Genomic DNA, 57,671 nt, shown 5'->3' with positions numbered 1-57,671 from the left:
TACACAGTTTCTTTATTGATATTGGTTTCAAAGGGGGGATGTCCCCAGATAAAAATAAAGAAACCATAAAATACTTGAAAATGATCCTCGATTTTGGCGAATCAACCTTCTTGCGAAGGTCCTGGGGTCACTTATCAAAATACTTTATGGCAAATTAATTCTACCATATTTGGTGACAATAAAAAATAATAGCCTCCCCACATACCTTTTTCATAGTCAGAAAATATCGAAAAAAGTAGAATGGATATATGGATAACCGGTTGTCCTTCTAATCAAAAGGAGGAAATTCCATGACTGAAAAAGAACGTGAACAAGTGGCTTTATTTCGGTATGGCCTGATTGCCCCTCTTTTAAATGGGCAAGTAGATTCAAAGGAGTATTTTCAAGGACTAGATGGAAAAATTCATTCTATGCCTTATTATGGAGAGCGAAAGATTGCCGAAAAAACAATCAAAGAATGGTTACTTCATTATCGGAGAAATGGTTTTGAAGCATTAAAACCAAAGAAACGAGGAGATCGAGGAAACTCCAGAAGACTGTCTCCTGATGATCAGGATCATATTTTAGAAATAAGAAGAAAATCTCCCCACATGCCTGTTAGTGTTTTCTACGAACAACTAATCAAGCGTGGAGAGATTCAACAAAAGCAAATATCTTACTCTACTATAAATCGATTATTGAAAAAACACAACCTATCAGGAAAACAAATTTTAGCCATTCCTGAAAGAAAAAGATTCGCTCATGAAAAGGTAAATGTCCTTTGGCAGGGGGATTTATCTCATGGTCCTTATGTGCCAATGGACGGAAAAAGAAAGAAAACCTTTCTTATAGCATATATCGATGACTGTTCTAGAATCGTTCCATATGCACAATTTTTTTCAACGGAAAAATTCGATGGTTTAAGAATAGTAACAAAAGAAGCTTTAATACGTAGAGGAAAGCCCACTATCATCTATACGGACAATGGTAAGATCTATCGATCTGAAACACTTCAATATGCATGCGCACAATTGGGAATTACCTTAACGCACACAGCTCCTTTTGATCCCCGTAGCAAGGGTTATGTTAAGATTTTTGTTATGTAAAGAAATAGGCTTCTTTTCAAGGATATCCCTATACTTAATGCCTATTTCTTTACATAATAAATCATCTGTGTTACGAAGTAACCAAACATTTTAGGAGGTTTGGTTATGGATTTTAAAAAGCTCGTTTCCTTGTGCCAAGATGAATTAATTAGCCGTGAATACGGCGGTATGCATTACCTGAAAATCAAAACGGAATGGGATAGGCTACAACAATGGATGAAAGAACATCAACACACGGATTTCTCCGAGTCTATCGGCTTTGCATACTGTGATGAGGTTTTTGGGGATCATATCCTAACGAAAATTGTAAACAAAAAGGATCGGGTAAGACTCAGGGCAGTGCGAATGTTGATTTCTTACCAAAAAGATGGAGATTTTGAATTCCGCACCCCTCGTGTTGAACGAATTTTTGATGGTGAAATTGGTAAAATCATAGAATCATATCTTTCATATGCTAGTAACGTCCTGCATCTATCCGATGAAACGATAAGAAATAAGAAACAGTATTTGTATGAATTTCATATGTTCCTCAACGGGCGTTCATTGGTCCTGGAAGAATTGAATGTAGACATAGTAGAAAACTTTTTCAAATCTATGGATTACTCCCCTGCCTCAAGGCATAACAGCGGATCAACTTTACGGATTTTTCTACGACATGCTTACGATAACGGACTGACAAAAAAGGACTGTTCCATTTTTGTTCTCGCTGATAATTATAAAAAACATTGTAAAATCCCCACAACATACGAAGAACAAGAAATAAGCAGCGTGATTGCTTCCGTGGAGCGTTCATCTTCGATCGGAAAAAGGGATTACCTTATTTTACTTTTAGCTGCGGAATATGGCTGGCGTACAAAGGATATCGTAAGCTTCCGGTTCACTCAGATTGACTGGGATAATAATGTCATTAGTTTTAACCAAAGCAAGACTGATATACCGGTAGAATACCCTCTTCTTTCATCAGTCGGAAATGCCATCATCGATTATCTAAAGCATGGTCGCCCGAAAACGAACGCTGAAGAAATTATTGTAGCCGCTGATACTGTCAAAAAAGGACAGCCGCTTTCCCCACCGACCGTCCACTCCATTGTTTCAAAGTATATGGGCAAGGCGAACATTAAAAATTGGAAGGCAAAGAAGCATGGTGCCCATTCCTTGCGGCATAGTCTTGCGACCAACATGCTAAAAAGAAACGTATCCATGCCCGTCATTAGTACCGTCATGGGGCATCAAAATACAGAAACAACCAAAATTTATCTAGCCGTCGATGTAAAGAAACTGAAGCAATGCCCCCTTCCCATGCCCGAACTGCATTCAGCACATTTTAGATGGGAGGTGCAATGAATGAACACACCAGTATTCCACTCTGTATTTGCCGATGAAATGAATGCCTATCTTGAATATAAAGTGGCTTCGGGCTATAAGGCTATTAGTTTTTGTACCCATCTACGTCATTTTGACAGTTTCTGCATCCGACTAGGGATTAAAGAACCTATATTCACTACAGAAGATGCGGCAAGGTGGCTACAAAAAAAAGATGCTGAAGCCACAACTACACATTATTCTCGGATTAATGGAGTCAAGCATTTTCTTATGTTCCTCTTTCAGAAGGGCTACAATGTATATGTTACCAAGGATATCAAATTTAAACCGACGGAATTCCAACCCTATATTTATACCGAGGATGAAATAAGAAGGTATTTCCACGCAGTGGATACCTACGAATCTTCCCGAAACCGAAAGGCCGCAATCCAATACCCTGTCTTATTCCGCCTGTTGTATTGTTGCGGTACAAGAATCAATGAGACTCTGGGGATACGAAAACAGGATGTGGATTTGGAGAATGGGATTGTCAAGCTGTTTGAAACCAAAAATGATTGCGAGCGCTATATCGTATTGGGGGAAGACCTAAGGGTGCTCGTGAAACAATTTGCGGAAAAGTGCTTTTACTTGCTGGATGACAAAGACTATATTTTCACCACTTCCACCGGAGGTAGAATGAGTGGGGATGCCATATATGAGGCGCACAGGTTATTCCTCCGGCAGGCTGGAATTCCCTATCTTGGGGGAGGGAAGGGGCCTAGAATCCACGACTGGAGGCATACCATGGCCGTATATTCATTCAAGAAGATGGTTGATGCTGGCATGGATATGTATGTCGCTCTTCCAATCCTGTCCACATATTTGGGGCATAAAACAATATTTGCAACAGAACGTTATATCAGGCTAACCATGGGTATTTATCCATATATCGAGGAAAAGTTTAAATCAAAACTAGATAGAGTGTTTTGGGAGGGAACCACGTTATGAAAAAAACCAATTTCGCCTTATATTTGAACAAATATTTTACGGGTTACCTTCCGAACAATTGTGGAAGCACCCCTCAGACGATTGATTCGTACAGATATTCCTTTATCCTTTTCCTAACATATATGCAGGATGAACATCGAATTTCTGCCGATAAGGTAGATGTATCTGACCTTACTCGCAATAATGTGGTTGATTACCTGAACTGGCTTCAGGTAACACGATCAAACGGAATATCGACTAGAAACCAAAGGCAGGCAGCCCTAAACAGCTTCATTCGCTTCCTTATGTACGAATTTCCTGAACACTTAGATGAATACCAAAAAATTCTTGGCATACCGGTCAAGAAGGCACCACAAAAGGAAATTTCTTATCTTAAAACTGATGGCGTAGCGTTATTAATCGAACAAGTAGATTTAAGTCGGCAGAATGGGTTGCGGGATTACCTTATTTTATCCCTTCTGTATACAACTGGAATCCGTGTCAGTGAATTAATAAAAATCCGGATAAAAGATCTGTCGTTACAGGAGCCCTTCACACTATTGGTTCACGGGAAAGGGCAAAAAAGTAGATATGTACCGCTAATGCGCAATACAATCCCTTTTATTCATAAATATCTAGTTCAAAAAAGATACGACAAACCAGAGAAACTAGGTGAATGGCTGTTTAAAAATCACATGAATGAACCTTTCACTAGACAAGGAATTAATTATATCGTAGGAAAATATACAAAAATGGCACGAAGAATTGCCCCAGATATGATTTCTGCAGACTTCAGTCCGCATAAAATGCGACACACAACCGCTATGGGGTTAGTCGAATCGGGTGTGGATTTAATTTATATCCGAGATTTACTTGGACATGTAAGCGTGAAAACGACAGAAATGTATGCAAGGGCGGATGCAATGCATAAAAGACTAGCCATCGAGGCAGCAAGCAAGGAAATCGTGCCTTCAGAAGAAGCCATTTGGGATAATGATTCAAATCTGAAAGACTGGCTTAAGAGTTTCAATCGCAGATAATTATGTAAAGAAATAATGTTAAGGCTTTCGTTGTTAACACCATGTTTGGGGGTCAATCTTTACATAACGGAAGTCTTAACATAACCTTTGCTCTGGGGATCTGCCTTTCTACATAAGTAAATTCGAAATCCTCGATCTTGTTTGTATGCCTGAAATTCACTGGTTAAAATAATGTCACCTGCATTCTCACTTACAGTTATGAGATGGTCTTGGTCATAAACAATTTCCTCCGGCATTCCTCCAAAAAACTGAAACGCTTTTTCGTGGCATCTTATCGTATCCCTCGTTGTAAAAGGACGATCTAACCATTCCACATACTTATAACGAGAATGAGAGAGGACAAAGGTGATAAAGTATAACTTAATATCTTTCTTTTCTGAATTTTTAACAGTAATTTCTCCCCAATCTACTTGAACTTGTTGGCCCTTTGGTAATTCCTCTACAGCCTCATGTGATCGAATACGTACAACTTTAGGTATATGATAGATATCTCTTAACTGACTAACATACAAGCGAACGGTACTACCTCCAACATCCAATGTTGGGTAATGCTCTTTTAACCAATCCTCCACTTGTGCAGAGGAGAGATCAGGATGTTCCTTCAACCAGCTTAGAATATCATCGTGATACTGGTCTAACTTTTTCCTCCTACTTCCTAGAGATGTAATCCAATCTGATGCTTCTTCTAGATTCATATCTAAGTATTTATAAACGGTGTTTCTAGAAATCTCTAATTTTTTTGCAATGGCTGCTACTTTAAATCCCTGTTTCTTTAATTGATGTATTTCCACAAACAATAGTAACTTTTCCACCTTTCTTACCCTCCAGCTATAACAAACGATAGTAAATCTATCATATCTCAGCTGAGGAATATTTTGGTAAAAAATGTTCAATCTTATTTAGCAGAAACTGTTGATTATAGTTTAGCAGTTACAAATAGGGGCTATTTTTATAAAAAAAATTGATATCAGCTGAATTTTATAGATGAAAATTCATTGTTTTTTCATATTAATGTGGGAAACTATTTTTAAGTCTAAAAATAGAATTGGGTGAACATTGTTGGATAAAGATGATGTAATTAAAAAACGATACAATAGGATCTCCGGTATATATGATGTAATGGATAAAATGATTAAAGAAGAATGGCGGTTTAATTTACTATCAAATGTATCTGGAAAAGTACTTGAAGTAGGAATAGGTACCGGTGCCAATTTATATTATTATCCTAATAATATTCAGTCCTTAACAGGTGTTGATTTTAGTAATGGGATGTTAAAATACGCTAGGGAAAAAGTATCAAAAGGAGATTTTTTGTTTCCGATAGAATTAGTGGAAGCGGATATACAATCTTTACCATACCCTGATAATACGTTTGATTCTATTGTCTCTACTTGTGTATTTTGTTCCGTACCAGACCCGATGATTGGTTTGAAGGAGTTAAAAAGGGTATGTAAACCAACTGGTCGTATCTTAATGTTAGAGCATATGAGGAGTGAAAATAAGTTAGTAGGTTTAGTAATGGATATGTTGAACCCTTTAACAGTGCGACTTTGGGGAGCTAACATAAATAGAGAAACACTTAAAACAATCGAACAATCAGGTCTTAAAGTTGAAGAAAATATACCTTTAATGAAATCTATTATGAAACAAATATTTGTACGTCCATAAAAATTATCTTCTCAAAAGAGGATACAGTGTTTGTAAATATGTATTAGCAAATCAAATGTACTTTAAAACGAGTGAATAGTTTTAAATAACCTTTACTTTTTCTAAAAGGAATGAAATGTAGCTTGAAGAAGAAAATAGCTTTAATTTCTTTAGTCTTAATCATTTTAATAGAATTCTATATTCTTGTATTTATTGTGGATGACGCAAAAAGTACTTTAGTAAAATCAACTGAAGAGCATTACTTTAACAAAAAAAATGATAAGAATGATCCTCTAAAAATAGATGATAAAAATAATGAGAAAGCTGAAGTATTTTTACCAGTTGATACTATTCTGCAAATACCTGAATTGCCAAATGGATGTGAAATAACGTCCGTTACATCTCTTCTTACCTTTTATAATTATGATGTCACTAAAACGGAGATGTCTGATAAATACTTACCTAAGCAACCTTTTCATAGGACAAATAATAAATTATACGGTTCCAATCCATATGCAGCATATGCTGGAGATCCGAGAGATAATAATGGCTTTTTTACATTTGCTCCACCTATTGTGGAAGCAGCAAACCGCTATATCACAGAAGTTGGTGGGGAAGATTTGGCGAAGGATATTAGCGGTAGTTCAAGAGAAACAATTATGGAGTATGTAGATCAAGGTATTCCCGTTGTCGTATGGATGACCCGAGATTTAAGTCCTCCAAAAATAGAATATTCCTGGTACTTACATGAAACAGAGGAAATTTTTAATGCTCTTATTAATTTACATTCTGTTGTATTAAACGGATATAACGATAAAGAAGTGTTTGTAATGGATCCTTTAAAGGGGCAAACGACATATAATGCTGATTTATTTTTTGAAAGTTATTCTTCTTTAGGTAGCCATGCGATGACTATTGTTAAGAAATCTAAATGAACGGCAGTCTTTTATTTTAAAGTATCTATTTATGTATTACATTCAATTGCTTATCATGCATTTCCCTATCTTTTATAAGTCATCAATGAGTTAAATGGACAAGATTTGTGAATTTTTGGGCATACTTGTAATGAAATAAAGGAGGAATGAGAAAATGAAGAAAACAAATAAAAAATCGATATTATACATCCTACTTGCTTCTTTAATATTAGTATTAGGTGCATGTGCAAACACAGATGATAAAGCGCAACCTGTTGAAGAAGAAACAGGAAATCAAGAAACGACAACTAACGATAATGAAAATCCGGAAAAAGATACTGATGAAGAGATGGAGGAAATGGACCATTCTTATATGAATCACTCTGGTTCTGGTGAAGTTCCAGAAGGATTGAAAGAAGCGAAAAAACCAACATACCCTGTTGGAAGTAAAGCAATTATTCAATCTGATCATATGAAAGGGATGAAAAGTGCAGAAGCAACTATAGTAGGTGCTTATGACACTACTGTTTATACGGTATCCTATACTCCTACAACGGGTGGAGAAAGAGTGGAAGACCATAAATGGGTTATTCATGAAGAGTTAGTCAATCCAGGGAAAGCCCCTTTAGAGCCTGGAGCAGAAGCAAAAACAGAGGCAGACCATATGGAAGGAATGGCGGGTGCAACCCTTGAAATAGACTCAGCTGAACAAACGACTGTTTATATGGTTGATTTTACAACAACTACAGGTGAAGAGGTTAAAAACCATAAATGGGTAACCGAAAGTGAATTATCACCTGTTAAATAAACTTGCATCCTACTAAGTCCATCAAAGAGCTAATTCTTAAAAGAATTAGCTCTTTGTGTGTGTCAGTGTACGAACAATATTTTGTTTGAAACGACACTTTACATAAGGTACCAGGGTATACTATAATTAAATCGAAGAGGTATAAGAATAAAACTTATTAGTAAAAGATTTATTGTCGGAAAAAATCCCAACTTTTGTTTAAGAGAACGAAAGAGTCACAACTAGATAATCAGTTATTAATAAACGTCACTAAGAATATGTAAAAGTAATAATGCATATGAGAGTGGAATCTTTTAGGGGAAAATATTTAAAGGAGATGGGCTAACTATGGAAAAGCAAAATAAACCAGAAAATAAAAACATTCATGAACATCACAATCACATTAATCATACCCACCATGAACATAGTATGCATGAAGGACATGAACATCACAATCATAGTGACCAAGTTCAACATAATCATAGTGCACATGAAGGACATAATCATAGCAACCATGGAGGACATTCTGGTCACCACGAACACATGGTAGGGGACTTTAAAAAACGCTTTTGGATATCATTAGTTTTAGCAATACCTATTTCATACTTGTCACCAATGATTGAAATGCTATTTGGTTATGATGTGAATTTTACTGGTGATACATTATTACTGTTTTTACTTTCAACCATAGTCTTTTTGTACGGTGGAAAACCATTTTTACTCGGTGCTTGGAGTGAATTGAAAGAAAGAGCACCTGGAATGATGCTATTAATCTCACTAGCCATCGTAACAGCTTATGTATATAGCACATTAACCGCCTTCTTTATTGAAGGTAGTGACTTTTACTTTGAATTAGCTACTTTAATCGTCATTATGCTTCTCGGACATTGGATTGAAATGAAATCCATTATGGGTGCTTCAAAGGCATTGGAAGAGTTAATTAAGTTGATGCCAAAAGAAGCACATAAAATTGATGCATCGGGAAACATTGTGGAGGTTAGTGTAGAAGATCTACAACCGGGGGATCAGATCCTCGTTAAACCAGGAGAAAAGATCCCACTTGATGGAAAAGTCTTTGAAGGAAAATCAACCGTTGATGAATCCATGTTAACAGGTGAATCCGTACCTGTAGAAAAAAGCACGGGTATGGAAGCAATTGGCGGAGCGGTTAATGGTGAAGGTGTACTGAAAATCAAAGTAAGTAAAACCGGTAATGAAACTTATTTAGCGCAAGTAATTAAGTTAGTTAGTGATGCAGAAAAGACTAAATCGAAGGCCCAGGGATTTGCGGATATCGCTGCTAAATGGCTATTTTATGTGGCAATTGTTGTAGGTGTCATAACCTTCGCCTACTGGTTGACAACAGGTGAACTAGATTTTGCTTTAGAAAGAATGGTTACTGTCTTGATTATTGCTTGTCCACATGCGCTTGGCCTTGCTACTCCGTTGGTTACTGCAAGATCTACATCCATTGCTGCTAGAAAAGGTTTGTTAATACGTAATCGTACCTCTTTTGAAAGTGCGTTTAAACTAGATCGTATCGTTTTTGATAAAACTGGTACCTTAACAGAAGGGAACTTCGGTGTGACAGATATTATTCCAAGTAATAGAGTAAGTGAAGATGAATTATTTAGATTGGCCTATTCAGTTGAAATTCAATCTGAACACCCAATTGCTAAAGGAATTGTAAAAGAGGGGAAGGAACGAAAGATAGAGCCTTATAATGTTAAAGATTATCAAAACTTAACAGGAAAAGGACTAGTTGCAAAAGTAAATGATACAGAAATTGCAGTGGTTAGTCCGGGTACGATGAGAGCGAATAAAATTGCGTTTGATGAGAGTATGTACGAGAAACTTGCAAAGCAAGGTAAAACAGTTGTTTTCGTCTTAAAAGATGATGTGTTACAAGGAATGATTGCTTTAGCAGATATTATCAGAGAATCTTCTTTTAGAGTCATTAAAGAATTGAATGAACGTGGGATTGAAACGATCATGATGACTGGGGATAATAGTAGAGTGGCCAATTATGTGGGTGAAAAGCTTGGACTTTCGAAGGTAATTGCTGAGGTTTTACCACATGAAAAATCAGATAATGTAAAAGGTCTAAAACAAGGTGGAAAAAAAGTCGCGATGATTGGAGATGGTGTTAACGATGCTCCTGCCTTAGCTGAGGCTGATGTAGGAATCGCCATTGGTGCAGGTACAGACGTGGCAATTGAAACTGCTGATGTCGTACTAGTGAATAGCAATCCAGAAGATATCTTAAACATCATTAAGTTGTCAAAAGCTAGTCATAGAAAAATGTTTCAAAACTTAGGATGGGCTGCGGGATATAATATAATCGCCATTCCCTTAGCTGCAGGTGTCTTGTTCAGTGTAGGTATAGTCATAACACCAGCTATTGGAGCAGTGGTTATGTCACTAAGTACTATTATTTGTGCAATTAATGCACAATTATTGAAGATTGACTAAGTGTGGTAAATTCAGATCTCATGGCACATCAAGTAGATATAAACGCTTGTTGTGCCATTTCTTTCGTCAAACTATCGATTTTTACCTTAATGAATTGTTTCAAAGTTTTCAGTATTAAATCCTAAAATAAAACAAATCTTATCCTTATACAATTAACTAGAGGAATGGAATTATGCGTTTTTCTTTTTCATGAAAAGGACCCTTTACATAGGGTACATGGGTATGCTATATTTTAATCGAGGAGGGAAGTAAAATGGAACCTGAATTAGAAAATGAAAAAACTTTAGAGGAGGATAGCTGCTGCTCCCATCCACATGGGCGAATGAGCCATCACTCTGAAAATACGAAAAAAAACCTTATAACCCGATTGAACCGGATTGAAGGTCAGATTCGGGGCATAAAAAGATTAATTGAGTGTGATACTTATTGTGACGATGTTATTACACAAATAGCTGCATCTCAAGCAGCGCTTAATGGTGTAGCAAAGTTACTTCTTGAAGCACATATGAAAGATTGTGTTGTAAATAGAATTCAAGAAGGTGACATGGAAGTTTTAGATGAGGTATTAGTTACTATACAAAAATTAATGAAAAAGTAAGGGAGAAGATAAATATGGAAAAAGTAACTCTAAATGTAGAAGGTATGTCATGTGGACATTGTGTAAAAGCAGTTGAGGGCAGTGTTGGTGCTCTTAGTGGGGTTTCAAATGTTAAAGTGGATTTAGAAAACAAAAAAGTAGATGTGGAATTCAACCAAGCTGAAGTATCATTAGATAAAATCAAAGAAACAATTGATGATCAAGGTTACGATGTGAAGTAATGGAGTATGGGCCGTGCTTAATATAAGCACGCTCTCTTTTTTATTGAAATATACCCTAGGTAGGTATGAGGTGATGGGAATGAGTGAAAAAGTGATTGAAAATCAATTCCAAATTACGGGCATGACTTGTGCAGCATGCGCAACAAGGATTGAAAAAGGATTGAATAAAATGGACGGAGTCAAAGAGGCAAACGTAAACCTTGCGTTAGAAAAAGCAATGGTCCAGTTTGACCCTGAGGTGATGAGTCCTTCAGATATAACGAAAAAGGTAAGAGATCTCGGATATGATGTCGTTACGGATAAAAAAGAATTGGTACTTACTGGTATGACCTGTGCAGCGTGTGCAACCAGAATTGAAAAAGGGCTTAATAAAATGGATGGAGTTCTTCAAGCTAATGTCAATTTAGCGCTTGAAAAGGCATCTGTAGAATTAAATCCATCGTCTGTTACGACAAAGGATTTAATTCAAAGGGTTGAAAGTTTGGGCTATGGTGCAATGGTAAAAAGCGATGAAAATGAAAAAGAAGCCGTTGATTACCGACAAAAAGAGATTGAGAAACAGCAAGGGAAATTTCTATTTTCGGCTATTCTTTCCATTCCACTTCTATGGGCAATGTTTGGACACTTTAGTTTTACTTCCGATCTTTATGTCCCAGAGGCACTTATGAATCCTTGGGTGCAAATGGCCTTAGCAACACCTGTACAATTTATTATTGGTAAACAATTTTATGTAGGTGCATACAAAGCACTTAAAAATAAGAGTGCCAACATGGATGTATTAGTTGCCCTTGGTACATCAGCTGCTTACTTTTATAGTGTATATTTATCGGTACAAACAATTGGAAATAATGCTCACTCTGTAGGTCTTTATTTTGAAACAAGTGCTATTTTAATTACATTAATTATTCTAGGTAAATTATTTGAAGCAAAAGCAAAAGGCCGTTCATCTGAAGCGATTAAGAAATTAATGGGATTACAGGCTAAAACTGCGACAGTTATTCGTAATGGTGAGGAAACAATTATTCCTTTGGAAGATGTTGTGACCGGCGATATATTATTAGTGAAACCGGGCGAGAAAGTTCCAGTTGATGGAGAAGTGCTAGAAGGAACATCAGCCCTTGATGAATCGATGATCACAGGTGAAAGTGTTCCCGTTGATAAAACAGTTGGAGACATTGTGATTGGAGCAACCATCAATAAAAATGGATTTTTAAAAATTAAAGCTACAAAAGTGGGAAAAGAAACAGCTTTATCCCAAATTATTAAAATTGTGGAAGAAGCACAAGGATCAAAAGCTCCTATTCAACGTATGGCAGATACCATTTCAGGGATATTTGTACCGATTGTTGTAGGTATTGCTGTTATTACATTTATTATTTGGTATTTCTGGGCAGATCCAGGAAACTTTGCCTCCGCTCTAGAAAAATTAATTGCGGTTCTTGTTATTGCTTGTCCATGCGCACTTGGTCTTGCAACACCAACATCTATTATGGCTGGTTCCGGGCGCGCTGCCGAATACGGGATTCTCTTTAAGGGTGGAGAACATCTTGAGATGACGCACAAAGTAAATACGGTTATTTTAGATAAAACAGGAACGATTACTAATGGTGCACCCGTTCTAACAGATGTATTAACTGAAAAGAACGAGGAAGAGTTCTTATCCCTTGTAGGATCGGCTGAAAAACAATCTGAACACCCTCTTGCACAAGCAATTGTGGAAGGGATTAAAGAGAAATCAATCGGGTTAAAAGAGGTTTCTGATTTTGAAAATATTCCTGGATATGGGATCAAAGCAATTGTTGATGGAAAAGAAGTTCTAGTAGGCACTCGCCGCCTTATGAAAAAATACAATGTCGAGATTAATGATGTATTAGAAAAGATGGAAGGTCTGGAGAAACAAGGGAAAACAGCTATGTTAGCTGCAGTAGATAGATCCTATGCAGGGCTTGTAGCTGTGGCAGATACCATTAAAGAAACATCAACGAGTGCAATTAAACGGATGAAAGATATGGGCCTTGAAGTTATCATGATTACTGGTGACAATAAACAAACGGCTAGTGCCATTGCTAAACAAGCTGGTGTAGACCATGTTATAGCTGAAGTGTTGCCAGAAGGTAAGGCTGATGAAGTGAAGAAACTTCAAGAGCAAGGTAAAAAAGTAGCAATGGTTGGGGACGGTATTAACGATGCTCCTGCTCTTGCAACTGCGGATATCGGCATGGCAATTGGAACAGGTACAGATGTAGCAATGGAAGCCGCAGATATTACATTGATTCGTGGAGATTTGAATAGTATCCCTGATTCCATTCTAATGAGTCATAAAACGATGAGAAATATTAAGCAGAACCTTTTCTGGGCACTGGCTTATAACACGATTGGTATTCCAATAGCTGCTATTGGATTTTTAGCTCCATGGCTTGCTGGTGCAGCGATGGCATTCAGCTCAGTGTCTGTTGTGCTAAATGCACTTCGTTTGCAAAAAGTAAAACTATAAGGGTGATGTTTAATGAAGAAATGGGTGTTAACAGCTCTTGCTTATTTAATAGTTGTTGTAGGTTCTTATTATGTGTATACGGCGATTGCGAGTCCTCCTGTAGAAGAAGAGCAGCATACAGATACGGAACAACATAACGAATAGATATTAGATTTCTATTTACTAATAATAATGGTCTCTATTAAAAATAGGGACCAACACCAAAAGGATTGGAATTAACCAATCCTTTTAGTTATATATGAAAAAAGGGAAAACTGAGATCATAGGACGAAAAAATGAAGTGTCTTTATAGAACTCTAACAAGTTAACGTCTAAACATAAGATTTGCCTTTAAACTAAAGATTATTCATCATATTTTCAGTACTTGTTGTATTTTTTTCTAAATTACCATCTTCTCCATGACATGAATTGTACATCTGCTTTAATTCTTTAGTAGAAAGATCAGGATGAACCTCTTTCATGTGTGGTAACAATTGTCCAAAATTGAATTTTCCTCCGCCATTACCATCTTCATTGGTTTGCGCAAAAGCATAAGTTCCTGCACTACCTAAAAGAATGGCTCCAGTTAAAATTCCAACCACTAACTTTTTTTTCAACTTATTCATCTCCTTTCTTGATTCAATTATAGTTTTATTAATTGCAGAACTCATGCAGAATTTTTGATAAATTTGTTAAAACGGAGTAGATTAAAAGTTTTTACTTGATAATAGATCAAGAACTAATAATAACCTCGTCATCAATATTGCCACCAATCGTTTCAACACTAATAACAACCCTATGTGGCAAACAAATGATGGAAGGACCGGGCTTCGAAATATATCCAGTATTAACACAAATTTGTTCAGGGCAAGTAGAAGACTTGATACGGATAGACTCATCTTTTATTTCTACCGTTTTAGGAGTACATTTAATCTCAGGTATATTTAAGAACTCTGTACCAGTATGTCCAGTCAATTTGACACGTTTTAATTCGTCCCCATCGACTGAAATAACAGCAACGTATTCAGTATCTTCCATTTGTGCATTTATTTTTGATTGCTGGAAACTAAAAATACTTAAAGGTACTAAAGATAAGATTAACAGGAAGATTGTAATGATAATATCCCAAGGTTTAATCATATGGAATGCAGTTTTCAATTGGATCAGCTCCAAAATTACATTTTCAAAATGCAGTGAAGTAGTTAAAATATTTTTGCTTGAGGTTTTTATTATCTATTAACCTTCCCATTTATATCCAATCCCCCAGACGGTAAGCAAGTGGTCATCAGCTGGGAATCCGGATTTTCTAAGCTTTTCTCGTAAATTTCTAACATGGGAGTCAATTGTTCTATCTTCTGTTGAAACATGATACCCCCAGATAGAAGTAATTAAATGTTCCCGGGTAAATACCTTATTTTGATTGGTTAAAAATAGGTTCATCATGCCAAATTCTTTAGGTGTTAAAGGAATTTGTTTTTCATGAAAAAACAGCTGGTAGGAATCTTGGTTAAGAATGAGTCCTTTAAACGTAATATTATCTGACTTTGTGTTACCTCTTCGTAATACTGCTTCAATTCTGGCAACCAGTTCCTCTTCATCAAAAGGTTTAGATATATAGTCGTCTGCTCCTAAATTTAATCCTCTTACAATGTCTGATTTCTCACTCATGGCAGTAAGCATAATAATTGGTAAATCCCAACGTTTTCGAATTTCCTGACATGCTTGTAAGCCATCCATTTCAGGCATCATTATATCTAATAAAATGAGATCAACCGTATTTGATTCCAAATACTCGATTGCATCCAATGCAGATTCCTTTTTTATACAGTGGTATCCTAGGGGTGATAAGTATAGCGTTAATAAATCAAGCATCATCCGTTCATCATCTACTAGTAAAATAGTTTTCATTTTATTCCTCCATGAAAATTAATTCAAATTCTGTTCCGACATTTTCTTCACTTTTTACATAAATTTCGGCTCTATGAGCGATCATAAGTTCTTTTACAATCGCAAGGCCAAGTCCTGATCCCCCAAGAGAACGAGAACGAGATTTATCAACACGATAAAAGCGATTAAATATATACGGAATATCTTTTTTTGGAATACCCTTCCCATTATCCTTAACAACTATATGAATTTCGTTTTTATGTTTCCATGCAGATAATGAGATGATTGCATCACTTGTAGAGTATTTCATAGAATTATCTAACAGATTAAAAATAATTTGTTCTAGTTTTAACGAATCAGCTTTTAAAAAAAGATTAGGCTGATAATTCACTTTAAAATTCATTTGTTGTTCTTCAAAAATAGGAGAGAATTTTTGTTCTATTTTAGTAAAAAACACATTTAAGTCCATTAACTCTTTTTCAATCTTAAAAGAATTTTGATCAAGCTTTGCTAGTTCAAACAGCTCTTTTATTAAATCAGATAATCGATTGGTTTCTTCCACAATAATCGTCAAATATTTTTCACGTTCTTCTTTAGAAAAGTTTCTCTTTTTTACAATGTCAGCATAGCCTTTTATATATGTTAAAGGTGTTCGAAGTTCATGGGAAATACTAGCAAGAAATTCATTTCGTTCTTGTTTTAAATAGTTCAAATCTGTAGCTAAAAGTTCAATTGATTTTGCCAAATCACCTAATTCATCCTCAGAAGTTTTTGGAAGTGAAACAGAAAAATTCCCCTTGCTAATCTGTGCCGTTGCTTCTTTCATTTTAATTAGCGGTTTTGTAATTCCTTTTGAAAGAAAGATAATAATAATAATCGTAAATATTACAGAAATCCATCCGGCTATAAGAAAGTGTTCATTCAACTTTTGAATTAAGGAACGAACAGATGCTGTGTCTTGAAACATGTAGACGTACCCAGCGACTCTATTATCAATATGAATAGGACTTACTGTAGCAATATAGGGTTCTTGATCCCATTTTTCCTCTACAATCTGACCATCATTTGAAATGGAAGATAGGGGGGTATCTAAATACTTCTTAAAATTGATAAATGATGCCGAAGAATCAAGTATTTTTCCTTCTTCATTGGTTATCACAACATCCGTATTTGATTCAGATTCCATTAAAACGACATGATCAATCATTTCATCATTGAAATTTTTTTCAAGAATCATTTTATGGGAATTCCCTCTTGATTGAAGATTTCGAAGTTCATCTTCTATTCTCGACTCAGCTATTTCGTTATGCAGAAAGAAAAACATGAAGGTGATTAAACCAAATATAATGATAAAAAATAAAATCCCGAGTTTTACTGAAAGTTTTTTCATTCCCATTCACCTATATTCCAATCAAGTAGGTTCATAATACTTTATTATTTTGGAGAATTCGTGCAGAAACTGTGAAGAAATAAAAAATAACTTAATACATCTAAAATAGTATTCCAAAATATTTTTACATATTCAAGAAAGGTCAATAAACGTATTATGCGTATACTATTTAAAATTGAGGGTGTTTAGTTTTTAATTAAAATAGGGAATGACAGGCAGAAGCAATTTCTTTGTATAGATATGTATCAATTTTCCAAATCCTAGTGTTTATGTTACAGGGCTTTTTAACGATGCAATAAGTTTAAGAAGACTCGTTAAGAATCAAAGTTTATTCTAAAAATGATATTTGAGTAGGATGAGAATAAACTATAAAATTTCCTAGGATAAAAAAATAAAGAATAAACATTCCTAAAACATATTTATTTGTTTTATTAATTCCATTTTATGAAATAAATTAAAGAAATGGAAATAGAAAAGCTGACTAAAAAAGGCCATAAAGTCAAATGTCTCTAAGGCTGGAAAGTTTATGCATAATTAAATGGAAAAGTTATGGTTTACGTCACACTATACAATGTTAAGCATAAATTTTCTGTTGGTAATTTTATGCTTTTTTTAGTTGGATTTTGGTGGGAAAAGAGTTTGTGGGTTATTTCTAACTTCGGTTTCTTCACTAAGACCCTTAGTACTGATTAAACTGTATACACTTTTTTCCAGAACTAAAAGTTTGGTAGGTCTAGATCAAAATTACAAAACAAATTGTGTTTTCCTACTATATCAAAGAGGAATAATAATAAAGATATTAGTGAAATAATTTGTAAATGCGTTTCTCTATTCTAAATGGATTAGGAAGAATTGTCTAATTTCATTATACTCACCGTATATACTGTATCAACCTAATTCATACTAATTATGTTAAGGAAGAATCGAAAAGGAGGATTCAGATTTTGCCAAATGAACCAATAACAATACATGCTATTATCAATGGAGAGAAAGTACCAACGGAAAAACAAGCTCCTCGTGAAAATCCTACCCATCCTGATGAGATTGTAGGATATGCTCCACTTAATACGAAAGAGGAAACGGTACAAGCGATAGATGCAGCATATAATGCTTTAAAAAAATGGGCATGGACGAAAGTAGAGGATCGAATTGAAAGAATGGAGCGGGCTATCCAAAAAATAAAGGATGCAACGCCTGAAATAGCTGCCTTATTATCAAGAGAACATGGGAAGGCTTTATATGATTCTAAGGGAGAGATCGCCATCTCTCTCATGTGGATGGAATTTGCTTGCAAAAATGTGAAGAAAGTCGTTAGTCCACAGGAAAAAGAACATGAAAATGGAAGAACCATTATTACATTTGATCCAGTAGGAGTTGTTTCTGCCATCTCCCCATGGAATTATCCTATTTCTTTATCCACCATAAAAATTGCTCCAGCATTATTGACGGGAAATACTATGGTTGTTAAACCAAGTCCCTTTGCTCCATTAGCTGTTAGCAAAGTGGTTGAAATCATTGCAAATGAATTTCCCCCTGGTGTTCTCAATCTTGTGCATGGGGATGCAGAAGTGGGGATTGAGTTAACATCTAATCCGAAAGTTGCAAAAATCGCCTTTACCGGTGGAACAAAAACTGCCAAAAGTATTATGAAAGCTGCATCAGAAACAATCAAAAAGATGACCTTGGAGCTAGGAGGAAATGATGCTGCCATCGTCTTAGAAGATTTTGATGTTAACGATGAAAAAGCGATGAGAAGAATGGTTATTTCCAACTTTTTAACAGCAGGTCAAATTTGTATGATTGCCAAACGCATTTATGTGCATCGCTCCATCTATGATGCCTTTGTAGAAAAATATATCGAAGCAGCAAATAAATGGATAAGAGTTGGAGATCCTTTTGATCCAGATGTGACAGTCGGACCTGTAAATAATAAAAACCAGGTGAAATACGTACGTAGCCTTGTAGAGGATGCTAAAAGTAAAGGCGCAAAAGTGATTCCATTAGGGAAAATACTAAATCCAGAGCTAATGGACAACGGATATTTTCTCCAGCCAACTGTAGTACTAGGAGCAGATTATCATGACCCGATTGTAGTGGAAGAACAATTTGGACCAACTGTACCAATCTTGCCATTTGATGACGAAGAGCAAGTAATCGAATTACACAATGAAAGTATATACGGTTTAACAAGCTCTGTTTGGGGGGAGGAAGAGCATGCTGTGAAAGTAGCACGCAGAATTGAAGCTGGGACAACGATGATTAATACAGCGGCTGTTCAAGGTTTGGATGTTCAGTTCCCATTTGGTGGGGTGAAGCAGTCTGGTGTTGGAAGAGAGTATGGGGAAGAAGGATTAAAATCTTATGTAGAGACACATGTTATCAATCTTCCGAAAACCCTGGAGTTACCATATATTCCTGAGTAAAAGCGGAAAATTTAGTTTTGCTTTTTCCTAATTGATTAACTAAAAAATAGAATTAAATAGGGACTACTTCCTTTACTTAGGAAATAGTCCCTATTTTAGTATCTTAAGAATTCATCAAGGTCTAGCTAGTTCTGTTACTTCTTTGTTTTTTTCCCAATTTGAATATCTTCCCCATCGACATCATCAATTACTGCACCAATTTCCCCTTCTGTATATGTATCTGTTGCTTGTTCATGAGTTGTAGCCAGGCCAGATGAAAGTTGGTCCTTTTTTTCATAATCACTTGGATCAAAAACACGTCCGGCAACTTCTGTATGTTGATCTGCATTTTTCTTTTTCAATGTGAACACTCCTTTTTGTAATAACTTCTACAGATGTATTTTCTACTAAATATGAAAAATTACTCATGTAATGTTGAATTTGTGTAAAAGTGACTCCAAGTAGTTTATACAGCAGCACCTTTTTTCCCATTAAAAAAACAAAAGATGTGTGGTCAAATTCTCCGTAGATATGATGAATAAAACAATTAATCTTGCCTACATAAATTGATTGTATTGCCAAGATATTTTAGCAATACACATATTTTATTTGTGATAGTAGAAAATGCAAGTAAGTTATGTAAAAATATTCAATTAACAAAAATGTTTATTATATACGTACAATTTTTTGAAAAAAATAAAAAAGTACGTATATGAAATTGCACATAAAAATTCGTGAATGGTAATATACCTAATGATGAAAGCGTTTTAATTACAGGGGGTGATCATGTTAATCCATATAAAGTACTTGTAAATACTTGAATTTCTAGTACGTAAAAAATCGAATGGGGGCAAATTTTATGAGGTTACCCAAAAATGTATTTTCCTATTTTGTTATTCTTTTGATGGCAATTTTAGTTGTTGGATGTTCGAATTCCTCTAGTGGAAATGGAGAAAACACAGAAGAGGTAGAGTCTGAGGTCACTACAGTAGGTCCAGAAGATGGGGCGAAAATGGACATGTGGCTGTTTGTTGATTTACATCAAAAGTTTTATAGTGAAATGTTGAATAAATGGAATGAAGCGAATCCGGATAAGCAAATTCAAATTAAGTTTACCGTATATCCGTATGCAGATATGCATACAAAGCTAACTTTAGCAGTTCAATCAGGGGAAGGAATTCCTGATTTAGCAGATGTGGAAATTGGCCAATTTCCTAACTATTTAGACGGAGAAGTACCGTGGTTGGCATTAAACAGTTATGTAGAGCCATATAAAGCAGATTTAGTAACATCCCGATTAGATGCTTATGAAAAAGATGGTAACTATTATGGGGTACCAACACATGTTGGGGCTACGGTGATGTATTATAATACGGAAATCTTAGAAAAATACGGTATTGATTATACTCAAATTAAAACATGGGATGACTTCACAGCAGCGGGTGAAAAATTAAAAGAGGCTTCAAACGGAGAAGTTTATATGACCTCTGTTGATACTGGTGGTGCTGACTGGCTAACATTAACTATGTCTGAACATGGAGAATCTTGGGTAGAAGATCCTGAAAATGCAAATGTGAAATTAGATTCTTTAAATAATATGCTAACAATGCAACAAGGGTGGTTGGAAAGTGGTATTGCAGAAGTAACTCCAGGAGGCCAAATTGATACAGAGCAAGGTTATGCTACTGTTGCAAAAGGTGAAGTAGCTGCTTTTCCTAAAGCGATTTGGTATATGTCTCGATTTACAGATTATATGCCAGAGATGTCTGGTAAATTTGCTATTGCACCAGCTCCTGTGTTTGAAGAAGGACAAAAACGTTCGAATGGTGCAGGGGGTACAGGAACAGTAGTATATAAAGACTCTGAAAATGCAGAGCTAGCAGCTGAATTTATGGCCTGGGCTAAACTGACAGAAGAAGGCGGGGAACAAATTTGGAATATCCTTGGTTTTGATCCTGTTAATACAAAGGTGTGGACAAATCAAGACATTACTCATAATCAAGAGAACGAATATGTTAAATATTTTGTTAATAATCCATTTGATACATTATTAGAAATTCAGGATGAAGTAAATTTAATTAAAACAGTGCCAATTACTACTACTATCAATGAGGTGTTTAACTTAACTACCTTAAATGAAGTTCTAGAGAACGGTGCAGATGTAAAGCAAGCTCTTGAAGATGCGCAGGCAGAGGTAGATTTTGAACAAGAATAAGTTTAGTCTTTAAGATTGCCTCATAAAGGCAATCTTAAAGACCTTGATAGAAAAGGAGAGGAACGAATTGAAGAAGATCCAAGCTTTTTTATTCTCTCAGAAAATTGCTCCTTATGTGTTTATTTTACCGTTTATTGTTAGCTTGTCATTCTTCTGGATATATCCAATGTATTCGACCATAAATATGAGTTTTCATAATATTGGAAACGGATACAGTGAATATATTGGTCTTGCGAATTATGAAAAACTGTTAGGTGATAAGGTCTTTCATATCGCCGTTAGAAATAGTGTCATCTACACGATATTTACGTTAATTATATTAATTCCTATTCCAATGCTCTGTGCATTTTTATTGAATTCGAAAAGTGTTGTTGGTAAAAGAATCTATAAATCGATTATTTATTTGCCAGCATTGGTTTCCGTAGTAGTTGCAGGTATTTTATTTCGATATATGTTTAGTGAAATGGATTCTGGTCTGATGAATCAAATTCTGCAATTTTTTGGCCTTGAATCAAAGCAGTGGCTGAAAAATTGGGGAACAGGAATGTTTGCATTACTTTTATTAGCAACATGGAGATGGACTGGAGTAAACACTTTGTATTTTGAGGCTGGCTTAAGCTCTATTGATGAAGTGCTTTATGAATCGGCTAAAGTTGATGGTGCTAGTGCATGGCAAAGATTTTGGCATATTACTTTGCCCTTACTTAAACCAACAAGAATCTATGTTACAACCATCAGTATATATGCAGGATTAGCAATGTTTCTTGAAAGCTTTATGATATATGGAAGCAATAATTCTCCAAAAAATATTGGTTTAACGATTGTTGGTTATTTGTATAGAAGAGGAATTGAAAAGAATGATTTAGGATATGCCTCTGCTGTTGGCTTAGTATTATTGATTGTTGCGTTATCCATTAGCATGGTCTACTTGCTTTCAAGCGGCATGTTTAAAAAGGAGGACAAATAGGATGAGCAAGAATAATACTAATCCAAATAATAAATCTTTATCAAACTCCTCATTAGATATTACAAAAGGAAATAATGGTGGTAAAAATCATTTAGTGAAAACTTTTATTAATGGCTTTTTTATCATTTTGTGTGCTAGTGTGGCTGTCCCATTTATCTCAGGATTATTTGCATCTTTTCGTCCAGGTCAAATGTTAATAAGAAACGGCTTAAATCTAAACTTAGATTTTGAAAATTGGTCATTAGTCAATTATAGTTATCTTTTTGATGGAAGCACTGGCTACCTAGATTGGTATAAAAATAGTTTGATTATTACCATTGTTTCCGTTATTTTGACGTTAATTATCTGTTATTTTGTTGCATACGGCTTTGCTATGTACCATTTTAAGTTTAAAAATTTATTGTTTTTCCTAGTTATTGCGACAATGATGGTTCCGTTTGAAATATTGATGTTGCCATTATATAAACAAATGATTAGTTTTGGACTAATAGATACCTATGCGGGGGTTATCCTTCCAGGTTTAGTACATGCATCTACCATTTTTTTCTTTAGGCAATATCTTTCAGGCATACCAAAGGAATTGTTGGATGCAGGAAGAATTGATGGCAGTAGTGAGTATGGAATTTGCGTGAGAATAGTTATGCCTATTTCTAAACCTGCATTCTCCGCTATGGCTATTCTAAGTTCAATGGGGGCATGGAATAGTATGCTGTGGCCATTGATTGTTTTACGATCAGCAGAAAAATTCACATTACCTATCGGGTTAAATACGTTATTAACTCCTTATGGAAACAATTATGATGTCCTTGTGGCTGGATCGATCTTCTCCATTCTCCCTTTATTTATTCTGTACTTGATATTTAATAAGTACTTTGTCGAAGGTATGACAGCAGGCGCAGTAAAAGGATAAAGGCACTGAAATAGATGATGATAAGGAGGTCGGGAAACGATGAAAATAAGATATGATTCTCCATTTTGGGAACGGATGGGAAAACTTTATTATATAATTGTTTTAAATTTCTTGTGGTTATTATTTAGTCTTCCAGTAATTACAATCGGTCCATCCACTGTTGCGCTCCATCAATGTATGTTTCATTTGATTAATGGGAAAGAAATGACTATCTTCACGGAATTTTACCAATCATTTAAGCGAAATTTTATAAGAAATATGATGGCTGGTATTATTGTTGTCGGTTTTGAAATGTTGTTGCTATCTTCCCGAAATTTTTATTTTGAAATTGCTGCAAATACATCATGGAGTATTTACTATTTTTATATTTTTCTAGTTTTTCTGTTTGCTTTGTTCTTTGTAATAATATTTCCAGTTTTAGTAAGTTATGATGGGGCGGTTTTAGAATTATTAAGACTCTCTCTCTTTTTAGCTATAAAAAATTTACCAATGAGCATCATGATGGTAGTAATAGACTATTTGATCATTTACTTTTGTCAAATGTTAATTCCATTAGCTCTAATAGGAGTCGCCCTTATAGTGTTCATTAACAGCCGTATTTATCTATGGAGAGTCACTAATAGCTTGGTAATCGAATGAGTAAATTTTTGATGAAAAAGTACAGTAGTTTGAATCCAATCGAAAAGGAATGAGAGAAGAATGCCTGAAAATTTCAAAACTGCAAAATTGATCATCGATAAATCTTTTAAAATAGCAGAAATTGATTCCCGTATTTATGGTTCCTTTATAGAGCATTTAGGTCGTGCGGTTTATGGAGGTATTTATGATCCAGGGCATCCTTTGGCGGATAAAAATGGATTCCGTCAAGATGTAATGGAGTTAGTGAAACAATTACAAGTTCCGATCGTTCGTTATCCTGGAGGAAATATGGTGTCTGCTTACAATTGGGAAGATGGGGTAGGGCCAAAAGAGAAACGACCAAAGAAATTGGAACTAGCATGGAATTCCATCGAAACAAATGAAGTAGGAACAAATGAATTTTTTGAATGGGCAAAACAAGTGAATTCTGAAGTAATGATGGCTGTAAACCTTGGAACACGTGGAATTGATGCAGCCCGTAACCTTTTGGAATATTGCAATCTCCCAGGAGGTACCTATTGGAGTGATTTAAGAAAACAACATGGCTATGAAGACCCGCATAATATTAAAGTTTGGTGCTTAGGGAATGAAATGGATGGACCATGGCAAATTGGACATAAAACAGCTTATGAATATGGAAGACTAGCTGCAGAAACAGCAAAGGCAATGAAAATTGTGGATCCACGAATCGAGCTTGTCAGTTGCGGAAGTTCCAATACAGCGATGCCAACATTTCCTGAGTGGGAAGCAACCTCATTGGATCAGACATATGATTACGTTGATTATGTATCACTTCATACCTATTATGGTAACCGAGATAATGATACAGCCAATTTCCTCGCAAAATCATTAGATATGGATGATTTTATAAAAACGGTTATCGCAACCTGTGATTATATTAAGGCGAAGAAGAGAAGCAAGAAAAAACTTCATTTAAGCTTTGATGAATGGAATGTTTGGTTCCACTCTAATGCTCAAGATAAACAAATAGAGCCTTGGAGTGTAGCGCCACCACTGTTAGAGGACGTTTATAATTTTGAAGATGCATTGCTTGTAGGAAGTTTATTGAACTCTTTAATTAATCATTCAGATCGAGTGAAAATTGCTTGCCTTGCTCAACTAGTAAATGTTATTGCTCCAATAATGACGGAAACAGGTGGGGGATCTTGGAAACAGACTATTTTCTATCCATACTATTATACATCTGTATATGGTCGAGGGACGGCCATTCAGGCGATAGTGGATTCACCAAAATATGATTCAAAGGATTTTACAGATGTACCATACTTAGATCAATCCATTGTCTATAATGAGGAGAAAGAGGAACTTGTTATTTTTGCTGTTAATAGAAGCTTAGACAATCAATTAAATGTCGATGTGGATATTCGGTCATTTGAGGGATATTCCATTGAGGAGCATATTGTCCTTGCAAACGATGACCCAAAGGCAATTAACACCCTTCAACATGAGGCAGTAAAACCTATTGCCTCTAAGAAATCTTATATGGAAAATGGCAAATTAGTACTTGTACTGCCAAAAATGTCTTGGAATGTCATTCGTTTGAGAAGAAAGTAGTCCTTCATTCTTATTTAAGAGGCTGGGACATAAGTATTTCAACCAACAACAAACACGAACTAAAATGTAATTAAATTACTTAAAAGTTCGTGGTTGTTATTTTAGAAAAGGTTTAAAAAACGAAGTGTAATGGAGCGGAGGACGCTCGACTCCTGCGGGAAATAGAGGGAAGGCTTAGCTTCCTCCCCGGCGCATCGTGCATCTGTAGCGCAATGGAACGACTTAGTTTTTACACTTAACTCTATTTAGAAACATAGATAAAGTAGCTTTATTTAAGAGCTAAATTAAAGATTGTTCGTCTTTAAAGATTAGTTATTTAGTTTTGTCCCAACCTCCGACTTTACACTTACTTCAAATTCCGACTCAAAAAAGCCTGTGTACGCACGGATTGGGGGTTTGTAAAGATCTTATTTGGTGGTCCTGACTCTTCGATTACTCCATTGTCCATAAAGATAACGTTGTTGGCTACTTCCTTGGCGAAGCCCATTTCATGGGTAACGACTATCATTGTCATTTTTTCTTCTGCTAAGTCTTTCATTACTTCTAAAACTTCACCAGTCAGTTCGGGGTCTAAAGCGGATGTTGGTTCATCAAACAACAATATTTCTGGTTCCATCATTAAAGCACGGGCGATGGCAACACGCTGCTTTTGGCCGCCAGATAGTTTGGCAGGGTATGCATTGGAAAAACTGGTAAGGCCGATTTTCTCCAGTATTTTCATGCTTCTTTCATGAATGACAGCGGCTGTTTCTTTCTTAACTAATTTCGGTGCAAGTTCAATATTTTCTTTTACTGTAAGGTGGGGAAATAGATTGAAATGCTGAAAAACCATTCCCATCTTTGATGTAATCTGTTTTATTTTTTGGGGTGGGGAATAGAGTCCGTCTTTTACTAAATCTTCCCCACAAATTCGAATATTTCCTCCATCTATTTTTTCTAAATCGACAAGACAACGGAGCATCGTACTTTTTCCAGAACCAGATGGACCAATAACCGCAACGACATCATTGTTATTGACTTCAAAGGTAATTTGCTTTAATACATCGACCTTGTCGTATGATTTTTTAATATTCTCTATTTCGATGATTGCCATAAAAATCCGTCCTTCTTATTCAAATTTAAATCTACGCTCCAGCCATTTAAATAATGCTGTTAATAGTAGAGTCATGATTAAATAAATAATCCCTGCGATGAAAAATGGAATAATCGTAAAATCACGGTTTACAGCAGTTTGCGCAAAGTGAAGTAATTCTGGGACAGCAACAGCATAGAGCAAGGCTGTATCTTTCACCAATGTAACCGACTCATTTGCAACAGCAGGAAGGGCAATGCGAAACATTTGTGGCAGCACAACACGTGTTGTTGTTTGCCATTTATTTAAACCGAGAACTTGAGAAGCTTCAAACTGACCTTTATCGATAGCAAGTAGACCTCCACGGAAAATTTCCGCAAAATAGGCTGCATAATTCAAAATAAAGCCTAGAGAGGCAGCTACAAAACGATCTAACACCAAGTATTCTCCGATTCCTGGAATCATGGGTAATCCAAAGCAAATAAATAATAATTGCAGTAATAAAGGGGTTCCACGCATGATGTAAACATAACAACTTGCCAGCCAAGCAATTGGTTTGATACTAGATTTTATAGCAAGAGTTAAAAGAAAACCTAGTGGAATGGATACTACAATAGCAATAATAAATAAAAGAACGGTTGCTTGTGCTCCTTCTAACATTGGTTTTAGTATCGACATAATATAATCAAACGACATTTCTCTTCCTCCAACAAAACAAAACAGGGTTTCGTAAAGAAATCCTGTTTTGTTTACGATTCATTTGCGAGTTTACTTTAATACTTTATTTTCTCCAAACCATTTTTCCGAAACTTTAGCGGCTGTTCCATCTTCATTCATTTCATCAAGTGCTTTTTGAAGTTTTTCTAATAAAGCTTCATTGCCTTTTTTAACACCAATTCCATATTCTTCTGGAGCAAGGGACTCTTCAAGCACTTTAAAGGTATCTTGCTCTTTTGTCATATAATAATCAATAACAATTTCATCAATAACGACTGCATCCAAACGACCAGATTTTAAATCACTTAATGCTAAAACGTTATCGGAAAACTCGGTAACTTCTTTAATTTTTGATTTAATCGGATTGCTATCTAATGCATCAGATGCAGAAGAAAGAGATTGTAGCCCAACAACTTTTCCTTCTAAATCATCTAATTTTGTTATGTTTGAATCAGTTAATGTTACGACTACTTGTGCATTTTTTAAATAAGGCTTTGTGAAAAGTACTTTTTCTTTCCGTTCATCCGTTATAGTATATCCATTCCAAATTAGGTCAATTCGACCGCTACTTAATTCGGATTCCTTTGTTTTCCAATCGATTGGTTGGAATTCTACTGACATATCCATTTTTTCAGCAGCTGCTTTCGCATAATCTATATCGAAACCAACGATTTCATTATCTTCATCTCTAAATCCCATTGGAGCGAATTTGTCATCAATTCCAATTACTAAAGTATCTTCCTTTTTATCAGATGAATTATTTGAACAAGCTGTAAAAATGAAGAATACAGACGCTAAAATAAGTAAATTAATTGCTAAACGTTTCATGTTGTATAAAGCCACCTTTATGAATTGAAGTTTGTATTTTTTAAGATAAATCTATTAAAAAACAGGCTCTCACCAAAAATCCTTTAGTTCGATAATATATTATAGTGATAAACCAATGAATAGAATTTACCATATTAAAAAAGTAATTGTCAATAAAATATTTTAGTATATTAGTAGAGTAAAGGATTTGTTGGAGGAATTATCCAAAAAAATACTCTTTCTTATTAGTGGATGACTTAGGAATTATAAAGAAAAAGAAGTACTAAAAACTTGAGTGGATTGGTGCGGGAGATTACATAGGCGAAACCTATAAAAAATACGCTTAACATATAACTAGATGGAAATAGTTTCATTACGGTTAATAACCAAGAATAGGTAGAGGTGATAGTTGCTGCAACAGGGAATTAGCGATCAATGATGAATAGCTATTCGCTATCTCCCCCGCAAAGCTAAGATAGGATTTACTCCCTATCATTATTTGTATTAAAAGGTGCATTTATTATGTACTTTTTAGATGATATAAGTGTATCTTTTTTCAATATGTAAGGATGGGTTTCCAATAAAAGTGTTGATAAAAAATTTGGCATTTTTAGTTGTCCATACGCACAGACTAGTGGAAAGGAAATCTGATTGACTGCTTGATCAATAATTTTTTCTAATTCGCCTATTAAGTGGAAAGGCTCCTCCATCGTTGCCCATTCAACATGTGCCCATGATCGAAAAGATATATTATTATCTACATATGGCTGAACGGTTTTATTGAAATATTCTGTGATTGCTGGAGGATGATACCCGCCGCTTGAAAAATAAAAATCTAAACTATTAACATAATGTAGCTGTTTCATTTGTTCAGAAGTAAGGATAAATGTTAATTTCTCATAAATCCTTTTGAAATTCCGTTCATTCTCAACTAGAATAATATAATCACCTGCATCAATCCCAGTATGGATAAACTGAATTACTTCCTCCATATAGTTTTTCCTATCGATATAAAAAAATAATACATGTAATTTTTCTTTCCCTTCTAAAAATTGCCTCTTTATATATTCCAATTAAGCACCTCTCCCTTTTTTCTAATTCCATTATAGTAGATTTTCTAATAAAAGTAAGTCTCAGATATTGGGGGAAATAAGCAGAAGCCGAAAGATAAGAAGAATTTTTCGATTATCCTCTAATTGGATAACTGAGAGTTGAAAGTTTAGGAAAAGGCTGGGACAAAACTAAATAACTAATTTTTAAAGACGAACAATCTCTAAGTTAACTCTTAAATAAAGCTAATTTCTCATGATGATTAGCTATGTTTTAAATATAGTCAAGTGTAAAAATAAGTCGTTCCATTGCGCTACAGACACTGCACTTGAGGCCACTGAAAAAGTGATTACCTGGTGAATCGGTAGTTACCAAACCATTCTAACTTAGTGTAGGCTTTTGTTTTCCGAGGCTTACCGCACGACTCACCGGGGCGAGCGCCGAGCCGCTTCACAGCTCACGCTCCTGCAGGGTCTCGGACTTTCTCGCATCTCCCGTAGGAGTCGAGCGGACACCTCTCCAAACCAACTTATTATTTGCTTTCAAATAAATAAAACCTCATTTAATTTGGAGAACTAGACTTTTTCAGTGCCCTCCTCGCATGCGCTGCGGGGTCTCAGCCTTTCCTCTATTTCCCGCAGGAGTCGAGTGCCTTCAGCTCAATCCCCTTCGTTTTTAAACTTTTTTCCCAACTGCTAAACACGAATTTTCATGTGTATTAACCATATGAAAGTTTGTCTATATTATTAGCTGAAATGCTTATGTCCCAGCCTCGATTTGTATAACGGGTAATAATGAAAAAAGGGTCCGACAAAGGGCTAGCGAATATTTTTCCACTTTAGAGAACCGGATCCATTATGAGGGTGGGTATAAGGGAAGTCTTTATTAAGTTTCTCATTTAACTCTGCTATGGATAAATGCTCCAACATTTCAGAGGATAAGCCGCTATTACAAACAATCTTTTGAATGAGAATATTTTTAATGGATTTCGTTTTATCGTAATAAACCATTGTAATTCCCCCTAATTTAATCTATTTCATTTTTCGAAGATATCAAAGAAGTATTGATAATGTCATTATAACTTAACAAGTTGACTATTCCAAGTGGTTAAGGTGGATTTATTTCATAGTTAATGATTATGTTTTGATTTGTTCCATAATTGCTTATTGTGGCAAAATGCCCAATTCGTTATAATGGGCAAAAGGATAAGTGACTGAAGATTAAGATTTATTTATTTATAAAAGGGGTGGGGGCATGTGTAAGTACGAACTCATATTATTTGATTTAGATGGAACAATTTCAGATCCTAAAGAAGGAATCACGAAATCTGTTCAATATGCATTGCAAAAGCTTGGGAAAGAAGAACCTGATTTAGATAAATTAGAAAGGTTTATTGGTCCGCCACTACAAGAATCTTTTCCAAAATACTATGGTTACAACGAGGAAATAACGAATCAGGCCATAGCACTATATAGAAAGCGATTTTCGCAAAGCGGAATGTTTGAAAATGAATTATATCCAAGTATATCGATGTTACTCGACTTATTACAAAAAGAAGGTTGCATTTTAATTGTTGCCACTTCCAAACCAACTATTTTTGCGGAGACGATTTTGAAATATTTTCAAATCGAGCAATATTTTACGCAAATCATTGGCAGTAATCTCGATGGGACTAGAACTTCAAAAACAGAAATTATTCAATACATAGTAGATTTATATCCGTCTTATCAGCTGAGTGACTTTGTGATGATAGGGGATAGGGAGCATGATATCATTGGAGCAAAAAATGTAGGTATTGATTCGATAGGAGTTACATATGGCTATGGCTCATATGAAGAGCTACACAAGGCAAATGCAACCTATATTGTGGAGAGTATCGATCAATTAACTGATATTTTAATAGGGAGAAAGAATGAGAGAAAACAGCAAATTAATCTTGTGACAGAGGATGAGGCTCCTCTTGTCCATAGGCTAATGCTAGAGGCGTTTGAAGATTATCGATATATGGAGGTGCCCTCAAGTGCACTGAATGAACCAATAGACAAATTAATAGATGCACTCAAAAATGGAACAGAGCAAGCAATTCTTTATCGATTAAATGCTATCCCTCTTGGTTCCTCCCGTTTACAGCTAAAAGAAGATTCTCTTTATTTTTCGAGACTTTCCGTTACTCCTTCAGCAAGAGGGAAAGGGATTGCGCAAGAAATGTTAGCATGGATGGAAGAATATGCATTATTAAACGGAAAGCAGAAAATGGTGTGTAAAGTTAGAGCAAATGTACGAAAGAATATAAGTTTATACGAAAAATTGGGATTTATCATAACAAAAGAAGAAGAGGCAAACAATCCAAATGGAAAACTAGTTAAAACAGTTAATATGGAAAAGCAGATAAAAAGGAAAACTCCATCTACCATTTAAATCGGTTGAATAGTAAAGTCCTCTCTTTGGTGAGAGAAAGTCTTTTCTATTATGTACTAAAATCGCCCAATTTAAGTTGCCTCCGTCTCTATGATTATGGTATAAACCAAACGAATATCCATCCAAATAAATAATAACTATATATGCAAGTGTTATATGATAATCTATAATGAATATACTGAAAATTCCGTACCTAATAGGTAGAAGGGGAAAGACATAAGGAGGAAAAAGCGTAATGAATTACAAATTTGCCAATCGAATAGAACGAGTAAAACCATCAGCTATCAGAGAACTACTAAAATTGGGGGCGGATCCTTCTATTATTTCATTTGGAGGTGGATATCCAGATCCAGAGATTTTTCCAATTGAAAAATTAAGAAAAGTATACGATCAGGTACTACTAGAAGAGGGGAAATTGGCGCTGCAATATACAGGAACAGAAGGATTAATGGCATTAAGGGAAAAGCTTGTGAACCGAGTGAAGAAAATTGGCATAAGCTGTGATGTTGATAATCTTTTTATTATTCAGGGCGGACAGCAAGGATTAGATCTTGCAGCCAAGGCTTTTATTGATTATGGAGATATTATTATAACGGAGAATCCAACTTTTTTAGGTGCGCTTGCTGCATTTAATCCATATGAACCAGAATACATAGGTGTATCAATGGATGAAAATGGTATGAGAATGGACGAACTTGAGGCTGTATTACAAAAGCATCCTAATGCGAAGCTTATCTATACGGTTCCTGAATTTCAGAATCCTACAGGAGTGACGATGAGCTTAGAGAGAAGAAAGGCTTTAGTAGACTTAGCAAATAAATATAATGTCGTCATTGTAGAAGATAGTCCGTATCGTGAAATACGATACGAAGGAGAAGATATGCCATCTATTAAAAGTTTTGACACAGAGGGAAGAGTTATTCATATTGGAAGCTTTTCGAAAATTCTTAGTCCAGGATTACGTCTTGGCTGGTTAATTGCAGATCGTGCATTAGCTGAGAAACTAAGCTTATTAAAGATGGCTTCCGATACGCAAAATTCTACTTTAAATATGTATGCAGTGAATCGATTTATGGATATGTATGATTTGGATGAGCATATCGCACATATCAAAGAAACGTATAAACATAAGAAAGAATTGATGTTTCAAACGCTACAGGAAGCTTTTCCGAAAAGTGTTACCTATACATATCCGCAAGGCGGTTTGTTTACATGGCTCACTTTTCCACAACATATTGATACAAAAATTCTTATGCAGGAACGTAGTTTGCCAATCGCAAAAGTAGCTTACGTGCCAGGTGAAAGCTTTTTCCCTAACATGCAAGAAAAAAACCATTGCCGAATTAATTATTCGTATATGTCAGAAGAGAATATCATTAAAGGCATTACAAGTTTAGGGGAAATAGTGAAGGAAATGTGTTAGGAAGCAACTATTTAAATAACGAAAAACGTAAGTTAGTTACTTTTGATAACTTTTTAATGATAAGTAAGTCATATTATTTGCAATTAAATAATCTCAGTATTAGGATAAAAAAGTAATACAAATTTTCAAAAAATACGGAGGTTAAAAGGATGAAAATTGGAATTATCTTAGGTAGTACACGTCAAGGAAGAGTGAGTCCACAAGTTGGAGCATGGGTGAAAGAAATTGCTGACAAGCGTGGAGATGCTGAATACGAAATCGTTGATATTGCAGATTTTAATTTACCATTTTTAGGTTCAGCAGAAGGCCAAGAAAATGTTGCAGCTTGGAATGAAAAGTTAGCTAGCCTTGATGGCTTCGTATTTGTTGCTGCAGAATATAATCACAGTATAACTGGTGCTTTAAAAAATGCTTTAGATTCTGCAAGAGAAGCTTGGAACAATAAAGCAGCTGGAATTGTAAGCTATGGTTCAACAGGTGGAGCACGAGCAGCAGAGCATTTACGAGGAATTTTAGGCGAATTGCAAATTGCTGACGTTCGAGTTCATCCAACGCTTTCTTTATTTACTGATTTTGAAAACTTCACAACATTTAAACCATCTTCTCTTCATTTAGAGAACATGAATGCAATGCTTGATCAAGTAGTAGCTTGGAGCACAGCATTAAAAACAATTCGTGGATAATTTGTATACATAGAGTAGGGCTTTTGAAGCCTTACTCTTTTTTTCTTATAAGGGAAAATCCGGTCGAAGAATTTTAGAAAAAATATTTTAATAATAAGACAAATGGGTAATATAAATAAGAAAAAAATTTTCGACTGGAGGAGAAAAATGACTGCATTTTTAGAAGCAATAAAAAACCGTCGTTCTTATTATGGCATTAGTAAAGAACAAGTAGCATCTGATGAAAAAATCCAAGAAATTGTGAATGAAGCTGTGTTGCATACACCATCTTCTTTCAATTCCCAAAGTACAAGAGTAGTGGTTTTATTAAATGAACAACATGATAAACTTTGGGATCTCACTGCAAGGGAGTTACAAAAAATTGTTCCAGCGGAGAACTTTTCTTCCACAAAAGAAAAATTAAATTCCTTTAAAGCAGGATATGGAACGATTTTATTTTTTGAAGATCAAGAAGTAGTAGAAGGATTACAAAAGCAGTTTGCGTTATACGCAGAGAATTTTCCAGTTTGGGCAAACCAAACGAACGCCATGCATCAATTGGTCATTTGGACTGCTTTGGAAGAAGTAGGATATGGAGCTTCTTTGCAGCATTATAACCCACTTATTGATGAGACTGTACAAGCAGAATGGAAAATTCCTTCTACATGGAAGCTTGTTGCACAAATGCCATTTGGTAAACCAACAGCAGAACCAGGTGAAAAAGAATTTAAGCCTCTAGAGGATCGCGTAAAGCTTTTTAAATAAGGCTGTTTTAAGAGAAGCTCCTAGTATAGGAGTTTTTCTATTTGGCTTAAATGGACGCTGACGTAAGCAAAATCAAAGTAAAATCCCTGCTATTGTGTTAGGATGATAGCATCATTATAAAGAAGGTGGAAAAATGAAAATTGAAGTATGGTCAGACTTTGTTTGCCCTTTTTGCTATATTGGCAAACGTCGTTTAGAGATTGCGTTAGAGCAATTTCCTTTCAAAGACCAAGTTGAGGTTGAATTTAAGAGCTTTGAACTAGATCCGAATGCAGAAGTTTACTCTGGAAAAAGTATCCATGAGGCGCTTGCTGGTAAATATAGAATGAGTATCGAGGAAGCAAAGAATGCGAATGAAAATGTTGGCAATCAAGCTGAAAGCACAGGTTTAAGCTATGATTTTGATAACATGAAACCAACGAACACATTTGACGCCCATCGTTTAACAAAATATGCGAAAACGGTTGGAAAAGAAAAAGAGTTAACAGAGAAATTATTGCATGCTTACTTTACAGAAGGAAAACTAATAAGTGATCATCAGGTATTAGTGGAAATTGGTAAATCAGTCGGCTTAGAAGAAGCAGAGCAACAAAAAGTATTAGCAGATGCCACTAGCTTTGCAAATGATGTCAGAATTGATGAAGCACTAGCTGGACAAATTGGTGTGACAGGTGTTCCATTCTTTGTCATCAATCAAAAATATTCAGTTTCTGGAGCCCAACCAACTGAAACTTTTAAGCGTGTCCTAGAACAAGTATGGCAGGAAGACCATCCAGCCCCTAAATTTCAAGATATTACCGGGGCAGGTGCTGTTTGTACAGACGAAGGATGCGAAGTTCCTAAGAAATAATGATAGAGTATTTAAGTGAATAAGGAAAAGAGATAGTCAAAACAATGGCTATCTCTTTTTCTTTTCAATCATTCGGAATGAAATTTAATTGGAAAGCGTTTTTAAAAAAGTATGCGCTTTAAAAAAAATGTACTATACTATAAATAGATATACCAAGCGTAAGTTTTTAAAGTATAGACTTTTAAGTTCAAATGCTTATAATTAAAATATCATTATCTATTCATTATAAGATTAAAAGATATTGCAAATAAAATATATAGAATTATTTTTTCTAATTAAGGTGGCTCGTTTATGAATAAGTATGAAGCGATAGCAATTGAAGTTAAACGTCGAATTAAAGAAAACTTTTATCCATTGGATCATCCTATACCTGATGAGATTACATTATCTAAAGAGTTTTCCTGCAGCAGAATGACAATGAAAAGGGCATTGGATAAACTTGTGATGGAAGGACTTCTTTATCGTAAAAGAGGACATGGTACCTTTATCGTTCAATCTGCTCTACATGCCAGTAGAGTAAATGTTTTGTCAAATGAAATCACTGGATTATCCAAGCTATTAGATGGAGAGAAAATAGCGAGTAAAATCATTACATTTGAAGTTCATTTTCCCTCAGAAGAAGTTGCGGCACATTTGGCAATTGATATAAAAACACCAGTGTATCATATCATTAGATTGAGATCAGTGAAAGACGAACCATATGTCTTAGAAATTACTTATATGCCAACAACCATTATATCAGGTTTAAATGACGAGGTTTTATATGGATCCATTTATGAGCATATTACGAAAACATTAGGACTAACGATTGCTGGATCGCATCGGAAAATTAGAGCATGTAAATCCACAGAGCTAGATCATGAACATCTTGCATGTGAATTAGATGACCCTATCCTTGAAGTAGAACATGTTGGCTATTTAAATAATGGCATTCCATTTGAATATTCATTTTCCCGTCACCGCTATGATAAATTTGAGGTAACAACCGTAAATTTAAAACGTTAGGTGAAAGGATTTCTATTCAAAGAAATGAAAAATAGAGCAGCTATCAGGAAGGTGAAGTTCTTTCGATAGCTGCTTTTTTCTTAGTGTAGATTATTGAAAATTAAAAAATATAAAGAAAAACTATTTACATTTACGTTGCGTCAACGTTTACGATGAAAGAGTCAGGAGGGGAACAGATGGAATACACCGTACATGCATTAGGTAAGTTAGCAGGAGTAAGTACAAGAACATTGCGATATTATGATGAAATAGGCATTCTCAAGCCGGCGAGAATCAATTCATCAGGATATCGTATCTATGGACAAAATGAGGTAGATAAATTACAGCAAATTCTGTTTTACCGTGAGCTAGATGTTCCATTAGAGACTATAAAGAATATGATGGCTTCTCCTACTTTTGATGTCAAACAAGCATTAAAGGAACATCACGAAAAACTCCTGGCTAAAAAAGAACAGCTACATCTGTTAATTGCAAATGTAGAAAAAACGATGGAAACAATAGAAGGGAGTAGGACGATGTCTAATCAAGAAAAATTTGTGGGCTTTAAAAAGAAAATGATAGAAGATAACGAGGCGAAGTATGGCAAAGAAATAAGAGAAAAGTATGGGGAAGAGATGATAGACCAATCTAATGCTAAATTAATGAATATGTCAGAAAATGATTATCGAAGCATGGTTGAAGTGGAGAAGACATTATTTTCTACCTTACAAGAAGCCTTAAAAGAAGGCAATCCTGCTGGAGAGGCTGGGCAAAAAACAGCAGGGTTGCACAAGCAATGGCTTTCCTTCACATGGCCAGAATACACGAAGGAGGCACATGCGGGACTTGCAGAAATGTATGTTGCTGATGAAAGATTTACCTCCTATTATGACAAAGTGCAAGTAGGAGCTACAGCTTTTTTGCGGGATGCTATTTTGATTTATACCGGGATGGCTTCTAAAAGTTAACTAAAGAAAAAACTCCTTGATTGTCTTCCATCAAGGAGTTTTTATAAGTAATCACTAAATCAAGAAGCATTTCTAACTTTTTTTGCCACTACTTTACGAGAAGTCATATATCTCCATCCTGTAAGAAGCAAACCAACAAAACAAAGACTGCTTGAAACAAGAAATACGACATGCATCCCACTAAGAAAAATATCAGGTCTCCCAGGGATAAGGGCAGTTACTCGGTAGCCTGCTTTCATGCTCATAACAGAGAATAATATGCTTGTTGCAACAGAAATTCCGACGACCATTCCTAAATTACGAACAAGTGAATTAATGCTACCTGCGATTCCTAGCTGTTTCCGCTCTACTGTCGACATAATTAGTGAATTATTAGGAGACTGGAAAAGACCAGTGCTGGCGCCAAGCATAATAATCCATAGTGCAAGACTTGTGAGCGTACTTCCTTCATGAAGGAAAGTTAAACCGATTTGGGCAACAATCATTACTAAAAGTCCTGCAAAGGTAATAGCCTGACCACTTATTCTATCGGATAATGCACCACTTAAAGGCGCGACAATTGCCATGGTAATTGGAAAGAGCATAAGGATATAACCTGAATGCAATGCTGACATTCCAAGAATATCCTGTGTGTAAAAAGGAGACAGGATATTAAAACAAAAATTTGCGATAAAGACAATAAATGCACAAAAGATGCTGATAGAAAAAAGTGGATTCTTAAAGATAGAAAGCTCTAGCATTGGGCTTTCTTTTCGATATTCTACGATGATAAAACTGATAAATGTAAGGATTCCTATAATAATGGAAGTAATGATATACCAGTTTGAATAGCCATATTGTTGCCCAAGTAATAAGCCACCGATAGAAAGAATAATGGCAAAGCTAAATAATAAGCTTCCTGCTACATCTATCTTTGTCTTTGTTATGGTGACATCCTTAGGCAATATCTTCCACGCTAAAGCAATGGCAATAAAACCGATTGGGATGTTTATCCAAAAGATATATTCCCAGCCTAAGCTTGAAATAATGATCCCACCTAAGCTTGGTCCTGTAATACTTCCTAAAGAGACAAACGTTCCAATTAAACCTAATGCTTTTCCTCTCTCTTTTACAGGAAAAATTTCCGTTACAATACCTTGGCTATTTGCCATTGTCATTGCTGCGCCAAATGCTTGGATAATCCGTGAAATGACTAATAAGGATAGAGAAGTACTTAATCCACAAAGGAATGAACCAATGATAAATAGTATCGAGCCCCACTTAAAGACGTTAATTTTTCCAAACATATCCCCTAATTTTCCAAAGAAAAGGATAACGGTACAGATTGTGAGTAAATAACTAATAACAATCCATTGAGAACTGGCGAATGCTAGACCTAGCTGTTTAGAAATTGTCGGTAGTGCAATATTAACAATACTCGCATCAAGGGTTGCCATAAATGTGAATATATTTAAAACAGTAAAAATGAGCCAGCGACGTTGATGAACTTCTTGGTTGACTTCTTTTACGGAAGGTTGCAAATAATCACCTCGTTTATTTAGTTGCATATGTAACTATTATTGCTTCATTTTAAAATAATTTAGTTGCGCGCGCAACTAAAATTTTGTATGCTACAATCAGTAAAATTAGTCTTCACTTTCTTATATGAAACTATCCGAGGGGGATAAAATATGAATGAAATGCCAATAGGAAGGATTGTTTCGATGATCCATAGGCAGAATCAGAAATTTCTTTCGAGGGAATTGAAGCCATTTGAGTTAGGAAATGGTGGGCAACACGCCTTTTTAAAAATGATTATTGCCAAGCCGGGGATTAACCAAGATGAACTTTCCTCTCAATTAAAGTTTGATAAAGCAACAACCGCTAGAGCAATCAAGCATCTTGAAAACGTCGGGTATGTTGATAGACAAACAGATAACAAAGATCGGCGTTCAAATAATTTATATCCAACAATTAAAGCACGAACTATTTTTCCACAGATACAAGAAGTGTTAGAACGGCTAAATGAAGAAATTACTAGCAATTTGACTGCTGAAGAAGAACGTCAATTGCTTCAATTATTGAAAAAGATTTATCCCACTCTTAAACTTCAGTAAGAATCAACTTTAGGTTTGGGAGAATGGAAAGAAGATAGACGTCCGTGAAGGTTCGATTGGTTCAACTAACCATCAGTGAAGGATAAAGGAAAACCCCACTAATGGTTAGTTCATTTTATTCTGCATTATGAGCGGTGGAATATCCAATATCCCCACCAATTATGAAAAAAAATGAAAGATAAATAGCAACTATTTTTCAGTTAAATATTCAGCCAGGCTTAGCCAATTATTTTCAATCAATGCTGGGAGCTGCTCCTTGCTATCATTTGATATACAGGAAATAATTTCTTGATGCTGTTTAATTGATTTTTTCCCATCGAAAGTATTGAACTTTTGTAATTCAAGTCGACGAATTTTTGGAAGAAGGCGATCTAAAGCTAGCATTATTTCGGGATTATGTGATGCCTCAATAATTACTGCATGGAATTGATCATCCATTTGGATTGCTCTATACTTATCCTCAACTTTTAAAGCTTCAGCAAATTCATTATTTATTGCTGTCATTTGGTCGGCATGTGTAAGAGTTAAAGTGGTGAGAGCTAATCTAGCAGCCAATCCATGGAGCGAGGCTACAACGGTAAAGGCGTGCATCGCTTGTTCTACTTCAACTAGGCTTACAACTGTTTCGGAACCTGGAGAAGTTACAATTAATCCTTCATCCTCCAATTTTTTGAGAGCTTCTCGTACTGGGGTTCTGCTAACACCAAATTGTTCAGCCAATGCTTTATCGTTAATTCTCTCACCAGGCTTTAGTTCAAGATGGATAATTGCTGATCTTAATCGGTCGTATACTTGTGCTCTTAATGATTGACGTGGAATTTGCGTAATGTTTTTCATAGCAATAATATATCATATTTCGGTTATATTAGTGGAAAAGAGTAGGTTCATAAAATCATTCACAAAATCGTCAAATCTATTTAGTTTACTTTTATACCATACGGGGGTATAATATAAATATGCGATATATCGTTAAGGGGGATTTTTATTGGACAATAATGAGCATGAATTAGAAAGTTGCCATCTTACGAGTGACAGAAGAAGTCATCATTCAGATAAAGTAAAACAGAATTTAGTGACCAGATTAAATCGTATTGAAGGTCAAATTAGAGGGATAAAAGGTCTAATAGAAAAAGATACGTATTGTGACGATGTTATTACGCAAATTTCTGCAACACAATCTGCTTTAAATAGTGTTGCAAAGATTTTATTAGAAGGCCACTTGAAAAACTGTGTCGTAGAGCGTATTCAAGAAGGAGACATGGAAGTAGTTGACGAGGTTTTAACAACCATTCAAAAATTAATGAAAAAATAAGGAGTGTTTTCAGATGGAAAATGTAACGTTAAAAGTGGAAGGAATGTCTTGTAATCATTGTGTAAAAGCGGTAGAAGGAAGTGTAGGAGAGCTTGCAGGCGTTTCAGCTGTTAAAGTTAATCTTAAAGAAGGATTAGTTGATGTAGCATTTAATGCTAATGAAGTTGCTCTTGAAAAAATTAAAGAAGCAATTGACGAGCAAGGCTATGATGTAAAGTAATTCAATTTAAAAAATGTGCGATCGTCTGCACATTTTTATTTTCAATCAAATATACCCTATATAGGTATAAGGAGTTTTTGCGATATGGCTGAACAAAGTGTAGTGAAAAGTAAAGGTAAAATAAATGAACAGACATTTGAGATTACGGGAATGACCTGTGCAGCTTGTGCAAATCGTATTGAAAAAGGTCTTAACAAAATGCAAGGTGTTGAACAAGCTACAGTCAATTTGGCGCTTGAAAAGGCAACGGTTACGTATAGAGAAGAGGAACTATCAACAAATGAAATTAAAGAAAAAGTAGAAGGATTGGGCTATGGAATAATAACTGAAAAACTGGAACTAGATATTTCAGGAATGACTTGTGCTGCCTGTGCAACAAGAATTGAAAAAGGCTTAAATAAGATGGCTGGTGTTAACACTTCAACCGTGAATCTGGCATTGGAGAATGCAACAATTGAGTACAATCCGGCAAGTATTGCAGCAGATGAGATAATTGGAAAAATTAATAAGCTTGGCTATGGAGCAACAAAAAAGGAATCAAAGCAAGCGACCATAAATAAAAAGGAAGCAGAATACCAAAGACAAAAACGGAAATTTCTTTTTTCGATCGTTTTATCACTTCCTTTATTATGGACAATGGTTGGTCACTTTACCTTTACTTCCTTTCTCTACGTACCAGATATATTAATGAATCCTTGGGTACAAATGGCGCTGGCAACTCCAATTCAATTTTTTGTAGGAAAACAGTTTTATATAGGAGCATATAAAGCATTAAAAAATAAGAGCGCTAATATGGATGTCCTTGTTGCATTAGGAACCTCAGCTGCTTATTTTTATAGTGTCTATCTATCTTTTGAGACATTAGGGCATTTCGGTCATCCTGTTGGATTATATTTCGAAACAAGTGCCATTCTAATTACTTTAATTATTCTGGGCAAATTATTTGAAACGAAGGCAAAGGGAAGATCTTCCGAAGCGATAAAAAAACTGATGGGGCTTCAGGCAAAGACTGCTGTCGTCATTCGAGATGGGGAGCAAACGGAAATTCCTCTTGAGGAAGTTTTAGCAGGGGATATACTTCTTGTAAAACCGGGAGAAAAAATTCCCGTTGATGGCGAAATTATTGAAGGACAGTCAGCAATTGATGAATCTATGCTTACAGGTGAAAGTATTCCAGTTGATAAACAAGGGGGAGACACCGTAATTGGTGCTACCATTAATAAAAATGGATTCTTAAAAATGAAAGCGACAAAGGTTGGGAAAGAGACAGCCCTTGCGCAAATTATTAAAGTAGTGGAAGAAGCCCAAGGATCAAAGGCACCAATTCAACGATTAGCAGATTATATTTCAGGCATTTTTGTTCCTATTGTAGTGACGCTTGCAATTGTAACATTCCTTTTCTGGTATTTCATTATTACACCTGGAGATTTTGCAGAAAGTCTAGAGAAGTTAATCGCCGTACTGGTTATTGCATGTCCATGTGCACTTGGGCTAGCTACTCCGACTTCTATTATGGCCGGATCAGGTAGAGCAGCCGAATATGGGATATTATTTAAAGGTGGAGAACATCTTGAAATGACGCATAAAATTGACACCATTTTATTAGACAAAACGGGAACAGTCACAAATGGAAAACCTGTATTAACGGATGTCATAACAGATTGGGAGGAAGAAACGTTACTTTCCCTAGTTGGAGCAGCAGAAAGCAAATCAGAGCATCCGCTTGCTGAGGCGATTGTCAAAGGCATAACAGATAGGGGGATTGTCCTTCAGGATACAGCCCAATTTGAAGCAGTTCCAGGCTATGGAATTCGTGCACATGTTGATGGAAATGAAATATTAGTCGGAACACGGCGTTTAATGGATCGATATCGCATCAATGTCGGGAAAATTCTACCTAAAATGAAGGAGCTCGAATCCCAAGGGAAAACAGCAATGCTTATAAGCATTAATGGTAAATATGCAGGGCTTCTTGCAGTCGCAGATACGATTAAAGACACGTCAAAGGCGGCAATTAAGCGATTGAAACAGATGAACTTGGATGTCGTTATGATCACTGGAGACAATCAGCAAACAGCAGAAGCGATAGGGAGACAAGCAGGCATTGACCATATCATCGCAGAGGTATTACCAGATGGAAAGGCTGACGCTGTTAAAAAGCTGCAGCAGCAAGGGAAAAAAGTGGCCATGGTGGGAGATGGTATAAATGATGCTCCAGCCTTAGCCTTAGCAGATATTGGCATGGCTATTGGAACAGGAACAGATATTGCAATGGAGGCAGCCGATATTACGCTTATTCGTGGGGATCTCCAAGCAATTGCCGACAGTATTTTAATAAGCAGAAAGACGATTGCCAACATTAAGCAAAATTTATTCTGGGCATTCGGTTATAATACACTTGGTATACCGATTGCAGCAATTGGTTTACTAGCACCTTGGCTTGCTGGTGCAGCGATGGCATTTAGCTCTGTATCTGTCGTATTAAATGCGCTTCGTTTACAGCGATTGAAGCTTTAAATGCTGGTTAGTTAGACTCACATCTCCCGTAAATGAGGAATCGAGGGACATAGCTCGGAAATCATTGTTTTGTAAATGTGCGAATACATCATTTGAAGGATAAAGCTTTGCCTTTTTAAAGGTTCATTTTATGAAAAGATTTTCGGTTGGGTTCATAATCTTAGCAACTTTATCTCATACTAGAATTGTACGTCGATAACTACTAGCAGGAGGTAACGAATAATGGCGAAACAGAAAAAATCAGAAGTAAATAACCAATGGGCAACGGCCAATACAGAAGTTACAAGCAAAAAACAGAATAAGACAGCTACAGATAATCAATGGGCTTCTACTAATAAGAAGCAGTAAATTTTAGAATAAAAAGGCATACCAATATAGATGAATTGGTATGCCTTTTTGAGTTGATTATTAAATTATTTTGCAGCTTCCTGCATTGCTTTAAAACGTTCGATATCATCAGGATTTCCGAAGCTTCGTTGGTTTGTATCTAAGGAAGCGATTGTTTTTATATCGTCTGCATCAAGTGTAAAGTCGAATAAATCAGCGTTTTCCATAATACGATGCTCATGTACGGATTTAGGAATAATAATGGTATCTCGGTCTAAATGCCAGCGCAAAATAATTTGTGCAACTGTTTTATTATGCTTTTTGGCAATGGCCGCTAAAGCTGGCAAATCGAATAATCCATTTTTTCCTTGACCGAGGGGAGCCCATGCTTCATGTGCGATATTATGCTGTGCCATATAATTTCGTAATTCAACCTGTTGGAAAAGGGGATGTGTTTCTACTTGGTTTAACATTGGCGTAATTCTTGCTGTTTCGGTTAATTTCTCAAAATGGTGAATTTGGAAATTACATACGCCGATAGCACGGACTAATCCTTCTTCATAAAGATCCTCTAATGCTCTCCATGTTTCTTCAAAGCCAGGCGCTGCCCAATGAATAAGATAAAGATCTAAATAATCAAGCTGTAATTTTTTTAAGGATTCGTGAAAAGCTTTTTTTGTTTCTTCATAACCGAAGTCGGTTACCCAAACCTTTGTTGTAATAAATAATTCCTCACGAGGCACACCAGCGGATTTAATAGCATTGCCTACAAATTCTTCATTTTCATACCTTGTAGCTGTATCAATGGACTGATATCCTTTTTTTATTGCAGAAAGGACACTTTGCTCACATTCTGTTGGATCGTTGACTAAAAAAACACCAAAGCCCAAATAAGGTATTTCTACTCCATTGCTTAGTTTTTTTGTCGAATTAATTGTTAACTCCATTATTTCACCCCGTTAGAATAGTTTTTTCTATCCTAAGCGTATCGGTTTCTGGTTGATTTTTCAAATAATTGAGATGGGTTGGGGGAGTGAGGTTTAGAAGAGGAGAGTTGCAAGAAAGAGGATGGGAATTGCAAGTAAGAGGATGGAAGTTGCAAGTAAAAGGGTGGAAGTTCAAGAAAGAGTGTGGAAGTCGCAAGAAAGAGTGTGGAAGTCGCAAGTAAGAGTATGAAAGTTGCAAGTAAAAGTCGAAGTCGCAAGTAAAAGAGCCAAAGTCGCAAGTAAGAGAGAGAAAGTCGCAAGAAGGAGTGTGGAAGTCGCAAGTAAGAGTATGAAAGTTGCAAGTAAAAGTGTGGAAGTCGCAAGTAAAAGTGTGGAAGTTGCAAGAAAGAGTATGAAAGTTGCAAGTAAAAGTCGAAGTCGCAAGTAAAAGGGTGGAAGTTGCAAGAAAGAGTATGAAAGTTGCAAGTAAAAGTGTGGAAGTCGCAAGTAAAAGGGTGGAAGTTGCAAGAAAGAGTATGAAAGTTGCAAGTAAAAGTCGAAGTCGCAAGTAAAAGAGCCAAAGTCGCAAGTAAGAGAGAGAAAGTCGCAAGAAAGAGTGTGGAAGTCGCAAGTAAGAGGGTGAAAGTTGCAAATAAAAGTCGAAGTCGCAAGTAAAAGAGCCAAAGTGGCAAGTAAGAGAGGCAAAGTTGCAAGTAAAAGAGCCAAAATCGCAAGTAAAAGAGCCAAAATCGCAAATAAGAACACCAAAGTCGCAAAAACCCCCCTCTAAATATCGCAACCATCCTCCCAAAATCGCCAAAACTAGTTTAAAGTCTATCAAAAAGGGGAATCAACTAATTAACCAAGGTATTGGTACTTAAGTGATTAAACCATTCAATTAAATAGAAAGAAAAACCCTCTATGATAGAGGGCTTTTCAACAAAACGTTATTATTTTACTGTCTCTGGTACACTCAAGCCTAATCCTTCAGCAACTTTTGTGCCGTATTCAGGATCTGCTTTGTAGAAGTGACCAATTTGACGAAGTTTGATTTCTTCTAATTCTACAGGTTTCATTGCGCCAACAATGTTTGCAACTAATCTTTCGCGTTCTTCTGTAGACATTAAGCGGTATAGGTCTCCAGCTTGCGTGTAATGATCGTTATGGTCATATGCAACACTTTCTGCTACTCCAGATACTGCGAATGGAGTTGTTTTGTTTTCAGGAGTTTCTTTTGGACCGCTAAAGCTATTTGGTTCGTAATAAACTGAACCACCACCATTGCCATCAAAACGCATTTGACCATCGCGTTGATAGTTATTTACTTCATTGCGAGGGCGGTTAATTGGTAGTGCATTATGGTTTGCGCCAACACGGTAACGATGTGCATCACTATAAGCAAATAAACGACCTTGTAGCATTTTGTCTGGTGAAACTTCTACACCAGGTACTAATGTTCCAGGAGAGAAAGTAGCTTGCTCTACTTCCGCAAAGTAGTTCTCTGGATTACGATTAAGCACCATACGTCCAACCTCGATTAAAGGATAATCTTTTTGTGACCATACTTTTGTTACATCGAATGGATCAAAACGATACGTATCTGCATCTTCTAATGGCATTATTTGAACATAAAGTGTCCAAGCAGGAAAGTCTCCTTTTTCAATCGCATTAAATAAATCCTCTGTATGATAATCAGGATTTTCCCCAGCAAGTTTAGCTGCTAAATTCACATCAAGGTTTTTAACCCCTTGTTCTGTTTTGAAATGATATTTTACCCACACGCCTTCTCCTTCTTCGTTCACCCATTTAAAGGTATGGCTCCCGAAACCATGCATATGACGAAGGGTTGCAGGAATACCGCGATCTGACATAAGAATGGATACTTGGTGTAAAGATTCAGGTGAATGCGACCAGAAATCCCATACAGCTGTTGGATTTTTTAAGTGTGTTTTTGGATCTCTTTTTTGTGTGTGAATGAAATCAGGGAATTTAATTGCATCGCGAATAAAGAATACAGGCGTATTGTTACCAACGATGTCGTAATTTCCGTCTTCTGTATAAAATTTCACTGCAAATCCACGTGGATCACGAACAGTATCAGCAGAACCTAATTCCCCAGCAACTGTTGAAAAACGAATGAACATTGGTGTTCTTTTACCTACTTCAGATAGGAAGTTAGCTTTCGTGTATTTTGTTAAGTCATTTGTCACTTCGAAATATCCATGAGCTCCAGCCCCTTTAGCATGAACCACACGCTCAGGCACACGTTCTCTATTAAAATGAGCTAATTTTTCAAGTAAATGGACATCTTGTATTAAAGTCGGTCCACGATGTCCAGCAGTTATGGAATTTTGGTTGTCCCCAACTGGTGCTCCCCAGCTAGTAGTTAATCGATTATTTGACATATAAAAATCACCTCATAATTTAGTTCTTTAGCATATGTATATTATAATATCATCTATAAATAAAAAATCAATATAATTTTATAATTATTATAAATAAGTTTTCAGAGGGAATAATATGATAGGGTTTTATATGCTAAGAAACAAGTAATACTTGACAATGAATAGATTTTATAGAAAAGGCTAATAGAGAAAAGAAATACATGAATGAGAATTAGGAAATATGCAAGAAGCTTATATATATGAATAGAAAATAGTTATATCCATAAATTTTATGAATGGTGTATCCGATTTATTCCTTATAATCTGCTAGGATAAAGACTGTATTTCCCTTATAATGAAAGAAAGATTTTCGTCGGAATAGATTATAGGGGGCTTTACTTCATGTTGCAAAAGGAATCAGGAAAACAGAAAAGTATTATACTAATTGGGTTTATGGGTGTAGGAAAAACAACGATTGGAAAGGCTTTAGCAAATAAACTCAAACGAGACTTTATAGATGTTGATCATCAATTAGAAAGAGAATATAACATGACAGTTACCGAAATTTTTCAATATCATGGAGAGGCGTTCTTCCGAAAAAAGGAGAAGGAGATGATTATTGCTTTATCCAAACAGACACAAAAAGTTATATCCCTTGGGGGAGGAGCTTTTTTACAAGAAGACATTCGGAAAAGCTGTCTTGAAAATGGTATCGTCTTATATTTAGACATGTCCTTTAAAGCGTGGAAGCAAAGAATTCCATTTATTATCGATAGCAGGCCAGTATTACAAGGGAAATCAGAGGAAGAGATAAAGAATTTATTTAATGAGAGAAAGGCAATCTATGTAAACCATCATTTGAAGGTGAAAATGGATGGGAAAGAGCTGGAGGAAATAGTAGAATCCGTAATAGATTCCTTGGATCTTGCTTAAATAATGATAGAGAAATTGGTTATTGGAGGGAAAAAGGTGAGTAAAAGCGTTAAAGTAAGAGATGTTTTCATTGGTGAGGGATTACCGAAAATATGTGTTTCCCTGATTGGTAGAACAGTCCAAGAGCTAAGGGAAGAGGCCGCCTTACTTAAGGAGCTTCCAATCGATATAATAGAATGGCGAAGTGATTATTTTGCAGAAGTAGATGAGATAGGCAGTGTGACAGAGGCTCTGCATCTAATAAGAAATACGATAGGAAATATTCCTTTACTATTTACTTTTCGCACAGCTAAAGAGGGTGGAGAAAGGTCGATAGAGAAGGAAGCATATTTTCATTTAAATAAAAATATGGTAGAAACAGGGCTGATTGATTTACTGGATATCGAATTATTTACGGAAGAAGATGCAATGAAGGAAGTTATCAAGCTGGCGCATTCCCATCAAATCGCTGTTATACTATCTAACCATGATTTTGAAAAAACACCATCGAAAGAGGAAATTATTTCTCGATTACAGAAAGCACAACAATTAGGTGCTGATATTCCAAAAATTGCAGTCATGCCTCAATCTGTTAAAGATGTTTTAACATTATTAGATGCAACGGCAACGATGAAGGAAATTGCTGCAGACATACCAATTGTAACAATGTCAATGGGAGGAAAAGGGGCTGTAAGTAGAATGGCAGGAGAAATATTTGGTTCAGCTATTACGTTTGCATCAGCAAAAAAAGCATCAGCACCAGGGCAAATTCCAATTGAAGAATTAAGAAATATCTTAACTACTTTACATAAAAGTTTATCGTACTCTTAATGGACAGTAGGGTTCAACTACAAGCATAGGAGCATTCGAAAACGATAGGTTCCATTATCCATCAGTGGGGAGGAATTACCACCTTGTTGGAACTTTCCCTTTATGAAAAAGGATTTCGTTTCTAGGCGAAATTCTTTTTTTATAGATTAAATGGAATAGCAAGTTAAAGATTGTCCCAAATGAAAGAGAATCGTCTATAAAACTTGCTTAAAGAAAGAAAAAGTTGGTACACTCAAACTTAAAAGATAAACATTAACGGAGCTGTTGAAATTGAATGTAGACGAAAGATTAGCACAAACAAAAACATTTTTTGCAACCCAAAAAACATTGCCTTATACATTCCGGCTGCAGCAGATGGACAAATTGAGAAATGCTATTTTAGAAAATGAACAAAGATTAATAGAAGCTCTTCAGATAGATTTAGGAAAGCACCCTTTTGAGTCCTATACTTCGGAAATAGGTTTTGTGCTTAATAGCATACGTCACACAATGAAATGTCTTAAAAGATGGATGAAGCCTAAAAAAGTAAAGAGTACATGGAGTCTATTTCCTTCTAATGGACAGATACTTTTTGAGCCATATGGGACAGTTCTTATTATTGGTCCCTTTAATTATCCCTTTCAATTGTTGATTGAACCATTAATTGGAGCAATTGCTGCAGGGAATTGCGCGATATTAAAGCCTTCCGAGCTTGTACCAACAGTTTCAGCTGTAGTAACAGATATAGTTAATACTGTTTTTGAACCTTCCTATATTTGTTCTGTGGAAGGTGGAGTGGAGACAAATCAAGCGCTACTACATGCTAACTTTGATTATATTTTCTTTACCGGTAGCACAAAGGTTGGAAAAATTGTAATGGAAGCAGCTGCCAAGCAATTAACGCCTGTTACACTAGAGCTAGGAGGAAAAAGTCCCGTTATTATTGATGAAACAGCTAATTTGAAGATTGCGGCCAAGCGCATAATATGGGGAAAGACATTAAATGCTGGTCAAACTTGTGTGGCACCAGATTATATTATGGTACATGAATCGGTCAAAGATCCATTAATCGCTGAGTTGAAAAATACATTATTGAATTATTTCGGAGAAAGGATTGAAGAGAAGGAAGATTTCGGCAGAATTGTGAGCGAGCGGCATTTTCTTCGCTTACGAGAAATGCTAGAAGCGGACCGGGAAGGGATTTTATTTGGAGGAAATAGTAATATCGAAACAAGCTTTATTGAACCAACTATTCTGGATGCTACATGGGCATCCGCTTCTATGCAAGAAGAAATCTTCGGTCCAATTTTACCTATATTATCCTATTCAAAATTAGACAAAGCAGTGGAAGCGATAAAAAAGCTAGATAAACCGCTGGCCCTTTATCTTTTTACAAATAGCAAAGATACAGAAGAAAAGGTGATCCATGCCATATCATCTGGCGGAGTTTCGATAAATGATGTACTGACACATATTGTTCCTCCTAACTTGCCTTTCGGAGGAGTTGGGGCATCAGGAATGGGAGCTTATCATGGCGAATATAGCTTTACTACTTTTTCGCATCAAAGAAGTGTGCTTAGAAAAAGTGTTAGAGTAGATATCCCGATTCTTTTCCCTCCGTATACCGAAAAAAAGGATAAATTGATTCGTAAAGTGCTCAAATAATAAGCGTTAGGAGGCTGATTTATTGATTAATACACTACTAGCAGAAGCAAAAATGTTTATTGAGACGGCATATAACGAACTGAATAAGTCTGGAGAAGAGATAGAAGAAAGACTTATACAAGTGGAACAAGCCATCAATGAAAAGGGATATTATGAGCATACAGAGGAAGAACTAATATATGGAGCTAAAATGGCTTGGCGAAACAGTAATCGCTGTATCGGTCGATTATTTTGGGAAAATCTACATGTGCTAGACAAACGACATCTTAACACGGAAGAAGCAATAAAAGAGGCATTGTTCCATCATATTGCCTATTCAACAAATGGAGGGAAAATAAAGCCAACGATTACTATTTTTCAGCAAGAGACAAGAAATTCCTCTATCCGAATATGGAATCATCAGCTTATACGTTATGCTGGTTATGAAACAGAGCATGGAGTTATTGGAGATTCGGACTCTATAGCTTTTACAAAAGAGTGTATAAAGCTAGGCTGGACGGGAGAGCAAACAAATTATGATATCCTTCCACTTGTCATTCAAGTAAATGAGCAAAAGCCGAAACTATATGAAATCCCAAACGACATTGTTTTAGAAGTCCCGATTCAACATCCTGATTATCGATGGTTTGAAGAATTAGGCTTACAGTGGTATGCTGTTCCAATTATTTCTAGTATGCGCCTTGAAATTGGTGGTATTTCTTATACAGCAGCACCATTTAACGGCTGGTACATGGGTACAGAGATTGGTGCAAGAAACTTAGCGGATGAGAATCGCTATAATATGCTACCAACGATTGGGGAATGGCTTGGTCTAAACCTGAAAAGGAACGCTACTCTGTGGAAAGATAAGGCTTTAGTGGAATTAAATATTGCTGTATTGGACTCTTTTCAAAAAGCAGGTGTAACAATTGTTGATCACCATACAGCAGCACAGCAATTTAAGATATTTGAAAATAAAGAGGCAGAAAAAGGGAGAGATATTACAGGCAATTGGGCATGGCTAATTCCACCGCTATCTCCTGCAACTACCCATATTTTTCATAAACGCTACAATAATGAAGGCAAAAAACCAAATTATTTTAATCAGAAATATCCTTTTAACGAAAAAAATTAGAGTGGAACGAAGATGTGGCTTAGTTCCCTCTAAATTCAGTAATACCAAATGTTTGATCATAGTTATAGCCATTAAAATAAATATCTAAGTCATGAAAATATCGATGCAGATTTCGCATAGCACTACGATCATCTTTTTCTGCTACAATCTGAGCATTTGCAGCGATATCTTTCATGTCTAGTTCTATTTCTTCATCGGAGACTTTAATGTCCTTTATCTCATCAAGAATGGAAAGTGCTGCTTCTTTCTGTTCTTCATAGCTTGTCGTTTCCAATCTTCCCCAACCTAATGTTTCATTATAAAAATCATGCCAAATAGAAATAAACGTGTGTCCGCTCGTTCCATCTGCTAAAGTGACAACTTCCTCATTGACAGGAGTATTAACTTTTTCCGTATCAAAAGATTCTTCTACTTCGGTAGATGCTCCCTTCACGACGGACCGCTCATTATTTGTTTGTAAGGGCGAATCACTGTCAAATAGTGTTTGTATGACAAAAAAGGAAGAAACGCCAATAGCAGTAACTGTTAGTAGGATAGCAATAGTCCAAGTCCAAAATTTCATCTGTAAAATATTCCCTCCTTTTGAAATACTCAACTATTAGTCTATCATTTGTAAAATATGAATTCAATGTTTCGAAATAAGTTACCGTATATAACGAATTTCTCTTTCAGCATGCATAAATTAACAGAGCTTGGATAAGGTAAAAAAAAAGGGGTGTTCGTATGGAAGGAGAAAGAGATTTACCTATAGAGTTTAGTAATCATATGCACCATGCGTTGAACCATTTACAAGATAAAATTGGCGAACTCCAGCGTACGATGGATGAAAAAAATTGCTGCATCTTGAATGACTTTGAAGAAGTAAATAAACAATTTAAAAGTATTCATCATAGTGCTGCTACCTTCTATTTACAATTATATTTAGAGCCATATACAGAGGATTTAGAAATTCTTACAGCATGTGCCCAAGTCTTATCAGAGAAACGTCATGGTGCACTAATTGCCATTAAACGTAATGATGAATTAGAAACACGTGTTCATTCAGGAATTCCTTTGCATGCAAAATTATCTCCGTCTCTATTAGAAGCAATATTCTATCCGGGTAATCCTTTGCACGATGGTGGGGTACTAATTGAGGAGAACGCTATTGTTTCAGCCGGAAATATTTTCCCTTCCTCTCTTCATTACAATGGGAAGGAAAAATTGGGGACAAGACACCGAGCAGCCATTGGTTTAAGTGAGATAACTGATGCATTAGTTATGGTCGTTTCCGAGGAAACAGGCAGAATATCGTTCGCCTTGGGGGGCGTTTTATATCCAATACAGCCTGGAGGAATAACAAGCTAGGATAGTGCTATCTTAAACTAGAGAAAAAAATTGCCCAAAAAGGGACTTAAATATCCCCTTTTGGCTATCAATTAATACTTGTCTTTTTCCTTTAAGCTATAGGATATTTTTCAAAGTTTCTTGCAGTGTACCTCTTGTTTCTGCATTTTGTTCGAAATGAATGCCAGCATGCACCATTTTTTTCACTAATTCTGGCCTTAATCCAGTCAGAATTGCTTTGCAACCCATCATTGAAATTCCTGCTAATATTTTTTCGAAGTAATCTATTACATCCATTTCCATTATGGCAATACCAGAAAGGTCTATAACTAATATTTGGATTTTGGATTCTCCTATATCATTTAGAACCTTTTCCTCAATTATTTTAATTCTGTATGAATCAATAAAACCGATTAACGGTAAAACAGAAATAGATTGTTTAATTGGAATAATTGGGACGGATAAATGTTCCACTACTTCTCTTTGTTTATGTAGCATTTCATCCTTGTAATGAGAATAGCTAAGAAAAAAGGTATTTAAAAATTGATCTATTTTTTCATTAAATAATTTTTCCATCCCGTAATAATCATCACGATTTTTCAATATATCTTTTTCCTCATCTATTATCCGTATAAAGTGCCATAACGTTCTTCTTATCGCTTGCACCCATTCAAGCTTTAATTCAAGTGTTAAAGAGTGTTTTGCCCATGCAATTCCTTCGACTTTCGCAAAAGAGATTAGTTCTGCTTCTTGTTGATCCACTGTATAAAAAATTAATTTTTTGGCGTTTTTTAATAAATCGATATTTCCTTTGTTCAAAATATCTGTAATTTTGGTGGAAACGTTTATTGCTTCAGTAAGAAGTTTTTGATTGAATGGTGTTTCATTTTCGTTAATGAAAGTTTTTAATTCTTCCTTTATGTAAGCTATTGTATTCATACAACTACTCCCCTGGATTAATTTAAGGTAGTAAAGCACTAATTTACACTAAAAATAATAACAAGAAGTATCTACCCTATTGTTAAGGTGATTAAACATATATTTTAGTTTAAAAGTATTTGGGAATATGGATAAAATTCCTTGCTGAAATGATAAAGGACATTACTAGAATCAAATGATAATAGATGGTAGTTTATACCAAGTAACATATTACTCATCAATGAAAAAAATAAAGTACTAAAAGGTGGTGCCTTAGGAACATTATTCAGACATAATTGATTTTTCTTATTATTTTCTCTTGTGTGTGATTTCCTTTAAAGATATAATAAAACTAACTTATAAAAGAAAAGAGGTGGGAAGGATGTTAAGTTCAACTGTTTTAGTGCAAGGTTATATGATGGAAAGTCTATATATTAACCGTGCAAAATTTGCGATGGTAGTTGTTAACGGGATAAGTATGCCCTTTTTTAAACAACTAAATAGCAAACTAAAACAGTGAAAACATCTCTTACCCACATCTCTATTTGGACGGTTAAAGGAGTGCATTTTCATGCACTCTTTTTTTAATGGCTTACCAAGTCATTTATTAATAGAAGGAACTAATGGCTCTTTCTAAAAGTACATTTAGAGGTATTTATATTTAATGGAAAAGTGTATCTGTCTTTTTCCTTAAATGTTGCTATGGAGAACTTTGTTTTCCATGGCTTTTTTGCGTTGCTAAAAAGTGGACTAAACCGTCCATGAAAGAGTCAGGGAAAAGAGATAATCATAGAAAAAGGAGCGAGCGGTATTATGATTATTTGCAGTGTCAATCATGTAGCGAAGATGTACGGAGGAAATACATTATTTGAAGACATATCATTAGAGTTAAAGGAAAAAGAAAGAGTTGGTCTAGTTGGTAGAAATGGGAGTGGGAAGACCACTTTATTTCGACTACTTGCAGGGCAGGAAACACCTGATGCTGGACAAATCCATTGGAAAAAAGGATTAAAGATTGGATATTTAGAACAAATTCCGGAATATGAACAATCTATGAAGGTGAAGGAAGTATTAAAAAAGGCATTTTCTGACCTTGAAACAATAGAAGGGAAGATAAAACAGATGGAACAGGAAATGGCGCAGGATATCAATCCAGAGCAGCTATTGCTATTAATGGAGGAGTATGGGAAATTGCAGGAGTATTTTACGAATGCTGGTGGATATGAAATGGAAGCAAAAATAGAGAAAATGGTTAATGGGCTAAAAATCGAGCAGTTGGTCATGAAAGAATATGGAGCTTTAAGTGGAGGTGAAAAAACAAAGGTTGGTTTAGCGATGCTACTCCTCCAAGAACCTGATTTTCTTTTATTGGATGAACCGACGAACCATTTGGATTTAATGGCAGTCGAGTGGCTTGGGAAATTTCTTCAGGATTATAATGGTACTATTTTAGTGGTTTCCCATGATCGCTACTTTTTAGATGAAGTGATTCAAAAGGTGGTAGATTTAGAAGATGGGGAAGTAACAACCTACTATACTAATTTTACAAATTTTACAAAGGAAAAGGAAGAAAGGCTTTTAAGAGAGTTTCAGGCATATGAGGAACAGCAAAAGAAAATCAAGAAAATGAGAGAAGCAATCAAACGACTTCGTGAATGGGCGAATCGGGCGAATCCGCCTAATGAAGGATTGCATAAGCGAGCGAGAAATATGGAAAGGGCTATCGAAAGAATGGAAAAACTAGCTCGCCCCATTATAAATAGAAAGAAAATGAATTTTGACATGGAAGCAAGTGACCGAAGTGGGAAGGATGTTATTCAGCTGAAGAATGTCTCAAAAAGCTTTGGCGATCAACTATTGTTTCAACAAGTTCAAATGCAAATAAGCTATAAAGACAGAGCGGCAATTATTGGAGAGAATGGATCGGGGAAATCAACTTTGTTGAAGATGATTCTTCAACAAATGGAGCCAGATATAGGAGAAGTTAAAATGGGAAGTAACGTGAAAATTGGCTATCTTTCTCAGCATGTATTAATGGAAATGGAAGAGGAAACAGTGATCGAAGCTTTTCGAAATGAAGTGCATGTGACAGAGGGGGAGGCACGGCATATTTTAGCTCAATTTCTCTTTTACGGTTATTCCGTTTTTCGAAAGGTCAGCAATTTAAGTGGAGGAGAAAGAATGAGGCTTCGCTTAGCCCAGCTTATGTATCAAGAAATCAATCTATTAATTCTAGATGAGCCAACCAATCATTTAGATATAGAGTCCCGTGAAGTATTAGAAGAGGCTTTAGAAGATTTTGATGGCACGATTCTTGCGGTTTCCCATGATCGCTATTTTCTAAATAAGCTATTTCAAAAGATTTATTGGATTCAAACAAAGGAAGTTCACTATTTTGAAGGGAACTACACGTATGCACGCGAAAAGTCGACGGAAAGACAAACGTCCAAGAATCTACAAACTAATCCAGTAAAATCAAAAAAAGAGAAGAAGGCCACAATTAAGGAAAAACAGGAGAGGGAAGCTTCTTTTAATCAAATTCAATTGGAAAAGGAAGTAGAACGATTGGAAAAAAAGATTTCAGAATTAGAGAAAATAATGGAAATAGAAACGGATTGGGGTAAATTGGAGCAGTTGTTTTCTAAAAAGGAGGAGCTTGAAAGACAGTGGGAGGAGCTATATGGACTTATGAATCGTAAGTAAAAAGGAGAAAGGCTGTCAATCATTCAGCCTTTCTCCTTTTTTATAAACTATCTGCACAACGTTTACGAATATACCCTTTATCTTTATGGTAAAGGACTAATGCGACGATTAGAATAATTGCCGATACCCATATGGCTTTATTGCCAAATTGAGTGGTTGTAAAGGTACCAAGTAATGCCCCAAATAAAAAGGAGCCGATAATAATGGAAAACTCTTTAAATTGGATCTTCGCTTCTTGACTTTGTTTTGTAAAAGCAGCATAAGCGGCTTGAGTTGCAGTTCTTAGATTCCCAGTAGTCATTGTTGAATTATATGCCCATTTATCTAACTTGTTAAATGTTGATATTTGTAAAGAAGATACAAATGAGATGCTGGTTGTAACAATGATATTCGGAACAGATGTTGGCAAGAATCCGACTATAATTAAGACGATACATTCTAAAATAAGGATTGATCGTCTATAGCTGTATAGGATTTCCCTTAGAGATGGTATTTTGACAATTTCAGAAACCAAGACTCCTAAGACAAAGGCTATTAATGGCGGGATATAATGAAGGGATTCCACCCATTCACCTGTTGCAGCGTTTACTGCGAATAAAACGATATTCCCTGTTTGTGCATTGGCAAATACACCGTCTCTACTAATAAATGTATAAGCATCTAAAAAACCACCAACTATTCCTAATAAAGAAGCTAGGAATACGGAATTAGAAGATAAGGAAGGTATTGGTTTGATTTTATCAATCATGAATAATTACGCTCCTTGAAGGATAATTCTTTCCAGTAAAAATACTTAGGAAAAACATATCTATCTTATCATAAATTATCATAAGTGTATTTGAACAAAATCCAAATTTTTTTAGCGATAAGTTCTTTTCTTAAACAAAAGGAGTGGATACTTGCAATTTGTCGTAATATACAAAATGAAAAATGTCAATTACTCTATTAAATTTCGAATGTAAATTTTTCGTAAATAAATATTAATTTCGTGTAAATAATATTCTGGAATAGTGTAAATTCTTGTCGGATGTTGTTATGATAACTTGGTATATGTCTTAAAAGAATTAGGTTTTAGGGGGACAAACTTTTGGAAATTAATTATCAACTCAACTTTCGCAGAGTGATATCGGCAAATAAGCCTTGATATAATTAGGAAGGCCAGCGATCCACTGTTCAAGTTGACTTTGAATTATTTTTTTGATTTTCTTATTCGT

Annotated in this window: 57 protein-coding genes and 2 pseudogenes; 41 read left to right on the top strand and 18 right to left on the bottom strand. The window is 35.6% G+C overall.

Annotated elements, in window-relative coordinates:
- Positions 1-290 precede the first annotated feature (290 nt).
- The 4 genes and pseudogenes from ACTQ5K_RS15775 to ACTQ5K_RS15760 form a co-directional block, all read left to right on the top strand.
- A pseudogene (locus tag ACTQ5K_RS15775) lies at positions 291-1,076 on the top strand (helix-turn-helix domain-containing protein); the annotation flags it as partial.
- 114 nt (positions 1,077-1,190) lie between these two features.
- Positions 1,191-2,429 (top strand): tyrosine-type recombinase/integrase, encoded by a 1,239-nt coding sequence (locus ACTQ5K_RS15770; protein WP_197030893.1) that lies wholly within the window; start codon positions 1,191-1,193, stop codon positions 2,427-2,429.
- Positions 2,430-3,395: a tyrosine-type recombinase/integrase gene (locus ACTQ5K_RS15765; protein ID WP_031538425.1), complete on the top strand. Its 966-nt coding sequence runs from the start codon at positions 2,430-2,432 to the stop codon at positions 3,393-3,395. It begins immediately after the preceding gene.
- Positions 3,392-4,414 carry a tyrosine-type recombinase/integrase gene (locus ACTQ5K_RS15760; RefSeq protein WP_031538427.1) on the top strand — a complete coding sequence of 341 codons (1,023 nt, stop codon included), beginning with the start codon at positions 3,392-3,394 and terminating at the stop codon, positions 4,412-4,414. The genes ACTQ5K_RS15765 and ACTQ5K_RS15760 overlap by 4 nt, the downstream gene beginning before the upstream one ends.
- A 65-nt stretch (positions 4,415-4,479) precedes the next feature.
- Here ACTQ5K_RS15760 and ACTQ5K_RS15755 read toward each other — a convergent pair.
- Positions 4,480-5,226: pseudogene (locus ACTQ5K_RS15755) on the bottom strand (IS21/IS408/IS1162 family transposase); the annotation flags it as partial.
- 247 nt (positions 5,227-5,473) lie between these two features.
- Between ACTQ5K_RS15755 and ACTQ5K_RS15750 the strand changes: the two are divergent.
- From ACTQ5K_RS15750 to ACTQ5K_RS15715, 8 genes are all read left to right on the top strand, one after another.
- Positions 5,474-6,082 (top strand): class I SAM-dependent methyltransferase, encoded by a 609-nt coding sequence (locus ACTQ5K_RS15750; RefSeq protein ID WP_031538430.1) that lies wholly within the window; start codon positions 5,474-5,476, stop codon positions 6,080-6,082.
- Between the two features lie 122 nt (positions 6,083-6,204).
- The gene (locus ACTQ5K_RS15745; RefSeq protein ID WP_048718796.1) at positions 6,205-6,996 is read left to right on the top strand and encodes a C39 family peptidase; all 792 of its coding nucleotides are present in this window, start codon (positions 6,205-6,207) and stop codon (positions 6,994-6,996) included.
- Positions 6,997-7,150: 154 nt separating this feature from the next.
- On the top strand, positions 7,151-7,783 hold the full coding sequence (locus tag ACTQ5K_RS15740; protein WP_031538432.1) for a YdhK family protein: 633 nt from the start codon (positions 7,151-7,153) through the stop codon (positions 7,781-7,783).
- Positions 7,784-8,110: 327 nt separating this feature from the next.
- Positions 8,111-10,234 (top strand): copper-translocating P-type ATPase, encoded by a 2,124-nt coding sequence (locus ACTQ5K_RS15735; RefSeq protein ID WP_031538433.1) that lies wholly within the window; start codon positions 8,111-8,113, stop codon positions 10,232-10,234.
- A gap of 253 nt (positions 10,235-10,487) precedes the next feature.
- Positions 10,488-10,832, top strand: coding sequence for a metal-sensitive transcriptional regulator (locus ACTQ5K_RS15730; protein ID WP_031538436.1), 345 nt, complete (start codon positions 10,488-10,490; stop codon positions 10,830-10,832).
- A gap of 14 nt (positions 10,833-10,846) precedes the next feature.
- On the top strand, positions 10,847-11,053 hold the full coding sequence (gene copZ / locus ACTQ5K_RS15725) for a copper chaperone CopZ (RefSeq protein WP_031538438.1): 207 nt from the start codon (positions 10,847-10,849) through the stop codon (positions 11,051-11,053).
- A 79-nt stretch (positions 11,054-11,132) separates the two neighbouring features.
- On the top strand, positions 11,133-13,547 hold the full coding sequence (locus tag ACTQ5K_RS15720; RefSeq protein WP_031538440.1) for a heavy metal translocating P-type ATPase: 2,415 nt from the start codon (positions 11,133-11,135) through the stop codon (positions 13,545-13,547).
- Positions 13,548-13,559: 12 nt separating this feature from the next.
- Positions 13,560-13,691: a hypothetical protein gene (locus ACTQ5K_RS15715; protein ID WP_269320387.1), complete on the top strand. Its 132-nt coding sequence runs from the start codon at positions 13,560-13,562 to the stop codon at positions 13,689-13,691.
- A gap of 191 nt (positions 13,692-13,882) precedes the next feature.
- Here the strand turns inward: ACTQ5K_RS15715 and ACTQ5K_RS15710 are convergent, their stop codons facing one another.
- The 4 genes from ACTQ5K_RS15710 to ACTQ5K_RS15695 form a co-directional block, all read right to left on the bottom strand.
- The gene (locus ACTQ5K_RS15710) at positions 13,883-14,143 is read right to left on the bottom strand and encodes a hypothetical protein (RefSeq protein ID WP_231512570.1); all 261 of its coding nucleotides are present in this window, start codon (positions 14,141-14,143) and stop codon (positions 13,883-13,885) included.
- A gap of 115 nt (positions 14,144-14,258) precedes the next feature.
- Complete coding sequence (locus ACTQ5K_RS15705; RefSeq protein ID WP_251629493.1) at positions 14,259-14,684, bottom strand: NusG domain II-containing protein; 426 nt, start codon at positions 14,682-14,684, stop codon at positions 14,259-14,261.
- Between the two features lie 78 nt (positions 14,685-14,762).
- Entirely contained in the window at positions 14,763-15,434 is a 672-nt protein-coding gene (locus ACTQ5K_RS15700; protein WP_031538445.1) for a response regulator transcription factor, read from the bottom strand.
- 1 nt (position 15,435) lies between these two features.
- Positions 15,436-16,803 carry an ATP-binding protein gene (locus ACTQ5K_RS15695; RefSeq protein ID WP_031538446.1) on the bottom strand — a complete coding sequence of 456 codons (1,368 nt, stop codon included), beginning with the start codon at positions 16,801-16,803 and terminating at the stop codon, positions 15,436-15,438.
- 944 nt (positions 16,804-17,747) lie between these two features.
- Between ACTQ5K_RS15695 and ACTQ5K_RS15690 the strand changes: the two genes are divergently transcribed.
- A complete protein-coding gene (locus tag ACTQ5K_RS15690) occupies positions 17,748-19,226 on the top strand; it encodes an aldehyde dehydrogenase family protein (RefSeq protein WP_031538448.1) in 1,479 nt (492 codons plus the stop codon).
- 134 nt (positions 19,227-19,360) lie between these two features.
- On the opposite strand, the gene ACTQ5K_RS15685 is transcribed toward ACTQ5K_RS15690, so the two are convergent.
- A complete protein-coding gene (locus tag ACTQ5K_RS15685; RefSeq protein WP_396953893.1) occupies positions 19,361-19,576 on the bottom strand; it encodes a YozQ family protein in 216 nt (71 codons plus the stop codon).
- Positions 19,577-20,064: 488 nt separating this feature from the next.
- Between ACTQ5K_RS15685 and ACTQ5K_RS15680 the strand changes: the two genes are divergently transcribed.
- The 5 genes from ACTQ5K_RS15680 to arfA all read left to right on the top strand — a co-directional run bounded on the left by ACTQ5K_RS15680 (position 20,065) and on the right by arfA (position 25,511).
- Positions 20,065-21,420 (top strand): ABC transporter substrate-binding protein, encoded by a 1,356-nt coding sequence (locus ACTQ5K_RS15680; RefSeq protein ID WP_031538452.1) that lies wholly within the window; start codon positions 20,065-20,067, stop codon positions 21,418-21,420.
- Between the two features lie 67 nt (positions 21,421-21,487).
- Entirely contained in the window at positions 21,488-22,387 is a 900-nt protein-coding gene (locus tag ACTQ5K_RS15675) for a carbohydrate ABC transporter permease (RefSeq protein WP_031538454.1), read from the top strand.
- A 1-nt stretch (position 22,388) separates the two neighbouring features.
- On the top strand, positions 22,389-23,297 hold the full coding sequence (locus ACTQ5K_RS15670; RefSeq protein WP_081836666.1) for a carbohydrate ABC transporter permease: 909 nt from the start codon (positions 22,389-22,391) through the stop codon (positions 23,295-23,297).
- Positions 23,298-23,336: 39 nt separating this feature from the next.
- On the top strand, positions 23,337-23,936 hold the full coding sequence (locus ACTQ5K_RS15665) for a YesL family protein (protein ID WP_031538457.1): 600 nt from the start codon (positions 23,337-23,339) through the stop codon (positions 23,934-23,936).
- 60 nt (positions 23,937-23,996) lie between these two features.
- A complete protein-coding gene (arfA, locus tag ACTQ5K_RS15660) occupies positions 23,997-25,511 on the top strand; it encodes an arabinosylfuranosidase ArfA (protein WP_031538458.1) in 1,515 nt (504 codons plus the stop codon).
- Between the two features lie 346 nt (positions 25,512-25,857).
- Here arfA and ACTQ5K_RS15655 read toward each other — a convergent pair whose 3' ends face one another.
- The 5 genes from ACTQ5K_RS15655 to ACTQ5K_RS15635 all read right to left on the bottom strand — a co-directional run bounded on the left by ACTQ5K_RS15655 (position 25,858) and on the right by ACTQ5K_RS15635 (position 30,167).
- Complete coding sequence (locus ACTQ5K_RS15655) at positions 25,858-26,604, bottom strand: amino acid ABC transporter ATP-binding protein (RefSeq protein ID WP_031538460.1); 747 nt, start codon at positions 26,602-26,604, stop codon at positions 25,858-25,860.
- Between the two features lie 15 nt (positions 26,605-26,619).
- Positions 26,620-27,279 carry an amino acid ABC transporter permease gene (locus ACTQ5K_RS15650; protein WP_031538462.1) on the bottom strand — a complete coding sequence of 220 codons (660 nt, stop codon included), beginning with the start codon at positions 27,277-27,279 and terminating at the stop codon, positions 26,620-26,622.
- Positions 27,280-27,351: 72 nt separating this feature from the next.
- Positions 27,352-28,128: an amino acid ABC transporter substrate-binding protein gene (locus tag ACTQ5K_RS15645; RefSeq protein WP_031538463.1), complete on the bottom strand. Its 777-nt coding sequence runs from the start codon at positions 28,126-28,128 to the stop codon at positions 27,352-27,354.
- A 461-nt stretch (positions 28,129-28,589) separates the two neighbouring features.
- On the bottom strand, positions 28,590-29,180 hold the full coding sequence (locus tag ACTQ5K_RS15640) for an MEDS domain-containing protein (protein WP_235248346.1): 591 nt from the start codon (positions 29,178-29,180) through the stop codon (positions 28,590-28,592).
- A gap of 795 nt (positions 29,181-29,975) precedes the next feature.
- Entirely contained in the window at positions 29,976-30,167 is a 192-nt protein-coding gene (locus ACTQ5K_RS15635; protein WP_031538935.1) for a hypothetical protein, read from the bottom strand.
- A 244-nt stretch (positions 30,168-30,411) separates the two neighbouring features.
- On the opposite strand from ACTQ5K_RS15635, the gene ACTQ5K_RS15630 reads away from it, so the two are divergent.
- From ACTQ5K_RS15630 to ACTQ5K_RS15600, 7 genes are all read left to right on the top strand, one after another.
- On the top strand, positions 30,412-31,575 hold the full coding sequence (locus ACTQ5K_RS15630) for a GNAT family N-acetyltransferase (RefSeq protein WP_065429053.1): 1,164 nt from the start codon (positions 30,412-30,414) through the stop codon (positions 31,573-31,575).
- Between the two features lie 235 nt (positions 31,576-31,810).
- Positions 31,811-32,998 (top strand): aminotransferase-like domain-containing protein, encoded by a 1,188-nt coding sequence (locus ACTQ5K_RS15625; RefSeq protein WP_031538933.1) that lies wholly within the window; start codon positions 31,811-31,813, stop codon positions 32,996-32,998.
- A gap of 149 nt (positions 32,999-33,147) precedes the next feature.
- Positions 33,148-33,681: an NADPH-dependent FMN reductase gene (locus ACTQ5K_RS15620; RefSeq protein ID WP_031538932.1), complete on the top strand. Its 534-nt coding sequence runs from the start codon at positions 33,148-33,150 to the stop codon at positions 33,679-33,681.
- 147 nt (positions 33,682-33,828) lie between these two features.
- Complete coding sequence (locus tag ACTQ5K_RS15615) at positions 33,829-34,425, top strand: nitroreductase family protein (RefSeq protein WP_031538931.1); 597 nt, start codon at positions 33,829-33,831, stop codon at positions 34,423-34,425.
- A 133-nt stretch (positions 34,426-34,558) separates the two neighbouring features.
- Positions 34,559-35,275, top strand: a complete 717-nt coding sequence (locus ACTQ5K_RS15610; RefSeq protein ID WP_441130858.1) for a DsbA family oxidoreductase — start codon at positions 34,559-34,561, stop codon at positions 35,273-35,275.
- Positions 35,276-35,566: 291 nt separating this feature from the next.
- A complete protein-coding gene (locus ACTQ5K_RS15605) occupies positions 35,567-36,280 on the top strand; it encodes a GntR family transcriptional regulator (RefSeq protein ID WP_031538929.1) in 714 nt (237 codons plus the stop codon).
- 176 nt (positions 36,281-36,456) lie between these two features.
- A complete protein-coding gene (locus ACTQ5K_RS15600) occupies positions 36,457-37,227 on the top strand; it encodes a MerR family transcriptional regulator (protein ID WP_235248340.1) in 771 nt (256 codons plus the stop codon).
- Between the two features lie 59 nt (positions 37,228-37,286).
- On the opposite strand, the gene ACTQ5K_RS15595 is transcribed toward ACTQ5K_RS15600, so the two are convergent.
- Positions 37,287-38,774, bottom strand: a complete 1,488-nt coding sequence (locus ACTQ5K_RS15595; RefSeq protein ID WP_048717116.1) for an MFS transporter — start codon at positions 38,772-38,774, stop codon at positions 37,287-37,289.
- A gap of 123 nt (positions 38,775-38,897) precedes the next feature.
- Between ACTQ5K_RS15595 and ACTQ5K_RS15590 the strand changes: the two genes are divergently transcribed.
- Complete coding sequence (locus tag ACTQ5K_RS15590; RefSeq protein ID WP_031538925.1) at positions 38,898-39,323, top strand: MarR family winged helix-turn-helix transcriptional regulator; 426 nt, start codon at positions 38,898-38,900, stop codon at positions 39,321-39,323.
- Between the two features lie 189 nt (positions 39,324-39,512).
- On the opposite strand, the gene ACTQ5K_RS15585 is transcribed toward ACTQ5K_RS15590, so the two are convergent.
- Positions 39,513-40,160: a GntR family transcriptional regulator gene (locus ACTQ5K_RS15585; RefSeq protein ID WP_031538924.1), complete on the bottom strand. Its 648-nt coding sequence runs from the start codon at positions 40,158-40,160 to the stop codon at positions 39,513-39,515.
- Positions 40,161-40,308: 148 nt separating this feature from the next.
- Here ACTQ5K_RS15585 and ACTQ5K_RS15580 point away from each other — a divergent pair, with 148 nt between their 5' ends.
- The 4 genes from ACTQ5K_RS15580 (at position 40,309) to ACTQ5K_RS15565 (ending at position 43,720) form a co-directional block, all read left to right on the top strand.
- Positions 40,309-40,635: a metal-sensitive transcriptional regulator gene (locus ACTQ5K_RS15580; protein ID WP_031538923.1), complete on the top strand. Its 327-nt coding sequence runs from the start codon at positions 40,309-40,311 to the stop codon at positions 40,633-40,635.
- Between the two features lie 13 nt (positions 40,636-40,648).
- Complete coding sequence (copZ, locus tag ACTQ5K_RS15575; RefSeq protein ID WP_235248330.1) at positions 40,649-40,855, top strand: copper chaperone CopZ; 207 nt, start codon at positions 40,649-40,651, stop codon at positions 40,853-40,855.
- A gap of 84 nt (positions 40,856-40,939) precedes the next feature.
- Positions 40,940-43,372 carry a heavy metal translocating P-type ATPase gene (locus ACTQ5K_RS15570; protein WP_441994058.1) on the top strand — a complete coding sequence of 811 codons (2,433 nt, stop codon included), beginning with the start codon at positions 40,940-40,942 and terminating at the stop codon, positions 43,370-43,372.
- Between the two features lie 222 nt (positions 43,373-43,594).
- Positions 43,595-43,720, top strand: a complete 126-nt coding sequence (locus ACTQ5K_RS15565; protein WP_268817797.1) for a hypothetical protein — start codon at positions 43,595-43,597, stop codon at positions 43,718-43,720.
- Positions 43,721-43,785: 65 nt separating this feature from the next.
- On the opposite strand, the gene ACTQ5K_RS15560 is transcribed toward ACTQ5K_RS15565, so the two are convergent.
- Complete coding sequence (locus ACTQ5K_RS15560; RefSeq protein ID WP_441994057.1) at positions 43,786-44,646, bottom strand: aldo/keto reductase; 861 nt, start codon at positions 44,644-44,646, stop codon at positions 43,786-43,788.
- Positions 44,647-44,878: 232 nt separating this feature from the next.
- Between ACTQ5K_RS15560 and ACTQ5K_RS15555 the strand changes: the two genes are divergently transcribed.
- Genes ACTQ5K_RS15555 through ACTQ5K_RS15540 form a run of 4 tightly spaced genes read left to right on the top strand, consistent with a single transcriptional unit; the run spans position 44,879 to position 45,415 of the window.
- The gene (locus ACTQ5K_RS15555) at positions 44,879-45,073 is read left to right on the top strand and encodes a hypothetical protein (RefSeq protein WP_441130850.1); all 195 of its coding nucleotides are present in this window, start codon (positions 44,879-44,881) and stop codon (positions 45,071-45,073) included.
- A complete protein-coding gene (locus ACTQ5K_RS15550; protein ID WP_441130849.1) occupies positions 45,045-45,197 on the top strand; it encodes a hypothetical protein in 153 nt (50 codons plus the stop codon). The genes ACTQ5K_RS15555 and ACTQ5K_RS15550 overlap by 29 nt, the downstream gene beginning before the upstream one ends.
- Positions 45,169-45,300 (top strand): hypothetical protein, encoded by a 132-nt coding sequence (locus tag ACTQ5K_RS15545; protein ID WP_441994056.1) that lies wholly within the window; start codon positions 45,169-45,171, stop codon positions 45,298-45,300. The genes ACTQ5K_RS15550 and ACTQ5K_RS15545 overlap by 29 nt, the downstream gene beginning before the upstream one ends.
- Complete coding sequence (locus tag ACTQ5K_RS15540; protein WP_441994055.1) at positions 45,272-45,415, top strand: hypothetical protein; 144 nt, start codon at positions 45,272-45,274, stop codon at positions 45,413-45,415. Before ACTQ5K_RS15545 ends, ACTQ5K_RS15540 begins: the two co-directional genes overlap by 29 nt.
- A 160-nt stretch (positions 45,416-45,575) precedes the next feature.
- Here ACTQ5K_RS15540 and katA read toward each other — a convergent pair whose 3' ends face one another.
- Positions 45,576-47,030, bottom strand: coding sequence for a catalase KatA (gene katA / locus ACTQ5K_RS15535; protein WP_031538918.1), 1,455 nt, complete (start codon positions 47,028-47,030; stop codon positions 45,576-45,578).
- A 381-nt stretch (positions 47,031-47,411) separates the two neighbouring features.
- Here katA and ACTQ5K_RS15530 point away from each other — a divergent pair, with 381 nt between their 5' ends.
- The 4 genes from ACTQ5K_RS15530 to ACTQ5K_RS15515 all read left to right on the top strand — a co-directional run bounded on the left by ACTQ5K_RS15530 (position 47,412) and on the right by ACTQ5K_RS15515 (position 51,510).
- On the top strand, positions 47,412-47,942 hold the full coding sequence (locus ACTQ5K_RS15530; protein WP_031538917.1) for a shikimate kinase: 531 nt from the start codon (positions 47,412-47,414) through the stop codon (positions 47,940-47,942).
- A 36-nt stretch (positions 47,943-47,978) separates the two neighbouring features.
- Entirely contained in the window at positions 47,979-48,752 is a 774-nt protein-coding gene (aroD, locus tag ACTQ5K_RS15525; RefSeq protein ID WP_284561422.1) for a type I 3-dehydroquinate dehydratase, read from the top strand.
- 270 nt (positions 48,753-49,022) lie between these two features.
- Positions 49,023-50,396 (top strand): aldehyde dehydrogenase, encoded by a 1,374-nt coding sequence (locus ACTQ5K_RS15520; RefSeq protein WP_441994054.1) that lies wholly within the window; start codon positions 49,023-49,025, stop codon positions 50,394-50,396.
- A 22-nt stretch (positions 50,397-50,418) separates the two neighbouring features.
- On the top strand, positions 50,419-51,510 hold the full coding sequence (locus ACTQ5K_RS15515) for a nitric oxide synthase oxygenase (RefSeq protein ID WP_081836694.1): 1,092 nt from the start codon (positions 50,419-50,421) through the stop codon (positions 51,508-51,510).
- 19 nt (positions 51,511-51,529) lie between these two features.
- Here ACTQ5K_RS15515 and ACTQ5K_RS15510 read toward each other — a convergent pair whose 3' ends face one another.
- On the bottom strand, positions 51,530-52,072 hold the full coding sequence (locus ACTQ5K_RS15510) for a hypothetical protein (RefSeq protein ID WP_048718533.1): 543 nt from the start codon (positions 52,070-52,072) through the stop codon (positions 51,530-51,532).
- A 161-nt stretch (positions 52,073-52,233) separates the two neighbouring features.
- On the opposite strand from ACTQ5K_RS15510, the gene cdaS reads away from it, so the two are divergent.
- On the top strand, positions 52,234-52,857 hold the full coding sequence (gene cdaS, locus ACTQ5K_RS15505; protein WP_031538911.1) for a sporulation-specific diadenylate cyclase CdaS: 624 nt from the start codon (positions 52,234-52,236) through the stop codon (positions 52,855-52,857).
- A gap of 96 nt (positions 52,858-52,953) precedes the next feature.
- On the opposite strand, the gene ACTQ5K_RS15500 is transcribed toward cdaS, so the two are convergent.
- Positions 52,954-53,775, bottom strand: coding sequence for an STAS domain-containing protein (locus ACTQ5K_RS15500; RefSeq protein ID WP_031538910.1), 822 nt, complete (start codon positions 53,773-53,775; stop codon positions 52,954-52,956).
- Between the two features lie 361 nt (positions 53,776-54,136).
- Between ACTQ5K_RS15500 and ACTQ5K_RS15495 the strand changes: the two genes are divergently transcribed.
- Both ACTQ5K_RS15495 and abc-f read left to right on the top strand, forming a co-directional pair.
- A complete protein-coding gene (locus ACTQ5K_RS15495) occupies positions 54,137-54,274 on the top strand; it encodes an RAxF-45 family protein (protein WP_192840959.1) in 138 nt (45 codons plus the stop codon).
- Positions 54,275-54,567: 293 nt separating this feature from the next.
- Positions 54,568-56,457, top strand: a complete 1,890-nt coding sequence (abc-f, locus tag ACTQ5K_RS15490; RefSeq protein WP_031538908.1) for a ribosomal protection-like ABC-F family protein — start codon at positions 54,568-54,570, stop codon at positions 56,455-56,457.
- Positions 56,458-56,497: 40 nt separating this feature from the next.
- Here the strand turns inward: abc-f and ACTQ5K_RS15485 are convergent, their stop codons facing one another.
- Positions 56,498-57,205: a YoaK family protein gene (locus ACTQ5K_RS15485; protein WP_031538907.1), complete on the bottom strand. Its 708-nt coding sequence runs from the start codon at positions 57,203-57,205 to the stop codon at positions 56,498-56,500.
- Positions 57,206-57,671: the final 466 nt, after the last annotated feature.

Origin of the sequence: Niallia sp. Sow4_A1 (assembly GCF_052116745.1) — a bacterium.
Taxonomy (GTDB): Bacteria; Bacillota; Bacilli; order Bacillales; family Cytobacillaceae; genus Niallia; species Niallia hominis.
Note: the sequence above shows the minus strand (reverse complement) of the source record. Positions and strands in the feature narration are given on the sequence as shown.

Bases quoted from the DNA above. Each gene is read 5' to 3' on its own strand.
- ACTQ5K_RS15510 (WP_048718533.1), bottom strand. From the start codon at position 52,072: ATGAAATTTTGGACTTGGACTATTGCTATCCTACTAACAGTTACTGCT.
- katA (WP_031538918.1), bottom strand. From the start codon at position 47,030: ATGTCAAATAATCGATTAACTACTAGCTGGGGAGCACCAGTTGGGGAC.
- ACTQ5K_RS15760 (WP_031538427.1), top strand. From the start codon at position 3,392: ATGAAAAAAACCAATTTCGCCTTATATTTGAACAAATATTTTACGGGT.
- ACTQ5K_RS15700 (WP_031538445.1), bottom strand. From the start codon at position 15,434: ATGAAAACTATTTTACTAGTAGATGATGAACGGATGATGCTTGATTTA.
- ACTQ5K_RS15610 (WP_441130858.1), top strand. From the start codon at position 34,559: ATGAAAATTGAAGTATGGTCAGACTTTGTTTGCCCTTTTTGCTATATT.
- cdaS (WP_031538911.1), top strand. From the start codon at position 52,234: ATGGAAGGAGAAAGAGATTTACCTATAGAGTTTAGTAATCATATGCAC.
- ACTQ5K_RS15765 (WP_031538425.1), top strand. From the start codon at position 2,430: ATGAACACACCAGTATTCCACTCTGTATTTGCCGATGAAATGAATGCC.
- copZ (WP_235248330.1), top strand. From the start codon at position 40,649: ATGGAAAATGTAACGTTAAAAGTGGAAGGAATGTCTTGTAATCATTGT.
- ACTQ5K_RS15560 (WP_441994057.1), bottom strand. From the start codon at position 44,646: ATGGAGTTAACAATTAATTCGACAAAAAAACTAAGCAATGGAGTAGAA.
- abc-f (WP_031538908.1), top strand. From the start codon at position 54,568: ATGATTATTTGCAGTGTCAATCATGTAGCGAAGATGTACGGAGGAAAT.
- ACTQ5K_RS15695 (WP_031538446.1), bottom strand. From the start codon at position 16,803: ATGAAAAAACTTTCAGTAAAACTCGGGATTTTATTTTTTATCATTATA.
- ACTQ5K_RS15565 (WP_268817797.1), top strand. From the start codon at position 43,595: ATGGCGAAACAGAAAAAATCAGAAGTAAATAACCAATGGGCAACGGCC.
- ACTQ5K_RS15680 (WP_031538452.1), top strand. From the start codon at position 20,065: ATGAGGTTACCCAAAAATGTATTTTCCTATTTTGTTATTCTTTTGATG.
- ACTQ5K_RS15670 (WP_081836666.1), top strand. From the start codon at position 22,389: ATGAGCAAGAATAATACTAATCCAAATAATAAATCTTTATCAAACTCC.
- ACTQ5K_RS15570 (WP_441994058.1), top strand. From the start codon at position 40,940: ATGGCTGAACAAAGTGTAGTGAAAAGTAAAGGTAAAATAAATGAACAG.
- ACTQ5K_RS15600 (WP_235248340.1), top strand. From the start codon at position 36,457: ATGGAATACACCGTACATGCATTAGGTAAGTTAGCAGGAGTAAGTACA.
- ACTQ5K_RS15715 (WP_269320387.1), top strand. From the start codon at position 13,560: ATGAAGAAATGGGTGTTAACAGCTCTTGCTTATTTAATAGTTGTTGTA.
- ACTQ5K_RS15720 (WP_031538440.1), top strand. From the start codon at position 11,133: ATGAGTGAAAAAGTGATTGAAAATCAATTCCAAATTACGGGCATGACT.
- ACTQ5K_RS15665 (WP_031538457.1), top strand. From the start codon at position 23,337: ATGAAAATAAGATATGATTCTCCATTTTGGGAACGGATGGGAAAACTT.
- ACTQ5K_RS15485 (WP_031538907.1), bottom strand. From the start codon at position 57,205: ATGATTGATAAAATCAAACCAATACCTTCCTTATCTTCTAATTCCGTA.
- ACTQ5K_RS15735 (WP_031538433.1), top strand. From the start codon at position 8,111: ATGGAAAAGCAAAATAAACCAGAAAATAAAAACATTCATGAACATCAC.
- arfA (WP_031538458.1), top strand. From the start codon at position 23,997: ATGCCTGAAAATTTCAAAACTGCAAAATTGATCATCGATAAATCTTTT.
- ACTQ5K_RS15740 (WP_031538432.1), top strand. From the start codon at position 7,151: ATGAAGAAAACAAATAAAAAATCGATATTATACATCCTACTTGCTTCT.
- ACTQ5K_RS15500 (WP_031538910.1), bottom strand. From the start codon at position 53,775: ATGAATACAATAGCTTACATAAAGGAAGAATTAAAAACTTTCATTAAC.
- ACTQ5K_RS15650 (WP_031538462.1), bottom strand. From the start codon at position 27,279: ATGTCGTTTGATTATATTATGTCGATACTAAAACCAATGTTAGAAGGA.
- ACTQ5K_RS15615 (WP_031538931.1), top strand. From the start codon at position 33,829: ATGACTGCATTTTTAGAAGCAATAAAAAACCGTCGTTCTTATTATGGC.
- ACTQ5K_RS15605 (WP_031538929.1), top strand. From the start codon at position 35,567: ATGAATAAGTATGAAGCGATAGCAATTGAAGTTAAACGTCGAATTAAA.
- ACTQ5K_RS15770 (WP_197030893.1), top strand. From the start codon at position 1,191: ATGGATTTTAAAAAGCTCGTTTCCTTGTGCCAAGATGAATTAATTAGC.
- ACTQ5K_RS15495 (WP_192840959.1), top strand. From the start codon at position 54,137: ATGTTAAGTTCAACTGTTTTAGTGCAAGGTTATATGATGGAAAGTCTA.
- ACTQ5K_RS15625 (WP_031538933.1), top strand. From the start codon at position 31,811: ATGAATTACAAATTTGCCAATCGAATAGAACGAGTAAAACCATCAGCT.
- ACTQ5K_RS15595 (WP_048717116.1), bottom strand. From the start codon at position 38,774: ATGCAACTAAATAAACGAGGTGATTATTTGCAACCTTCCGTAAAAGAA.
- ACTQ5K_RS15530 (WP_031538917.1), top strand. From the start codon at position 47,412: ATGTTGCAAAAGGAATCAGGAAAACAGAAAAGTATTATACTAATTGGG.
- ACTQ5K_RS15655 (WP_031538460.1), bottom strand. From the start codon at position 26,604: ATGGCAATCATCGAAATAGAGAATATTAAAAAATCATACGACAAGGTC.
- ACTQ5K_RS15590 (WP_031538925.1), top strand. From the start codon at position 38,898: ATGAATGAAATGCCAATAGGAAGGATTGTTTCGATGATCCATAGGCAG.
- copZ (WP_031538438.1), top strand. From the start codon at position 10,847: ATGGAAAAAGTAACTCTAAATGTAGAAGGTATGTCATGTGGACATTGT.
- ACTQ5K_RS15585 (WP_031538924.1), bottom strand. From the start codon at position 40,160: ATGAAAAACATTACGCAAATTCCACGTCAATCATTAAGAGCACAAGTA.
- ACTQ5K_RS15630 (WP_065429053.1), top strand. From the start codon at position 30,412: ATGTGTAAGTACGAACTCATATTATTTGATTTAGATGGAACAATTTCA.
- ACTQ5K_RS15645 (WP_031538463.1), bottom strand. From the start codon at position 28,128: ATGAAACGTTTAGCAATTAATTTACTTATTTTAGCGTCTGTATTCTTC.
- ACTQ5K_RS15730 (WP_031538436.1), top strand. From the start codon at position 10,488: ATGGAACCTGAATTAGAAAATGAAAAAACTTTAGAGGAGGATAGCTGC.
- ACTQ5K_RS15620 (WP_031538932.1), top strand. From the start codon at position 33,148: ATGAAAATTGGAATTATCTTAGGTAGTACACGTCAAGGAAGAGTGAGT.
- ACTQ5K_RS15635 (WP_031538935.1), bottom strand. From the start codon at position 30,167: ATGGTTTATTACGATAAAACGAAATCCATTAAAAATATTCTCATTCAA.